61 protein-coding genes are annotated in these 54,929 nt (G+C 65.3%); 29 read left to right on the top strand and 32 right to left on the bottom strand.

Features of this window, described 5'->3' with window-relative positions:
* Window positions 1-27: 27 nt before the first annotated feature.
* The 3 genes from F614_RS0112195 to F614_RS0112185 all read right to left on the bottom strand — a co-directional run bounded on the left by F614_RS0112195 (window position 28) and on the right by F614_RS0112185 (window position 3,503).
* A complete protein-coding gene (locus F614_RS0112195; protein WP_019558971.1) occupies window positions 28-606 on the bottom strand; it encodes a 2OG-Fe(II) oxygenase in 579 nt (192 codons plus the stop codon).
* A 430-nt stretch (window positions 607-1,036) separates the two neighbouring features.
* Window positions 1,037-1,873 carry a DMT family transporter gene (locus F614_RS0112190; protein WP_018865566.1) on the bottom strand — a complete coding sequence of 279 codons (837 nt, stop codon included), beginning with the start codon at window positions 1,871-1,873 and terminating at the stop codon, window positions 1,037-1,039.
* A 280-nt stretch (window positions 1,874-2,153) separates the two neighbouring features.
* Window positions 2,154-3,503: an ABC transporter substrate-binding protein gene (locus F614_RS0112185; protein ID WP_018879627.1), complete on the bottom strand. Its 1,350-nt coding sequence runs from the start codon at window positions 3,501-3,503 to the stop codon at window positions 2,154-2,156.
* A 433-nt stretch (window positions 3,504-3,936) separates the two neighbouring features.
* Here F614_RS0112185 and F614_RS0112180 point away from each other — a divergent pair, with 433 nt between their 5' ends.
* A complete protein-coding gene (locus F614_RS0112180) occupies window positions 3,937-4,692 on the top strand; it encodes a GntR family transcriptional regulator (RefSeq protein WP_018865564.1) in 756 nt (251 codons plus the stop codon).
* 56 nt (window positions 4,693-4,748) lie between these two features.
* On the opposite strand, the gene F614_RS0112175 is transcribed toward F614_RS0112180, so the two are convergent.
* The 16 genes from F614_RS0112175 to F614_RS0112095 form a co-directional block, all read right to left on the bottom strand.
* Entirely contained in the window at window positions 4,749-5,726 is a 978-nt protein-coding gene (locus F614_RS0112175; RefSeq protein WP_019558970.1) for an electron transfer flavoprotein subunit alpha/FixB family protein, read from the bottom strand.
* A gap of 1 nt (window position 5,727) precedes the next feature.
* The gene (locus F614_RS0112170; protein WP_019558969.1) at window positions 5,728-6,477 is read right to left on the bottom strand and encodes an electron transfer flavoprotein subunit beta/FixA family protein; all 750 of its coding nucleotides are present in this window, start codon (window positions 6,475-6,477) and stop codon (window positions 5,728-5,730) included.
* Between the two features lie 50 nt (window positions 6,478-6,527).
* Window positions 6,528-8,162 (bottom strand): electron transfer flavoprotein-ubiquinone oxidoreductase, encoded by a 1,635-nt coding sequence (locus tag F614_RS0112165; RefSeq protein WP_019558968.1) that lies wholly within the window; start codon window positions 8,160-8,162, stop codon window positions 6,528-6,530.
* A 31-nt stretch (window positions 8,163-8,193) separates the two neighbouring features.
* Complete coding sequence (locus F614_RS0112160; protein ID WP_026280448.1) at window positions 8,194-8,970, bottom strand: ferredoxin--NADP reductase; 777 nt, start codon at window positions 8,968-8,970, stop codon at window positions 8,194-8,196.
* Between the two features lie 5 nt (window positions 8,971-8,975).
* Window positions 8,976-9,323, bottom strand: a complete 348-nt coding sequence (locus tag F614_RS0112155) for a gamma-butyrobetaine hydroxylase-like domain-containing protein (RefSeq protein ID WP_019558967.1) — start codon at window positions 9,321-9,323, stop codon at window positions 8,976-8,978.
* Window positions 9,323-9,547 (bottom strand): hypothetical protein, encoded by a 225-nt coding sequence (locus F614_RS0112150; protein WP_026279139.1) that lies wholly within the window; start codon window positions 9,545-9,547, stop codon window positions 9,323-9,325. The genes F614_RS0112155 and F614_RS0112150 overlap by 1 nt, the downstream gene beginning before the upstream one ends.
* A 6-nt stretch (window positions 9,548-9,553) precedes the next feature.
* The gene (fdxA, locus tag F614_RS0112145; RefSeq protein ID WP_018865557.1) at window positions 9,554-9,877 is read right to left on the bottom strand and encodes a ferredoxin FdxA; all 324 of its coding nucleotides are present in this window, start codon (window positions 9,875-9,877) and stop codon (window positions 9,554-9,556) included.
* A 49-nt stretch (window positions 9,878-9,926) separates the two neighbouring features.
* Window positions 9,927-10,886 carry a HEAT repeat domain-containing protein gene (locus F614_RS0112140; protein WP_018865556.1) on the bottom strand — a complete coding sequence of 320 codons (960 nt, stop codon included), beginning with the start codon at window positions 10,884-10,886 and terminating at the stop codon, window positions 9,927-9,929.
* Between the two features lie 11 nt (window positions 10,887-10,897).
* Complete coding sequence (locus tag F614_RS0112135) at window positions 10,898-11,131, bottom strand: ferredoxin family protein (protein ID WP_017942684.1); 234 nt, start codon at window positions 11,129-11,131, stop codon at window positions 10,898-10,900.
* A gap of 12 nt (window positions 11,132-11,143) precedes the next feature.
* Complete coding sequence (locus tag F614_RS0112130; RefSeq protein ID WP_019558965.1) at window positions 11,144-12,889, bottom strand: fumarate reductase/succinate dehydrogenase flavoprotein subunit; 1,746 nt, start codon at window positions 12,887-12,889, stop codon at window positions 11,144-11,146.
* Complete coding sequence (locus F614_RS0112125; RefSeq protein WP_081619716.1) at window positions 12,886-13,677, bottom strand: GntR family transcriptional regulator; 792 nt, start codon at window positions 13,675-13,677, stop codon at window positions 12,886-12,888. The genes F614_RS0112130 and F614_RS0112125 overlap by 4 nt, the downstream gene beginning before the upstream one ends.
* A gap of 59 nt (window positions 13,678-13,736) precedes the next feature.
* Window positions 13,737-14,519 carry an ATP-binding cassette domain-containing protein gene (locus F614_RS0112120; RefSeq protein WP_018865553.1) on the bottom strand — a complete coding sequence of 261 codons (783 nt, stop codon included), beginning with the start codon at window positions 14,517-14,519 and terminating at the stop codon, window positions 13,737-13,739.
* A 142-nt stretch (window positions 14,520-14,661) separates the two neighbouring features.
* Window positions 14,662-15,612: an ABC transporter permease gene (locus tag F614_RS14015; RefSeq protein WP_038037370.1), complete on the bottom strand. Its 951-nt coding sequence runs from the start codon at window positions 15,610-15,612 to the stop codon at window positions 14,662-14,664.
* A gap of 355 nt (window positions 15,613-15,967) precedes the next feature.
* A complete protein-coding gene (locus F614_RS0112105; RefSeq protein WP_018865550.1) occupies window positions 15,968-16,726 on the bottom strand; it encodes a molybdopterin-binding protein in 759 nt (252 codons plus the stop codon).
* 34 nt (window positions 16,727-16,760) lie between these two features.
* Window positions 16,761-17,855, bottom strand: a complete 1,095-nt coding sequence (gene hemH / locus F614_RS0112100; protein ID WP_018876542.1) for a ferrochelatase — start codon at window positions 17,853-17,855, stop codon at window positions 16,761-16,763.
* Window positions 17,856-17,968: 113 nt separating this feature from the next.
* Window positions 17,969-18,550, bottom strand: coding sequence for an HNH endonuclease (locus F614_RS0112095; RefSeq protein WP_018879637.1), 582 nt, complete (start codon window positions 18,548-18,550; stop codon window positions 17,969-17,971).
* Between the two features lie 378 nt (window positions 18,551-18,928).
* Between F614_RS0112095 and F614_RS0112090 the strand changes: the two genes are divergently transcribed.
* From F614_RS0112090 to F614_RS0112055, 8 genes are all read left to right on the top strand, one after another.
* Complete coding sequence (locus F614_RS0112090) at window positions 18,929-20,062, top strand: NAD(P) transhydrogenase subunit alpha (protein WP_038037147.1); 1,134 nt, start codon at window positions 18,929-18,931, stop codon at window positions 20,060-20,062.
* Window positions 20,059-20,370 carry an NAD(P) transhydrogenase subunit alpha gene (locus F614_RS0112085; protein WP_017942675.1) on the top strand — a complete coding sequence of 104 codons (312 nt, stop codon included), beginning with the start codon at window positions 20,059-20,061 and terminating at the stop codon, window positions 20,368-20,370. Before F614_RS0112090 ends, F614_RS0112085 begins: the two co-directional genes overlap by 4 nt.
* Window positions 20,367-21,755, top strand: coding sequence for an NAD(P)(+) transhydrogenase (Re/Si-specific) subunit beta (locus F614_RS0112080; protein ID WP_018882595.1), 1,389 nt, complete (start codon window positions 20,367-20,369; stop codon window positions 21,753-21,755). Before F614_RS0112085 ends, F614_RS0112080 begins: the two co-directional genes overlap by 4 nt.
* A 480-nt stretch (window positions 21,756-22,235) precedes the next feature.
* Entirely contained in the window at window positions 22,236-24,440 is a 2,205-nt protein-coding gene (locus tag F614_RS0112075) for a primosomal protein N' (protein ID WP_019558964.1), read from the top strand.
* Window positions 24,441-24,527: 87 nt separating this feature from the next.
* The gene (gene argS, locus F614_RS0112070; RefSeq protein ID WP_019558963.1) at window positions 24,528-26,291 is read left to right on the top strand and encodes an arginine--tRNA ligase; all 1,764 of its coding nucleotides are present in this window, start codon (window positions 24,528-24,530) and stop codon (window positions 26,289-26,291) included.
* A 3-nt stretch (window positions 26,292-26,294) separates the two neighbouring features.
* Window positions 26,295-26,885 (top strand): SPOR domain-containing protein, encoded by a 591-nt coding sequence (locus F614_RS0112065; RefSeq protein ID WP_019558962.1) that lies wholly within the window; start codon window positions 26,295-26,297, stop codon window positions 26,883-26,885.
* Between the two features lie 2 nt (window positions 26,886-26,887).
* Window positions 26,888-30,817: an ATP-dependent RNA helicase HrpA gene (gene hrpA / locus F614_RS0112060; RefSeq protein WP_019558961.1), complete on the top strand. Its 3,930-nt coding sequence runs from the start codon at window positions 26,888-26,890 to the stop codon at window positions 30,815-30,817.
* Between the two features lie 25 nt (window positions 30,818-30,842).
* Complete coding sequence (locus F614_RS0112055) at window positions 30,843-32,099, top strand: FAD-dependent oxidoreductase (protein ID WP_019558960.1); 1,257 nt, start codon at window positions 30,843-30,845, stop codon at window positions 32,097-32,099.
* A gap of 45 nt (window positions 32,100-32,144) precedes the next feature.
* Here the strand turns inward: F614_RS0112055 and F614_RS0112050 are convergent, their stop codons facing one another.
* Genes F614_RS0112050 through F614_RS0112040 form a run of 3 tightly spaced genes read right to left on the bottom strand, consistent with a single transcriptional unit; the run spans window position 32,145 to window position 34,547 of the window.
* Complete coding sequence (locus F614_RS0112050; protein ID WP_018865540.1) at window positions 32,145-33,479, bottom strand: HAMP domain-containing sensor histidine kinase; 1,335 nt, start codon at window positions 33,477-33,479, stop codon at window positions 32,145-32,147.
* Between the two features lie 25 nt (window positions 33,480-33,504).
* Window positions 33,505-34,221 carry a response regulator transcription factor gene (locus F614_RS0112045; RefSeq protein WP_018865539.1) on the bottom strand — a complete coding sequence of 239 codons (717 nt, stop codon included), beginning with the start codon at window positions 34,219-34,221 and terminating at the stop codon, window positions 33,505-33,507.
* Window positions 34,218-34,547 (bottom strand): PepSY domain-containing protein, encoded by a 330-nt coding sequence (locus tag F614_RS0112040; RefSeq protein WP_026279137.1) that lies wholly within the window; start codon window positions 34,545-34,547, stop codon window positions 34,218-34,220. The genes F614_RS0112045 and F614_RS0112040 overlap by 4 nt, the downstream gene beginning before the upstream one ends.
* 95 nt (window positions 34,548-34,642) lie before the next feature.
* On the opposite strand from F614_RS0112040, the gene F614_RS0112035 reads away from it, so the two are divergent.
* A complete protein-coding gene (locus F614_RS0112035; protein ID WP_018878102.1) occupies window positions 34,643-34,954 on the top strand; it encodes a DUF2288 family protein in 312 nt (103 codons plus the stop codon).
* Window positions 34,955-34,957: 3 nt separating this feature from the next.
* Window positions 34,958-35,350: a DUF3775 domain-containing protein gene (locus F614_RS0112030; protein ID WP_018865536.1), complete on the top strand. Its 393-nt coding sequence runs from the start codon at window positions 34,958-34,960 to the stop codon at window positions 35,348-35,350.
* Between the two features lie 29 nt (window positions 35,351-35,379).
* Here the strand turns inward: F614_RS0112030 and F614_RS0112025 are convergent, their stop codons facing one another.
* Window positions 35,380-35,688 (bottom strand): PilZ domain-containing protein, encoded by a 309-nt coding sequence (locus F614_RS0112025; protein ID WP_081618392.1) that lies wholly within the window; start codon window positions 35,686-35,688, stop codon window positions 35,380-35,382.
* 225 nt (window positions 35,689-35,913) lie between these two features.
* Here F614_RS0112025 and F614_RS0112020 point away from each other — a divergent pair, with 225 nt between their 5' ends.
* Window positions 35,914-36,225: a c-type cytochrome gene (locus F614_RS0112020; protein ID WP_018865534.1), complete on the top strand. Its 312-nt coding sequence runs from the start codon at window positions 35,914-35,916 to the stop codon at window positions 36,223-36,225.
* 18 nt (window positions 36,226-36,243) lie between these two features.
* The gene (locus F614_RS0112015; RefSeq protein ID WP_018865533.1) at window positions 36,244-37,539 is read left to right on the top strand and encodes an NAD(P)/FAD-dependent oxidoreductase; all 1,296 of its coding nucleotides are present in this window, start codon (window positions 36,244-36,246) and stop codon (window positions 37,537-37,539) included.
* A 311-nt stretch (window positions 37,540-37,850) separates the two neighbouring features.
* Here the strand turns inward: F614_RS0112015 and F614_RS0112010 are convergent, their stop codons facing one another.
* Window positions 37,851-38,051: a YdcH family protein gene (locus F614_RS0112010; protein ID WP_017942660.1), complete on the bottom strand. Its 201-nt coding sequence runs from the start codon at window positions 38,049-38,051 to the stop codon at window positions 37,851-37,853.
* A gap of 133 nt (window positions 38,052-38,184) precedes the next feature.
* Here F614_RS0112010 and F614_RS0112005 point away from each other — a divergent pair, with 133 nt between their 5' ends.
* Window positions 38,185-38,955 (top strand): S9 family peptidase, encoded by a 771-nt coding sequence (locus tag F614_RS0112005; protein ID WP_019558959.1) that lies wholly within the window; start codon window positions 38,185-38,187, stop codon window positions 38,953-38,955.
* Window positions 38,956-39,131: 176 nt separating this feature from the next.
* On the opposite strand, the gene F614_RS0112000 is transcribed toward F614_RS0112005, so the two are convergent.
* On the bottom strand, window positions 39,132-39,872 hold the full coding sequence (locus tag F614_RS0112000; protein ID WP_019558958.1) for a ferredoxin--NADP reductase: 741 nt from the start codon (window positions 39,870-39,872) through the stop codon (window positions 39,132-39,134).
* Window positions 39,873-39,986: 114 nt separating this feature from the next.
* On the opposite strand from F614_RS0112000, the gene F614_RS0111995 reads away from it, so the two are divergent.
* A complete protein-coding gene (locus F614_RS0111995; protein WP_018865530.1) occupies window positions 39,987-40,568 on the top strand; it encodes a thioredoxin family protein in 582 nt (193 codons plus the stop codon).
* A 167-nt stretch (window positions 40,569-40,735) separates the two neighbouring features.
* Window positions 40,736-41,266, top strand: coding sequence for a hypothetical protein (locus tag F614_RS0111990; protein ID WP_019558957.1), 531 nt, complete (start codon window positions 40,736-40,738; stop codon window positions 41,264-41,266).
* A 422-nt stretch (window positions 41,267-41,688) separates the two neighbouring features.
* On the opposite strand, the gene F614_RS0111985 is transcribed toward F614_RS0111990, so the two are convergent.
* On the bottom strand, window positions 41,689-42,042 hold the full coding sequence (locus F614_RS0111985; protein ID WP_026329861.1) for a hypothetical protein: 354 nt from the start codon (window positions 42,040-42,042) through the stop codon (window positions 41,689-41,691).
* An 86-nt stretch (window positions 42,043-42,128) separates the two neighbouring features.
* On the opposite strand from F614_RS0111985, the gene F614_RS0111980 reads away from it, so the two are divergent.
* Window positions 42,129-42,335, top strand: coding sequence for a hypothetical protein (locus F614_RS0111980; RefSeq protein WP_018865527.1), 207 nt, complete (start codon window positions 42,129-42,131; stop codon window positions 42,333-42,335).
* A 58-nt stretch (window positions 42,336-42,393) separates the two neighbouring features.
* Here the strand turns inward: F614_RS0111980 and F614_RS0111975 are convergent, their stop codons facing one another.
* From F614_RS0111975 to nadA, 3 genes are all read right to left on the bottom strand, one after another.
* On the bottom strand, window positions 42,394-42,726 hold the full coding sequence (locus F614_RS0111975) for a DUF5615 family PIN-like protein (protein WP_018865526.1): 333 nt from the start codon (window positions 42,724-42,726) through the stop codon (window positions 42,394-42,396).
* Entirely contained in the window at window positions 42,727-42,951 is a 225-nt protein-coding gene (locus tag F614_RS0111970; protein WP_018865525.1) for a DUF433 domain-containing protein, read from the bottom strand.
* A gap of 154 nt (window positions 42,952-43,105) precedes the next feature.
* Window positions 43,106-44,188, bottom strand: a complete 1,083-nt coding sequence (gene nadA, locus F614_RS0111965) for a quinolinate synthase NadA (protein ID WP_019558955.1) — start codon at window positions 44,186-44,188, stop codon at window positions 43,106-43,108.
* Window positions 44,189-44,324: 136 nt separating this feature from the next.
* On the opposite strand from nadA, the gene F614_RS0111960 reads away from it, so the two are divergent.
* From F614_RS0111960 to F614_RS0111935, 6 genes are all read left to right on the top strand, one after another.
* The gene (locus tag F614_RS0111960; RefSeq protein WP_018876557.1) at window positions 44,325-44,756 is read left to right on the top strand and encodes a hypothetical protein; all 432 of its coding nucleotides are present in this window, start codon (window positions 44,325-44,327) and stop codon (window positions 44,754-44,756) included.
* Complete coding sequence (locus F614_RS0111955; protein WP_019558954.1) at window positions 44,753-45,292, top strand: protein disulfide oxidoreductase; 540 nt, start codon at window positions 44,753-44,755, stop codon at window positions 45,290-45,292. The genes F614_RS0111960 and F614_RS0111955 overlap by 4 nt, the downstream gene beginning before the upstream one ends.
* A 233-nt stretch (window positions 45,293-45,525) precedes the next feature.
* Window positions 45,526-45,777: a type II toxin-antitoxin system Phd/YefM family antitoxin gene (locus tag F614_RS0111950; RefSeq protein WP_018141477.1), complete on the top strand. Its 252-nt coding sequence runs from the start codon at window positions 45,526-45,528 to the stop codon at window positions 45,775-45,777.
* Window positions 45,774-46,028 carry a Txe/YoeB family addiction module toxin gene (locus F614_RS0111945; protein WP_018865520.1) on the top strand — a complete coding sequence of 85 codons (255 nt, stop codon included), beginning with the start codon at window positions 45,774-45,776 and terminating at the stop codon, window positions 46,026-46,028. The genes F614_RS0111950 and F614_RS0111945 overlap by 4 nt, the downstream gene beginning before the upstream one ends.
* A gap of 203 nt (window positions 46,029-46,231) precedes the next feature.
* The gene (locus F614_RS0111940; protein WP_018878759.1) at window positions 46,232-46,477 is read left to right on the top strand and encodes a type II toxin-antitoxin system Phd/YefM family antitoxin; all 246 of its coding nucleotides are present in this window, start codon (window positions 46,232-46,234) and stop codon (window positions 46,475-46,477) included.
* A complete protein-coding gene (locus F614_RS0111935) occupies window positions 46,477-46,857 on the top strand; it encodes a type II toxin-antitoxin system VapC family toxin (protein WP_018881456.1) in 381 nt (126 codons plus the stop codon). Before F614_RS0111940 ends, F614_RS0111935 begins: the two co-directional genes overlap by 1 nt.
* Window positions 46,858-47,163: 306 nt before the next feature.
* Here the strand turns inward: F614_RS0111935 and F614_RS0111930 are convergent, their stop codons facing one another.
* Window positions 47,164-48,030 (bottom strand): SUMF1/EgtB/PvdO family nonheme iron enzyme, encoded by an 867-nt coding sequence (locus tag F614_RS0111930; RefSeq protein WP_019558953.1) that lies wholly within the window; start codon window positions 48,028-48,030, stop codon window positions 47,164-47,166.
* A gap of 253 nt (window positions 48,031-48,283) precedes the next feature.
* On the opposite strand from F614_RS0111930, the gene F614_RS0111925 reads away from it, so the two are divergent.
* Complete coding sequence (locus F614_RS0111925) at window positions 48,284-48,853, top strand: GspH/FimT family pseudopilin (protein WP_018865516.1); 570 nt, start codon at window positions 48,284-48,286, stop codon at window positions 48,851-48,853.
* Between the two features lie 47 nt (window positions 48,854-48,900).
* On the opposite strand, the gene F614_RS0111920 is transcribed toward F614_RS0111925, so the two are convergent.
* Window positions 48,901-49,314 (bottom strand): type IV pilin protein, encoded by a 414-nt coding sequence (locus tag F614_RS0111920; RefSeq protein WP_018865515.1) that lies wholly within the window; start codon window positions 49,312-49,314, stop codon window positions 48,901-48,903.
* A gap of 181 nt (window positions 49,315-49,495) precedes the next feature.
* Between F614_RS0111920 and F614_RS0111915 the strand changes: the two genes are divergently transcribed.
* From F614_RS0111915 to F614_RS0111900, 4 genes are read left to right on the top strand one after another with little or no spacing between them, the layout of a single operon-like run.
* The gene (locus F614_RS0111915) at window positions 49,496-50,032 is read left to right on the top strand and encodes a GspH/FimT family pseudopilin (RefSeq protein ID WP_018865514.1); all 537 of its coding nucleotides are present in this window, start codon (window positions 49,496-49,498) and stop codon (window positions 50,030-50,032) included.
* A complete protein-coding gene (locus F614_RS0111910; RefSeq protein WP_081619715.1) occupies window positions 50,026-50,874 on the top strand; it encodes a PilW family protein in 849 nt (282 codons plus the stop codon). The genes F614_RS0111915 and F614_RS0111910 overlap by 7 nt, the downstream gene beginning before the upstream one ends.
* A gap of 24 nt (window positions 50,875-50,898) precedes the next feature.
* Window positions 50,899-52,098, top strand: a complete 1,200-nt coding sequence (locus F614_RS0111905) for a PilX N-terminal domain-containing pilus assembly protein (RefSeq protein ID WP_018865512.1) — start codon at window positions 50,899-50,901, stop codon at window positions 52,096-52,098.
* A gap of 50 nt (window positions 52,099-52,148) precedes the next feature.
* Window positions 52,149-53,480: a prepilin-type N-terminal cleavage/methylation domain-containing protein gene (locus F614_RS0111900; RefSeq protein WP_018865511.1), complete on the top strand. Its 1,332-nt coding sequence runs from the start codon at window positions 52,149-52,151 to the stop codon at window positions 53,478-53,480.
* Window positions 53,481-53,595: 115 nt separating this feature from the next.
* Here the strand turns inward: F614_RS0111900 and F614_RS0111895 are convergent, their stop codons facing one another.
* The gene (locus F614_RS0111895) at window positions 53,596-54,066 is read right to left on the bottom strand and encodes a tetratricopeptide repeat protein (protein WP_018865510.1); all 471 of its coding nucleotides are present in this window, start codon (window positions 54,064-54,066) and stop codon (window positions 53,596-53,598) included.
* 264 nt (window positions 54,067-54,330) lie between these two features.
* Here F614_RS0111895 and F614_RS0111890 point away from each other — a divergent pair, with 264 nt between their 5' ends.
* Window positions 54,331-54,738 (top strand): prepilin-type N-terminal cleavage/methylation domain-containing protein, encoded by a 408-nt coding sequence (locus F614_RS0111890; RefSeq protein ID WP_018865509.1) that lies wholly within the window; start codon window positions 54,331-54,333, stop codon window positions 54,736-54,738.
* Window positions 54,739-54,929: the final 191 nt, after the last annotated feature.

Below are 54,929 nucleotides of genomic sequence, written 5' to 3'. Positions count from 1 at the left end.
GGCTGCAAGAACGAGCAGGGGCCGGTGTCAGAAGCGGTCGAGACCCGCGAGCGGGTTGGCAAGCTCGCGTACGCGCATCCAGGAGGCGATGCTGGCGCGCCAGCGGTGGGTGGGCAGGACCGCGTGCGGCACGGTCTGGCTCAGGAACATCACCAGCGTGCCAGCCGTCGGCTGGATGCGCTGGCATTCGCGGCCGGCATCGTCATAGATCGCGAGCTGGCCGCCGTCCTGCTCGCGCCAGTCGCGGTTCAGATAGAACACCAGCGACAGCCGGCGGCAGTTGCCGGCCTGGAAGGCATCCACATGCCGGGCGTAATGGGTGCCGGACGGGTACAGGGCAAAGTGTGATTCGGTCTCGAACAGGCCCGGGATCAGCGTGCGGCTCACCTGCAGCCGGATCGCATCCAGGCGCTCCATAAATGCCTGCTGGGCCAGGCTGGCACCATCCAGCCAGTGGATCCAGTCGCCGCGAGTCGCCCGGTCGCGATGGCGCTCGCCACCCCGACCGATCCGCGCCTGCGCCAGCTGCGCGGCATCACGCAGGGCGTAGATCTCGTCATGCAGCGCATCGACCGTGTCCTCGGGCAGGAAGTCGGGCCAGACCACGGGCTCGCCGGCGGCGAGCCCATACAGCCAGTCGGGAACGGAAGTATCTCCGAATGCTCCCTCCCCGAGCATTGCCGCAGGAACTACAGCCCCGGACACCGCGCTTGGCGGAGTGGTTGTGTCGGGAGCGGGGATCACCAGTTCAGTTTTCAAGCCCTTGTAGCCTCATCCAACATCGCACGGGGATGCGCGATCAGTAATTTCTGCCGCCTACCGTGTTTGGTATGCGGCAGCCGCCGGAACGGCGGGTCGAAAGCGCCGAGGCCCCCTGCCAACGCGCTATCCAATAAAAGACTTGCTTATACACCAGAACGGGGCGAAATAATGACAACCGCCGACGAGGTCATTCCGATTTTCCTGAGCCAGGACGTCATCGGCAGATCCAATGCCGCCTGACGTCGCGTTCTCCGACGTTGCCGAACATCGGTCTTCAGCTCTTCGGCTTTACGACCACCAGCGCAATACCACCCAACACGACAATGCCGGCGAACACCAGACGCAGGGTCAACGGCTCCGCGAGGAGGCCGATCCCTGCAATGGCGGTGATCACCGGCACGCTCAGCTGGGCAACCGCAGCGGTGGAGGTCCGAATGAGCTTGAGCGCGGCGTACCAGACCGCATATCCCAGACCGGAGGCCAGGGCGCCCGACGCCGCGGCCAGTAGTGCACCCGGAATGTCCACGACGGCGCCTGGACTGAAAGCCACCGCCAGGACCAGCGCAGGCAAGCTCGCCAGGAGGAAGTTGGATGCCGTGACCCGGGTCGGATCGCCACTGCCACTCGCCCGCAGCGTGTAGACACCCCAAGCGAAGCCGGCCACGATCATTAATGCAGCAGGAATCGGGGGCGGTGCCGAGAGCCCGGGCGACAGCAACCAGATGAGTCCTGCTAAAGCCAGGGCGAAGCCTATCCATTGGCGAGACGTCAATCGTGCGCCGGCCGCCAGATACCAACTGACCATGGTCACCTGGACCGCGCCGAACAGCAGCAGCGCTCCGGTCGCCGCGGTCAGGGAAATGTAGGCGAACGAAAACCCGATGGCGTACACGAAGAGTGCGAGCGCTGACCCCCAACTGCCCCGTCCTTCTGGAAGGGTCGGCTGGGCCCGAACGATCAGCCACAGCATGATCGCTCCGGAGACAAGCCGGATCGCGGTAAAGCTGACCGGATCAATGGACGTTGAGGTGAACGCGGCACGCGTCAGGATGGAATTGGCGGCGAACGCTATGAGCGCCACTGACATCAGCGTTGCTAAGCGCACCGGCATCGGCGTCGGATTCCTTCTATCTGACAGGAGGATGCGATGCATCCATACCCCGAGGGAGGCGGCGGTGGCCGAGCAACCCGAGCGGTTGCGTGACGAGCAGGGCATGGTGCCGAAAATCGCACCGCGAGTTCAGTGGGGCACAGAGGCTGGATTGCTCCCTCGGCTTCATCGTTGCGAATGCGACAGCCGGCCCTGTGTCAGGAAAAAAGCCATGGCCGATCGGAGCGGCCATGGCTTCCTCAGACAAGCGAGTCGGATAACCCGCTACATGGATAGAACCCTAGTAACGAAGGGCGGCCAGTTCGACAGTGGTGCCACCGTTCTCGCTGGCATATTCCTCGGCGTCACCGGCCCGCATGAACGCGACGTAGTCGTCCTCGGTTTCCACGAACGACGCCACGTGGCCGAACAGCTTGAGGCCCGTGCCGTGGTCGTAGACATACGTCGCACGAACCTCGTCGGAACCTGACTCCTCGACCTCTTCGACCGCGGCCAGCATCTCGCCAATGGAGTCGTACTTGATAATGCCTTCTTCGGCGAACCAGACCTCGGCCGGCGGAAGTCCGGGCGCGCCCGGTTCGGATCGGGTGATCTTGCCCAGCTGCTCCTCGTAGTCCTTGCCTTGAGCCTCGTAGACGGCTCGCACGAAGCTGTCGTCCACCCAGCGGTCAAAGTCCAGTTCGGGGACCGAACGCTCCCGCTGCAGCGTCGCATGGTGATACTTCAGCGCGTCCACCCACTCGGGTTTCAGGGTCGGATCGACCGACGTAATGCCGCCCTCGCTGAAGTACAGGTACAGGACCTCTTTCTCGATCGTGGTCCACTCTTCCAGCTTGGTCGCCGCCCGCATGGGGTCTTCCATGATCCAGTCCTGCGCCTCCATCGTGGCTGCAATGTACGCCTCAACCACACGCGGATGCTCTTCCGCGAAGTCGTCACGGACCACGGTCCCATGGAACGTCGGCTGGCCGACTTCGCTACCGTCGAAGACCTTACGGCCAAACCCGCGATACTCCATCACCTCGGACCACGGGGTGAAGTTCGAATGAGCATCGATGTTACCCGTACGGATATTCGCTACCCCGACCGGTGGCCCCTGGTCGCGAAGCTGGATGTCATCCAGGATACCGGCCTGGCTCAGCGCATCCAGGGTCATACCCCAGGCGGCACTGCCGAACGGCGTCGAAAGCTGCTGGCCGGCGAGATCCGACAGACTCTGCGCAGGGGAATCGACTGGAACCACAATGCCATTACCCGTACCGCGGGCGTTGTACCCAGTCATGGCAACGAACAAGGACTCGGCACGACCAGTATTCTGGAAGGTCGCGCCGTTCACGATTAGCGGGTAGTCGCCCATGACCCCGAACTCGAGCTGCCCGGCGATCATTCGGTTGGTAATCGGCGGACCGGAGTCGAAGTCGGCGTACTGGACGACGAAATCGACATCTTCGTATCTGCCATCGGTTGGCAAGTGTTCCTCGAATAGACGCAGGCGTTCGATGACGACCCCGCCCGATACCGTATTGGTGACCTGACTCTGGTGCCCGACCCGGATCTGGATCGTCTCGGCCACCGCGGCCCCGGAAAAGGCCGCGATTGCTACACCGGCAACGATTGGCTTCCAACGCATGGTTCTTCTCCCAAAATTAAGTGTCCGCCAAAATGGCGCATCCAACGTTTGATCAGCCGACTAGACCCGGCTCGGGGACTTGCCTGTACTAACAGGCCATGACTGATCTACCGGATACGCAGCAGATTCCGTGCCGCACTCCGCAATCGAGGGAAAACAATCCGCACCTTTCTGTTTTCCTTGAGTTTTATTCTTCAATAAGGAATACCTCGGCTTCCGCCGCCATGCCCGTCACCGCCCCAACCTGGGGAATCCCTGCGCTATTGGAGTGCCGGATAACGGCTGTGAACGCCAGCAATCATGACAAGCAATACACCTGCCGTATTCGGCACCCCGCGGCCGACTTCGCTCAGCCAAACCGTCCGTTCCCCTACCCATCTCACTCCTTCTATGACACGATATGATGAGTTGAATCGAGGAACGAGACGCGCCCATGGAATCCAGCACCCCGGACCGCCAAACGCTTCAGGAATCCCCGCAGCCCCTGTATGTCCAGATCAAGGAAACATTGCGCCAAAGGATCCTCGACGGCACCTACCAGCCGCACCAGAAGCTCCCATCCGAGAGCGAACTCACCCGACGGTTCGGCGTCAGCCGCATTACCATTCGTCAGGCACTGCGTGACCTGCACAACGAAGGCCTGATCTTCAGCTCACAGGGCAAGGGCAGTTTTGTCAGCAAGCCGAAGGCGGTGCAGAACGTGCGGCGCCTGGAAGGCTTTGGCGAGGCCATGGCGGCCCAGGGCTACGAAGCAACGGCGCGGGTGGTTTCAATCGAAGAAATGGTCCCGCCCAAGAATGTGCGCGACGCACTCGACCTTGGGGGTGCAACAAGCGGCTCGGTGGTCGAAGTGAAGCGGGTGCGCTACCTGAACCGGGTCCCAGTGTCACTGGAAGTCAGTTATTTCCCATTGGATGTGGGGCGCCCCTTGTTCAATCAGGATCTTTCGGGCGACATCTTCCCGATCCTGGAGAACCTCTCGGGCATCCCGCTGGGTGCAGCCAACATCAGCATCGATGCCGGGCTCGCGAACAACGAAGTACAGAAGGAGCTGGGCCTGTCGGCAGCCGACCCGGTTCTGCAGGTGGAACGTCTAACCCACGATCGCTCCGGACGGCCCATCGACTACGAGTTTCTGTTTTTCAGTGGCGACTCGTTCAAGTATCGATTCGAGATCGATCGTTCGTAACCGATCCCGTGGGGTAACCGCCACTGTACGCGCCGGTTACCCCGCCAGGACACGACTCAAGCTTCTGCCAGACCGGGTGCCGGCTCGCTTCGCAGCTGCCGGATCTTCTCGTGGAGCTCCGGCAGGATATCGAACAGGTCGCCGACCAGGCCGTAGTCGGCCACGCCGAAGATCGGGGCATCCGGGTCCTTGTTGATGGCGACGATGACCTTGGATCCGGTCATGCCGGCGAGGTGCTGAATGGCGCCGGAGATGCCCACCGCAATGTACAGCTCCGGTGCGACCACCTTGCCGGTCTGTCCCACCTGGCAGTCGTTGGGGGCATAACCGGCATCCACGGCTGCCCGCGAGGCGCCCACGGCGGCGTTCAGATCCGCTGCCAGTTCCTCCAGCAGACGGAATTTCTCCAGGCTGCCGAAGGCTCGCCCCCCGGAAACGACGATCCCGGAGGATTCCAGTTGCGGCCGGTCCGACTCGTCGAGTTGGAGTTCGACCTCGCGGGACTGGGCCAGGGTCTCACCGACGTCAATGCGTTCAAGCTGGGCCTCACCGCCGCCCACTACCTCTTTGGCGAACGCAGTCGGGCGTATGGTCAGCAACTTGTGCGGCTCCAGCACTCGCAAGGTTTCGTTGGCATTGCCCGCGTAGATCGGGTGCACGAACGTCTCCGCGTCCTCGATCACGGTGACATCCGAGACCATCTGGATGTCGACCAGCGCCGCCACCCGGGGGAGCAGGTTTTTCCCGAACGTGGTGGCGGGCGCCAGCACATGACTGTAGTGCTCGACATGTCCAGCCACCAACCCGGAAAGATCCTCAGCAAGGCCGCCTGCCAGATGAGGCGCCTCGGCAACCAGCACACGGCGGACCCCGGTCATCGAGGCGAGGCTTTCGGCCGCCGCCGCGGGGCGTGCACCCGCTACCAGGACGTCGATGGGACCGTCCAGTTCGCGGGCGGCCGTCAGGGTGGACAAGGTGCTGGCGGCCAGTGTCTCCCCTGCCGTCTCCGCTACAACCAGTATCGTGTTCGCCATCTCAGATCACCCCCGCTTCGTTGCGCAGCTTGTCCAGCAGTTCGTCCACGTCCGCGACCTTCACACCCGCCTCGCGGGGAACGGGCTCGGAAACCTTGACCCGCTCCACCCGCGGACGCATATCCACGCCCAGGGCCTCGGGCGTGTGCTCCTCGATGGGGCGTTTCTTCGCCTTCATCATCGCGGGCAGCTTCACGAACCGGGGCTCGTTGAGTCGCAGGTCCGCTGTCACCACGGCGGGCAGGTCCAGTTCAACGGTCTGCTGCCCGCCATCGATCTCGCGTGCTACCCGCGCCCGGCCCTCTTCGATGGTCAACTCGGACGCGAAGGTACCCTGGGGCCAGCCGAGCAATGCAGCGGTCATCTGCCCGGTCTGGTTGGCGTCATCGTCGATCGCCTGCTTGCCAAGAAGCACCAGGTCGACGGCTTCCTCGCGCGCGACCGCGGCCAGTAACGCGGCCACGTTCAGGGGCTGCGGCGATTCCGGCACATCGATCCGGATCGCGCGGTCCGCGCCCATTGCCAGGGCGCTGCGCAGAACCTCCTGACTGGCCTCGTCACCCACCGTCACCGCCAGCAATTCGCTGCAGATGCCAGCCTCTTTCAGGCGTACGGCCTCCTCCAGCGCAATCTCGTCGAAGGGATTGGCGGACATCCGGACGTTTTCCGTCTCGACACCGCTACCATCCGACTTCACGCGGATGTTCACGTTGTAATCGATCACGCGTTTTACGCCGACCAGTACTTTCATCGCATTCACTCCCGTTGACTTTGCGGCCCGGCAATCGGCCTCGATGCGGCCTACATGCCCGAATAGATCGGGCCCTCGCCGCCTTGCGGTACCTGCCACTGGATATTCTGGGTAGGGTCCTTGATGTCACAGGTCTTGCAGTGCACGCAGTTGGCTGCGTTGATCTGCAGGCGCGGCCCCTGGTCGCCATCGACAATCTCGTACACCCCGGCCGGGCAGTAGCGTGCCTCCGGCGCCCCGAATTCGGCCAGGTTCACCTGGATGGGGACATCGGGATCACGCAGCCGCAGATGGCAGGGCTGGTGCTCGTCGTGATTGGTGTTCGACAGATGCACCGACGACAACAGCGGGAACGTGAGCTCCCCGTCCGGCGCCGGATACTCGATGGGCGAGGCCTCCGACTGGCGCTGTAGCTGCTCGTGATCCGCGTGCTGGGAGAACGTCCACGGCGCGCGGCCACCGAACAAATAGGTGTCTGCGGCGGCATACGCCAGCCCGCCCCACAATCCCCAGCGGGCGAAGGCGGGGCGGATATTGCGCGCGCGCCGAAGCTCGGACCAGACCCAGGAATCCGCCAACGCCCGGTCCACGCCTGTAGCCGCCGCCGGCTCGGATGCGTTCGCCCAATGCTCGAACACCGTCTCCGCCGCCAGCATCCCGGACTTCATGGCGGTGTGGGTGCCCTTGATGCGCGCCACGTTCAGCAGGCCCGCGGCATCTCCCACCAGCATCCCGCCCGGGAATTCCAGCTTGGGGCAGGACTGCACCCCTCCTTCGACCAGGGCCCGCGCACCATAGGACAGGCGGCGACCACCCTCGAGATGGCGGCGAATCTCCGGGTGGGTCTTGAACCGCTGCATCTCCTGGTAAGGCGAGAGGTTCGGGTTGGCGTAATCGAGCCCGACCACGAACCCCACGGACACGCGGCGCGCGTCGAAGTGGTACAGGAAGCCGCCGCCGTAGGTTCGGGCGTCCAGGGGCCAGCCGACGGTATGCACCACGGTGCCCGGGCGGTGGACGGATTCATCTACTTCCCAGACCTCCTTGATGCCAATGCCGTAGGTCTGCGGATCGGCATCTCGATCCAGTTCGTAGGCGGCAATCACCTGCTGGCTCAACGATCCACGGCAGCCCTCCGCCAGCAGGGTTCGCCCGGCCACGATCTCCACACCGGGCTCGTGCTGCGGGCCGGGCGTACCGTCCGGCTGCAAGCCGGTGTCCGCGGTGGCCACACCGCGCACGGAACCCTGTTCGTCGTACAGCACCTCGGCCGCCGCGAAGCCCGGGTAGATGTCCACCCCCAGTGCCTCCGCCTGCTCGCCCAGCCAGCGGCACAGGTTGCCCAGCGAACCCACATAATTGCCCTCGTTACGCAGTGCGCCGGGAGTGGGCAGCCGCAGGCTTCCATGCTCGCGCAGCAACAGGAAGTGATCATCCACGGCGGACGTTTTCAACGGCGCTCCGAGATCGCGCCAGTCGGGGATCAATTCGTCGAGCGAGCGCGGATCGATCACCGCACCGGAAAGGATATGTGCCCCGACCTCGGGCCCCTTTTCCAGTACGCAGACCGAGAGATCGTCCCGGCCCTGGTCCTGCGCCAACTGGCGCAGCCGAATCGCGGCCGCGAGGCCCGCAGGCCCCGCACCGACGATGACCACATCCATCTCGATCTGCTCGCGTTCCATGGTTGTCTCCCGCTCAGTCGGCGCCGCCGGACTACTGCTCGACAAAGGCCCGCTCGATCACGTACTCACCCGGCACGCCCGTCTTGGGCGAGGCGGTGAAGCCCATCTGATCCAGCAGGTTCGACAGGTCCTCGAGCATCGCCGGGCTGCCACAGATCATGGCGCGGTCCTGTTCCGGGTCGAGCTGCGGCAGACCGAGGTCTTCAGCCATCTTGCCGTTCTCGATCAGGTCCGTGATGCGGCCCTGGTGAACGAAGTCCTCGCGCGTGACCGTCGGGTAGTAGAGCAACTGCTCCTGCGCGAGCTCGCCGAGGTATTCGTGGTTCGGGAGCTCCTCGGTCAGATATTCCTGGTAGGCCAGCTCGCTTTTGTAGCGCACGCCGTGGACCAGGATCACCTTCTCGAATCGCTCGTAGGTTTCCGGGTCGCGGATAATGCTCATGTAGGGTGCGAGGCCGGTGCCCGTGCCGAACAGATACAGGTTCTTGCCCGGCAGCAGATCGTGGATCACCAGCGTGCCAGTCGCCTTGCGGCTTACCAGGAGCTGATCACCCTCGTTGATGTGCTGCAGGCGCGAGGTCAACGGGCCGTCCGGAACCTTGATGCTCAGGAACTCGAGGTATTCCTCGTGGTTCGGGCTCACGATGCTGTAGGCCCGCAGTAGGGGCTTGCCCTCCACCTCGAGACCGATCATCACGAAATGACCGTTCTCGAAGCGCAGGCCCGGGTCGCGCGTGGTCTTGAAGCTGAACAACGTGTCATTCCAGTGGTGCACGCTCAGCACTTCTTGTGGGTCACAGGCTGCCATGGGGTCTACCTCCCAGATTCGAGTCGGGTTGTGTTGCCATCATTGGTTGAATGGGCCGGGGCCCTCGCGCTGATCTCCCACAGATAGCGCCACGGATAGATGCCCTGCTCGTGACCATCGGAGAACACAAAGCGCACCCCGCTGACCCCGAACGGAACGATGTCGACCACTTCCACTTGAGTGGCGTCTGTCACCGGTTCGTCCCGACGCCGGGCCAGAGTGCAATGGGCGCAGCGACACGCCAGCCGCAATGCCTCGAAACGCTTGCAGGTAACCTCGCCGGTCGGCCAGCAAAACTGAACCTCGCCGGCCTGCCCCTGCAGGCGGATCTCCTTCGGCGGTTGCATGCTCATTACGCGCGCCCTCCGGCGGCCAGCGGGCCGCCCTCCACGGGACAGGTGCGAGCCAGTTCGGCGAGCACAGTTTCCTCGATCACCAGGGTGGTGACCGGCGGCCACAACAGGGGGTTATCCGGGTCGTCCACCGGACGCGCACCCAGCATGGAGGCCACGCCGGCCAGCCAAGCCCCGAGAAAGGCGCCACGCGTTACCCAGCTTGTAATGACAAGGCGAGACATAACGAATCAGCGCTCCAGCTCGGCCAGCTTGCCCGAACGTTCGATCCACTCTTCCGCGTCGGGCAGCGGGTCCTTTGCCGACGTTATTAGCGGCCAGATAGCCGCCAGCTCGGCATTCAAGTCGAGGAGATGTTTCTGATCCTCGGCCAACTCACCTTCCGGCTGGATCGCCTCGGGCGGACATTCCGGCACACACAGGTCACAGTCGATGCACTCCACCGGGTCAATCACCAGCATGTTGGGGCCCTCGTGGAAGCAGTCCGCCGGACACACTTCGACGCAATCGGTGTACTTGCACCGGATACAGTTCTCGTTCACTACGTAAGTCACGGTTGCCTCCGTATGGCGACGTGTCGCTCTCGGTGAAGCACGCGGCGAATCAGCTCGCCACGCGCAGCTTCGACTGGGCCCAAAGGGCGGTCTTGCGGACATCGGGATCCGGGTCGTCCATCGCGCTTTCCACGTACGCCTGCGCCTTGGCATCCCCAATCTCGCCCAGGGCGCCAACCGCGGCCTTGCGCAGGTTCGACACCGGGTCGTCGGTGCACACGCCCACTGCCTCCACAGCCTTCGGGTCACCCAAAGTGCCCAGGGCCTCAACGGCCTTCTCACGTACCTGCCAGAAGGAATCGCGCGTGCCTTCGATCAGACTCTGCAGGGCCAACCGCAGTCGCAGCTTGCCAATCATGGAGGCCGCTTCGGCTCGGACCTGCCAATTCTCGTCCTGCAACCCGGCCAGCAGGGCATCGCCAATCGAGTCCGGATCGCCGTACGACAGGGCGCTCACGGCCACCCGCCGCACGTCCGGGTCGGCGTCTTCGCGCGCCCGCTCGATCAGGACCGGAAGATTCGCCGGGGAACGCAGCCATCCGAGGACGGATACCGCCTCACGACGCACGGCGGCATCCGCATGCTGAAGCAAGGCCAGAGCCGGTTCGCAGCTCTCGGCAAGCCGCATAGGCTTGAGGGCCCCCAGCACCCCGACGATGACAAATGGATCGTCGCTGCCTTTCAGCGCACCGAGTAACGGCTGCGCCGCATCGGTATCCTTCAGGTCCGCCAGGGCGTGTGCTGCAGCATTGCGGACCGCTTCGTCGCTGTCGCTGAGGGCTGCCAGCAAGGCATCCGCAATGTCGGCGGATTCGAACTCGTCGACCACCTTGGCCGCCTCGCGGCGGACCGAAGGGTCGGGGTCCTTCAGGGCCATTGTCAGCAGATCAGCGGCTTCAGGTTCGGCACTGTCCACCAGGGCAAGCACCCCCACTCGGCGCATTTCCACATCGTTGGAGGCCAGCTTGTCTGCAATGTCCTGCAGTTCGGGGTCGTTGTATTGGCTCATCGGGTTCACCTTCAGCTCAGCAGGTACGGGATATTCACGGTGACCGCGTCGGTCGGACAGTCCTTCTCGCACGGCATGCAGTACCAGCATTCGTCGTAATGCATATGGGCCTTGCCCGTGACTTCGTCGATCAGCAGGACATCCAGCGGGCAGACGTCGATGCAGACCCGGCACCCCTTGTCGGCGATGCACTTTTCTTCATCGACGACCACCGGGACAGTCGTCTTGTGGTTCGCTACAGGCATGTCACTTCCCCTTTATTCGGCGGCGACTTCGTCGGTGTTTTCGATCCGCATGGACTGATAGGCCGACAGCTCGTCGTCATCCAGCGGGATGATGTAGGGGTCCACCGGGCGCGTACCGGTGCACATGGTTCCGTCCTCGCCCTTGTACAGGCGGCTGTGACAGAACCAGTTCTCGTCGTCGCGCTCGGGGTGGTCGATGGAGTAGTGGTACAACCCCCACCGGGACTCCTTGCGTGCCATGGAGGCGCGCGCCGCCATCTCGGCGCAGTCGACAATCGCATGCACCTCGAGGGCCCGCAGCAGTTCGTGGGGATCCCGGGCGTGGAGCCTGGCCAGGTCCTCGCGCACCTGCAGGATGCGGCTGAGTCCGATCTCCATTTTCTTGGTCACTTTGGGCGGCTGCAGGTAGTCGTTCACCAGGCGGCGCACCTTGTATTCCATCTGCTCCGGCGGAATGCCGTCCTCCGCATTCAGCGGTGCCATCACGCGTTCGAGTTCTGCGGCAATCAGCGACTCGTCCAGTGGTGCGTCAGTCCAGTCACTGACGTAACGCGTCGCGCTCTCGCCGCAGATCTGGCCGTATACGAATGCACCGAGCATGTAACTATGCGGCACCGAGCCCATGTCTCCGGCCGCATACAGGCCCGGCACGGTGGTCTCGCCGTGTTCGTTGATCCACACCCCGGAAGCCGAGTGGCCGCTGCAGAAACCGACCTCGGAGATGTGCATCTCCAGCATGTGCTCGCGATAGTTGGTACCACGCCCGGCATGGAAGCGTTCGCGCGACGGGCGTTCGTTGGTATGCAGGACCGTCTCGATCTCCTGGATGGTCTCCTCGGCGAGGTGATCCACCTTCAGGTAGACCGGGCCCTTGCCCCCTTCCAGCTCGCGGTAGAACTCCAGCATCATCTGGCCCGACCAGTAGTCGCACTCGATGAAACGCTCGCCCTGGGCATTCGCGGTGTAGCCGCCCAACGGGCCGGTCACGTACGCACAGGCCGGACCGTTGTAGTCCTTCAGCAACGGGTTGATCTGGTAACACTCCAGGTTCGCCAGGTCGGCGCCGGCGTGATAGGCCATCGCGTGCCCCTCGCCCGCATTGGTCGGGTTCTCGTAGGTGCCGTACAAATAGCCGGAGGTGGGAAGGCCAAGACGCCCGGCCGCACCCGTTGCCATGATTACGGCCTTGGCACGGATCAGCATGGGCTCGGAGGTCCGGGTGTTCACCGCAAAGGCGCCGGCGATCTTGCCGTCGCGATCCTTCAGCAGGCGGGTGGCCTGGTAACGGTTTTCCACCTTCACCCGGTTACGGCGCAGGCGCCGGTACAGGATCTTCTTGACGTTGTGCCCCTCGGGCATGGGCAGCACGTAGCTACCCATGTGATGGACCTTCTTCACGTCGTAATCGCCGGTCTCGTCCTTCTGAAAGTGCACACCCCAGGAGTCCAGCTTCTGGATCATGTCGTAGGAACGATCGGCATAGGCCAGGACCGCCTTCTGATGGACGATGCCATCATTCGCCGTGGTGATCTCCTTTACATACTGCTCGGGCGTGGCCCGACCCGGGATGATGGCGTTGTTCAGGCCGTCCATCCCCATGGAAATCGCGCCGGAACGTTTCACGTTGGCCTTTTCCAGCAACATGACATCCAGCTCGGGGTTCTCTTCCTTGACGGTGACGGCCGCCAGAGGACCGCCGGTCCCGCCGCCGATCACCAGGACATCCATCTCGACTGTTTCGATTTCGCTGACTTTCATAGGTACTCCTCATTGGGATCCGTACGGAACTTGCAGTTGAAGGTGTCTTCGCGGAACGACAGACACTCCACGTCAAAGGCACGACCGCTGCGGTCGAGAAAGACACGGATGAGTTTCAGGACCGGGGCCTCCACCGGAAGCGCCAGTGCTTCCTGTACCCCTGGCTCCGGGTGACAGGCCTCGATTTCGATACGGGCACTCCGCACCCTGAGGCCCAGGCGATTTTTGAGTACGGACAAGGTGTCCACCGTGAGATCGCGGCTGAATATGCGCCGCCCAATGGCCAGCGGCAGAAAGCTCTCACTGACCATGACCGGCTCCGACCGCAAGCACTGCACCTGGCGAATGCGGGTGACCGAGTCCTCGGGCGCTAGCCCCAGTTCGCGCGTCACCCGCGATGGCGGCGTCATTTCCTGCATGGAAAGCAGGCGCACATCGGCCTCACCGATCTGACGGGTCACCGTCTCGCCAAAGGCCTCCATGCGCCGCAGCTCCTGGCTCACCCGCGGGCGGGCGACAAATATTCCGCGCCCCTGCGCGGTTACCACCAGACCTTCTGCGCGCAACTCGCGAAGCGCCCTGCGCACGGTGATCCGGCTGACCCCAAAGGCCTCGATCAGCTCCTTCTCGGTGGCCAGTCGTTCGTTTGGCGCGCGCACTCCCTGGAGAATCTCGCGACGCAGACTGTCGCGGACCCAGCCGTAGAGCGACCCGGATCCGCCAGACCGGCTCACGGGACGCGGGAGTCCCGTGCTTGCAAGCCCTGCTTGGCGGGGCGTATCGATCATATGTACTAGCCTATCATAACAAGTTATGAGGTGTAAGAGGATCCAGTAGCTCTTCGGCTCTAGACCGACCGCCCCTGCTGCTCGAATGCCCGAGTCGTCTCGGCCCGAATCAGGTCCAGACACTGCTTCTTCAGCTCGACGAATCGGGGCTCGGTCACTACCTCGTGGGTGCGCGGGTGCGGGATGTCGACGCGGATATCCTTGATCAACCGGCCCGGACTCGCGCTCATCACGATGATCCGGTCCGCCAGGAACACAGCCTCCTCGATGTCATGTGTGACGAACACGATGGTGGTGTGGAACTCCTGGCGCAGATCCACCAGGTTTTGCTGCATCATCGAGCGGGTCTGGGCATCGAGCGCCCCAAACGGCTCGTCCATCAGCAATACGTCAGGGTAATTGGCCAAGGCGCGCGCGATGCCGACCCGCTGCTGCATCCCCCCGGACAATTGCGCCGGAAAGTGGTTGCCGTAAGCCGAAAGCCCCACCATCCCGAGGAAGGTGCGCGCGATACTGTCGGACTCGGTCCTCGAGTGACCGGCCATGCGGGGGCCAAAGGCGACGTTCTTGCGCACGCTCTTCCAGGGGAACAGCGAGTGCTGCTGGAAGACCATGCCGCGCTCCGGCCCCGGCCCGCGCACGTGCTTGCCATCCACCTCAACACGCCCCGCCGTGGGCGCGACGAAGCCGGCCACCGCATTCATCAAGGTCGACTTGCCGCAACCCGAAGGCCCCAGCAGACAGATGAATTCGCCCGGCTCAATCTCCAGATTCGCTCCATCCACCGCCAGGTTACGGCGGCCATTGGTGTTGAACTCGATGGACACATCGGAGATCTGCACTCGGCCTGCCTCGGCACGACCCGCCAGCGCCCCACCCGGTGCGGGTTTCTTGCGTGAGGGCCCTTCGCCAAAGGCCCAGAAATTTCCAATTCTCATTGTGCTATCCCGTTGCTTAGCATGATCCGAAAGAGGTGCGGCTGGTCTAACGCTGCCAGCGCAGGAACGGCCGGGCGCCATAGCGCACCAACAGCGTGGACAGGGTCCCCAGGAGGCCGATCGTTACCATCCCGACAATGATCTGCGGGTACTGAATCAATGAGTAGGAACTCCAGGTGAAGTAGCCGATCCCGTACTGGCCACTGATGATCTCGCCTGCCAGCAGCGAGAACCATGCGATGCCCATACCAATGGCCATGCCCGCCACGATGCTGGGCAGCGCCGCCGGCAGGACGACATGAATCAGAATCGAGGTACTGGAAGCGCCCAGAGCGCGGGCGGCCCGCACGAGGTCCTTGGGTGTCTGATCAACCCCGTGCATGGTGTTCAGCACGATCGGGAAAAAGGCCCCGAGAAAGGTAATGAAAATAATGCTGCTCTGTTCTGTAGGGAGCATCAGGATCGCCAGCGGGATCCAGGCCACCGCCGGGATGGGCCGGAAGATCTCCACGTAGGGAGAGAAGACATCCTCCACAAAACGATTGCGGCCCATGAATACACCAAGGGCGACACCCAAGACGGTGGCTAACCCAAAGGCGATGGCGACGCGCTCGACGCTGGCACCGATATGCCGATAGAAAGTATCGGACGACAACAGATCCAGCAGCACCGCGCCTACAACCCCGGGCCGAGGTACATTTTCGAAGTTGAGGAGCAGTCGGAAGTCATTGACGGAGGCCAGATGCCAGAGACCGATCAGCACCACCACCGAGATCATCCGGACGCTGTAGCGTGCCCACCAGGTAGCGCTTAATGCCTTCAGGCGTTCGCCGATAGAAGCGTCACCCGCTCCACCAGACAAGGACGCACCCGCTCGAGGCGCTTCCTGTGACGAAGGCGCGGTATCTGCTGCCGGGGCCGTCGACGTCGGGTTGTCGGGCGCGGAAGGAGCACTCTCCACCGTCTCGTCTGCTACCGGCACAGTCTTGTTCGTCATTTGAAACCCCTTCCCTCGAGGCCATCAGGTCTTGCCCAATGGATTGATCGGTAACGCCACGACTCAACTTGTTCTGACGTGTTCTTACGCCTGGAAGTGTTTGCAGCATCCATGCCAATGCCCCGGGGGCATCGAGAAAGGGGGTTAAGATGCTGTTTCGAAGAGGGCTTATTGGTTCAGAGGGAAAGGGAACCAGGCGGCGACACGGACCCCGTGCATCACGTAAGGGCGAACGCGCCCCACGACGGGGCGCTCAAATCCGAAAATACGAGGTGCATGATGACAAGTGCGGCAAGGGTCGGCAGCCCGCCGACCATCGGGGAAACGCGAATTGAATCGCGCACCTCTCCAGGACTCAGTGGGCCAAGAAGCCCGCTTCGATCAAAGTCTGGCGTAGCCGTGCATGGGCTTCGGTGACGCGGGCGCGGGGACCGCGTACGCCCAATTCGACCCGCGGCGCGTCGCGATCCATGCGCGGCAGGCAGGAAATACGCAGGTCCGGGAATGCGGCCTCTATTGCCTCAAGCACCGGCACCAGCGAGCTCTCGGTGGTGTTTTGCAGGATCAGGCTCTCTTCCACTGAACCTGCTTCCGCGTTGCGCTGGGGGAAGCGTTGGTCCAGCACCCAGCGCGCCATGGGCTCGGCCATGGCAGGAAATCCGGGTACACAATAATGCCGTTCGCAGCGAAACCCGGGCACACCGTTGATCGGGTTCGGGATCAGGCTGGCGCCTTCGGGCAATTCGGCCATGCGGATACGATGCGGATAGGCCTCGTCACCGAAGCGGCGTTCCAGCAGATCGACAAATTCCGGATGGCGCTGGAGCGGGCGACCCAGCGCCTCGGCCAGGCAGGCGCGGGTGCGATCATCCGGGGTCGCTCCGATACCGCCAAAGCTGAACACCTCGGCTCCGCTTGCCAGGGTTTCGCGGAACGTCTGCACCAACAGGCGAGCGTTGTCACCCACGATCCGAATCCATGATAGCTCCAGGCCCTTCTCGGCGAGCGCCTCGGTCAGGTGCGCCTGGTGCCGGTCCCGGCGCTTGCCGCTGAGGAGTTCGTCGCCAATGATCACGGCGCCGATCTCGATCTCGCCCGGCTCCCGTTCAGCCATCACGGGTCCGTCCATCGCCCCGGCCTTCGCCACGTTACTGTTTGGCGCCCAGCGCGAGCGCGCGCTCGCGAGCCGCGGCACGCGCCTCGGGGGCATTGTCCGGATCGTTGAGCCACGGCGCCAGATGCTGGTGCAGCAGCCCGGCCAGGAAGTCGAGGTGGTCGGCGCGGTCGTTGAGGGCCGGGATGTAGTGGAAGCGTTCGCCACCGGCCTCCTGGAAGATCTCGCGATTCTCGTCGCCGATCTCCTCGATCGTCTCCAGGCAGTCGGCGGAGAAGCCGGGGCAGATTACGTCCACCGAGCGCACGCCCTGCCCCGGCAGGGCCTCCATGGTCTTGTCGGTGTAGGGCTGCAGCCACTCCTCGCGCCCGAAGCGCGACTGGAAGGTGACCTGCCACTGGTCGTCATTCAGCCCCAGCGCCTGCGCCAGCTTGTGCCCGGTGGCATGGCACAGGCAGTGGTAGGGGTCGCCCTGCAGCAGGTAGCGCTTGGGGATGCCGTGGAAGGACATCACCAGGCGGTCGGCCTGGCCGTGCTCCTGCCAGTGCTCGCGCACACTGCTGGCCAGGGCCTCGATGTAGCCGGGCTGGGCGTCGTAGGCGGCGATGAACTGCAGGTCCGGCACCCAGCGCCAGCCCTTGAGCACATCGGCGACGGCATCGAAGGTGGAGCCGCTGGTGCTGGCCGAGTACTGCGGGTACAGCGGCAGCACGACCACGCGGCGCACACCTTGGCGGCGCAGCTCGTCCAGCCCCGCGGCGATCGACGGGTTGCCATAGCGCATGCCCAGCGCAACCGGGATCTCCTCCCCTGCCTGCTCGGCCAGGCGGCGGCGCACACCCTCGGCCTGGCGCTTCGAGATCGCCAGCAGCGGCGAACCTTCGTCGGTCCACACGGTGGCGTACTTGGCGGCCGAGCGCTTCGGACGGATGTTGAGGATGACGCCGTTAAGGATCAGCCACCAGATCGGGCGCGGAACCTCGACCACGCGCGGATCCCAGAGAAACTCCTTCAGGTAGCGGCGCAGGGCGGGCGCGGTGGGTTCGTCCGGCGTGCCGAGGTTGGTCAGCAATACGCCGACGTCGCGCGCCTGGCCGTGACGATAATCCGCTTCTCCGAAATACTTCATGGTGCTCCTTGCCGACATGAGGGGACGCTGACTCCCTGTCGGAGTGGCGCAGCGCCATTTGGTTCAGCGGTCAAGGATAGCGCGCCGGCGACCCGGGGGCAGCCAGCGCCGGTTCAGCCCAGACGGCCGCGCAGGGGGCTGGTGCGCGGGAAGTGCGCCTGCAGGAATTCCATCTGGTCGGCCAGCACGCGCTTGCCCTTGAGAAAGATGTACTCCGCGTGGGTTGGCGTGAACGGGATGGCCAGCAGTTGCATCCCGGCCTCTTCCGGCGTGAACCCGGCCTTGTGGTTGTTGCAGCGCTTGCAGGCGGTGACCACGTTGGTCCACGTGTCCTCGCCGTTCTGGCTGATGGGGGTCACATGGTCGCGCGACAGGTCGCGTTCGTAGAAATGCTGGCCGCAGTACAGACAAAGATGGGCATCGCGGCGGAACAGGGTGGTGTTGTTGAGCGGAGGGATGTAGTTGTTGAAACGGGACTGGCGGGTGCCATGGGTCGCGACGATCGAGTTGACCTCGACCCGCGACTGCAGCCCGGTGCGGGCGTTGATGCCGCCGCGCATGCGATAAAGCGGGCTGCCACAGGTGTAGGCCACCTGCTCGGTGTAGTAGAGGCGCACGGCCTGCTCCAGGCCGATCCACTCCAGCGGCATGCCCGCGGCGTCCGTGCGCAGGACCTGATGCTCGTTCGGCAACATGACCCGTCCCGTCTCAAGGAAACACGGATTTGCTCACGCGGGGTCGAGTGAACAAATCCATGCCCCCTTTGGGAGACGCTGATTGAATCGCACGCCCGCGTCTCCCTCAGCGCAACACTGACCGGAAAAACAATAAACAGCCTTCGAGAACAAAGCAATTACAACGCCATGACCCGAGGTATCGTACGCTCCGCGACCCGGAACAAGACCCTGCAAGCGCAGGACACGGTTTAAGCACGGGGGCGATTCCGCTACACTCGCGGGTCGTTTTTTGTGCGGCATGCCCGCTTCAGGCGTGCCGCATCCGATTTCACCACCCGCGAGCGCGGCTGATCGTCCCAGGGGAGTACCGGGACGTTTGGCCCGGGGAGAGAGCGCATGGCAATCAAATTATCCGTTCCCAAGGAGTCCGCCAGCGGCGAACGTCGCGTGGCCCTGGATCCGACGGTGGCGGCCAAGTTCAGCGATCTGGGCGTCACCGTGCAGCTGGAGAAGGGTGCCGGCTCCAATGCCCATTTCCCGGACACGGCCTACGAGAAGGCCACCGTGGTCGATACCGAGACGGCCTACGGCCAGTCGGACCTGATGGTCCGCGTGGCCCCACCGACGGTGGAAGAGGTCAACCAGCTGCCGGAGGGCTCCACCGTCGTCAGCCTGTTCCATGCCCACCGCAATCCGGACGTGGTCAAGGCGATGCAGGAGCGCAAGATCCTGAGCTTCGCGATGGAGCTGATCCCGCGCATCTCGCGCGCCCAGAGCATGGACGTGCTGTCGTCGCAGGCGGCCGTGGTCGGCTACAAGGGCGCGATCATGGGCTCGGATCTGTCCTGCCGCTTCTTCCCGATGCTGACCACCGCGGCCGGCACCATCCGCCCGGCCAAAGTCATCGTGATCGGCGCCGGCGTGGCCGGGCTGCAGGCGATCGCCACGGCCAAGCGCCTGGGCGCGATGGTCGAGGCCTATGACGTGCGCTCCGCCACCAAGGAGCAGGTCGAGTCGCTGGGTGCGAAGTTCCTCGATCTGGGCGTCTCCGCCGAGGGTGAAGGCGGCTACGCCCGCGAACTGACCGCGGAAGAGAAGAAACAACAGCAGGATGCCCTGGGCGAGTTCATCTCCAAGGCCGACGTGCTGATCACCACCGCCGCGATCCCGGGCCGCGACGCGCCGAAACTGGTCCCGAAGGACATGGTCGAGGGCATGAAGCCCGGCGCGGTCATCATCGACCTGGCGGCCGAGGGTGGTGGCAACTGCGAACTGTCCAAGCCGGGCAAGACCAGCAAGCACAAGGGCGTGGTGATCCACGCGCCGCTGAACGTGCCCTCGCAGGTGCCGCTGCATGCCTCCGAGATGTATGCAAAGAACCTGCTCAATTTCCTCACGCCGATGATCGCCGAGGGCGGCGAGTTCCAGCCGGACTGGGATGACGAGGTCATCGCCAAGAGCGTGCTGACCCGCGACGGCGAGATCGTGCACGAGGCCACCCGCGAGGCCCTGAAGGGAGCGAACTCATGATCATCGAAGGCTTTATCGCGCTGTACATCTTCATGCTCGCGGCCTTCACCGGCTACGAGATCATCTCCAAGGTGCCGGTCATCCTGCACACCCCGCTGATGTCCGGTTCCAACTTCGTCCACGGCATCGTGCTGGTCGGGACCATGGTCGCGCTGGGCCATGCCACGACCCCGCTGGAACAGGCCATCGGCTTTGTCGCCGTGATCCTGGCCGCGGGCAACGCCGTGGGTGGCTACGTCGTCACCGAACGCATGCTGGAGATGTTCAAGACCAGCAAGAAGGACGACAAGAAGGGAGATAACGCATGAGCATGATCATCAACCTCGCCTATTTTGCGGCGGCGGTACTGTTCATCGTCGGCCTCAAGCAGATGTCCTCGCCGACCACCGCGCGGCCGGGCATCATCTGGGCCGGCGTGGGCATGGTGATCGCCACGCTCGTGACCTTCGTGCATCCGGAGATCTCCGGTGGCGTGAACTACACCCTGATCATCCTGGGTATCGCCATTGGTGGTGCGCTGGCCTGGTGGAGCGGCAAGAAGGTCGCGATGACCGACATGCCGCAGATGATCGCGCTGTACAACGGCATGGGCGGCGGCGCCGCGGCCGGTATCGGTGCGATCTACCTGCTGCAGGCGACCCCGGAAACGGTCAGCAACACCGGCCTGGCGATCGCCGTGACCGGCTCGCTGATCGGCTCGGTGGCCTTCTCCGGCTCGCTGGTGGCCTACGCCAAGCTGCAGGGTCTGATGAAGAAGACCTTCACCTTCGCGGGCCAGCAGGTCGTGAACATCGCGATCTTCGCCATCACCGTAATCCTCGGCTTCATGATGGCCACCGGCGGCGGCGAGATCGGTTCGGTGACGCTGCTGCTGTTCTTCGTCCTGGCGCTGGCCTTCGGCATCCTGATGACGCTGCCGATCGGCGGCGCCGACATGCCCGTGGTCATCTCGCTGTACAACGCCCTGACCGGCCTGGCGGTCGGCCTGAAGGGGATCGTGCTGGACAATCCGGCGCTGATGATCGCCGGTATCGTGGTCGGCGCGGCCGGTACGCTGCTCACGCAGCTGATGGCCAAGGCGATGAACCGCCCAATCAAGAACATCCTCTTCAGCCAGTTCGGCGGCTCCGCCGGCGGCGCCGAGGAAGAGATCGAAGGCACGATGAAGGAGATCCAGGCCAACGATGCCGGGATCATGATGGCCTACGCCGAGAAGGTCATCATCGTGCCGGGCTACGGCATGGCCGTCGCGCAGGCGCAGCACAAGATCTGGGAATTCACCCAGCTGCTGCAGAAGCGCGGCGTGGACGTGAAGTTCGCGATCCACCCGGTCGCGGGCCGCATGCCCGGGCACATGAACGTGCTGCTGGCCGAGGCCGGCGTGCCCTACGACATCATCTTCGACCTCGACGAGATCAACGAGGAGTTCAAGACCGCGGATGTCGCGATGGTGATCGGCGCGAACGACGTCGTGAACCCGGTGGCCCGGACCAACCCGGAATCGCCGATCTACGGCATGCCGATCCTGAACGCCGACCAGGCCCACAACGTCATCTGCGTGAAGCGCGGCAAGGGTTCCGGTTTCTCGGGCATCGAGAACCACCTGTTCTACGCCGACAACAACCAGATGCTCTACGGCGACGGCCAGAAGGTGGCCGCCGAGCTCGTGGCATCGGTCAAGGCCCTCGGCTAGTAGCCCGCCCCAAATGCGAGATCCGGATACGGGTCCCGCCACCGAAACCCGGCCAACCGCCTCGCGGTGCCGGGTTTTTTGTTGGCTCGGGAAACACTGCTCAATGTACACACTGGCGCTCGAGTCGCTTTTGCGTGCGCATGAATCACTGTTTCCTCAAGGCCCGATGAACACCCGGGACGGCGTCACAATTGTACACACCCTGTACAGACTACCCACAAGCGATGAAACCAACGGCCGCTTAGCGCACAGAGCGCGCACTCCGTTTCACATAAACCCCGTAACTATCTGTTTATTCGATTCTTTTGGCTTCTGGTCGATTTTTGGCCAATCCAAGACGCCCCCAGCAGTAACAAGCATTTAGGGCCCTTCCCCCCGTTTCACCCACAGAGTTATCCACAGCTTTTGTGGATAACAACCCGACCCACCCTGAGACAACCGACTCCCCCTTCCCGGGCCCCGACGCAGTAAACTGGACCCATGCCCGTCGCGCCCCGAATCGCCCGCATCGCGCTGGATCGCCCCCTGGATCGGCTGTTTGACTACCGCATCCCCGAAGGCCTGTCGCTCACGCCCGGACAGCGGGTTCGCGTGCCCTTCGGCCGCGGCTCCACGGTCGGGCTGGTGGTCGATCTGGCGACCACCAGTGACGTGCCGCCCGCACGCCTGCGGGCGGTGAACGAGGCCCCGGAGAGCGAACCGCTCCTCTCGCCCCGCCTGCTGGAGCTCCTGCGATTCGGGGCCCGCTACTACCATCACCCGCTGGGCGAGGCCCTGCTGGGGGCACTTCCACCGGCCCTGCGCCACGGCGACCCGTTGCCGGCCCTCACCCCCGAAACCCTGTGGCGGATCACCCCCGAGGGCACCCGCGCCTTGGCCGACGGCCTCGCGCGCGGTCGGCGCCAGCAGGCGGTCCTCCGCGCCCTGGAGCCGGGACACGCGGCCACGGCCCTGGATCGCGCCACCCTGGCCGCCGCGACCGGCCTGCAGCTGGCCCCGCGCGAACTGCGCGACTACGAGGGGCGTGGCTGGCTGGAGGCGATCACACCCGACCCGAAACAGCCGCCACCGCCGACCACCAGCGACCACGATCTGACCCCCGACCAGCGCGCGGCCGTGGAGGCCCTGACACCCGGGACCGGCGCACCGCTGCTGCTGGAGGGCGTGACCGGGAGCGGCAAGACCGAGGTCTACCTGCAGATGGCCGACCGCGTGCTGGCAGGCGGGCGCGCCGTGCTGTTCCTCATCCCCGAGATCGCCCTGACCCCGCAATTGAGCACGCGCATCCAGCAACGGTTTCCCGGGCAGGTCGCCCTGCTCCACTCCGGCCTGGCCGAGGGCGAACGCCTGCGCGCCTGGGAGGCCGCCCGCCAGGGTCAGCGCCGCATCGTCGTCGGCACCCGCTCGGCCCTCTTCACCCCGCTGCCCGACCTCGGCCTGATCATCGTCGACGAGGAACACGACAGCGCCTTCAAGCAGCAGGACGGGTTCCGCTACAACGCCCGCGACCTGGCGATCAAGCGCGGCCAGCTGGAGCAGGCCCCCGTGGTCCTGGGCTCCGCCACCCCGACCCTGGAGAGCCTGCACGCGGCCACCACGGGCCGCTACGCCCACGCCCGGCTGACCACACGCCCGGACGGAAGCCGGCCGCCCGCCGTCGAGACCGTGGACACGCGCGTACACCTCCCGGACGAGGGCCTGACCGCCCCGCTGCTCGACGCCATGCAACAGACCCTGGCGGCCGGCCACCAGTGTTTTCTCCTGCTCAACCGCCGCGGCTTCGCCCGCGTACTGGCCTGCGACGCCTGCGGCTGGGTGGCCGAGTGCCCGGATTGCGATGCCCGACTGACCATTCACGCGCACAACCCGCGCGCTGTCTGTCACCTCTGCGGCCACCAGGAACCCCGCCCCCAGCGCTGCCCGGAATGCGGCGAGCCGCTGGCGCAGCGCGGCCTCGGCACCCAGCGGCTGGAACAGGCTCTGGCGCGGCACTTCCCGACCACCCCCCTGATCCGCCTGGACCGCGACAGCATCCGTCACAAGGGCGCGCTGGAGGCGGCACTGGACCGTATCCGCCAGCTGGATGCCGCGATCGTGGTCGGCACCCAGATGCTGGCGAAGGGCCACGACTTCCCCCAGGTCGGACTGGTCGGTGTGATCGACGTGGACCAGGGCCTGTTCAGCGTCGACCTGCGCGCCACGGAAAACACCCTCCAGCTCATCGTGCAGGCTGCCGGCCGCGCCGGGCGTGGTTCCGGCGGCGGTCGCGTGCTGCTCCAGACCGGGCATCCCGACCACCCTCTGATTCGCGGCCTGGATGCCGCCGACTACCCGGCAATGGTCGCGCCCCTGCTTGAGGAACGCGCCGCCGCCGAGATGCCGCCCCACGGCCACCTGGCCCTGGTCCGGGTCGAGGCCGGCGATGCCGAGACCACCCACCGCCATGCCGAGCGTATCGCCACCCACCTGCGCAGCGCCGCGACCGAGGGCCTGCGGGTACTGGGCCCGGCCCCCGCGCCGCGTCACCGCGTCAACCGCCGCTTCCGCGAACAGATCCTGCTGCAGTCCACGCGCCGCAACCCTCTGCACGAGGGCCTCGCACGGGCGCGCCACGCCTGGCAGGCCGACGACCTGCCGCGCGGCACCCGCATCGCCATCGACATCGACCCCGTCTCGCTCGCCTGACCCGTTCCCGCGGCAGGCGCCGGGGCGGCACGTGCGCCGCTTCCGGGTTAGAATGCGGCCCTTTTTACACGACGGATCGAGCCCCTCTTGAAAGACACCCTCACCGAGGCCCTCGCGGCCGCCCTGGAGACCCTGGTGGCCGATGGCCGTGTACCCGCCGATCACGGTGTCGAGGTGCAGGTCACGCGCGCCCGCGACCGCGAACACGGCGACTTTGCCAGCAACCTCGCGATGCAGCTCGCGCGCCCGGCCAAGAGCAAACCGCGTGACCTCGCCGAGGCCCTCAGCGCCGCAATGCCCGAGGTACCCGGTCTCGCCACCACCGAGATCGCCGGCCCCGGCTTCATCAACTTCCGCCTGGCCGCGGATGCCCGCACGCTGGTGCTCGGCCGCATCGCCACCCAGGGCGCCGACTTTGGCCGCTCCAGCGTGGGCGGCGGTCGCCCGGTGCAGGTGGAGTTCGTCTCCGCCAACCCCACCGGCCCGCTGCATGTCGGCCACGGCCGCGGCGCGGCGTTCGGCGCCACCGTCGCCGACCTGCTGGATTTCTGCGGCTTCGATGTCACCCGCGAGTACTACGTAAACGACGCCGGGCGGCAGATGAACATCCTCGCCGCCAGCGTCTGGCTGCGCTATCTGGAACAGCACGGGGTGCAGGTCCCGTTCCCGGCCAACGGCTATCAGGGTGACTACATCTACCCGGTCGCCGAGGCCCTGACCGCACAGATCGGCGAACAGGCCGTGCACGCGACCGAGGCCGTCACCCGCGACCTCCCGCCGGACGAGCCGGCCGGTGGCGACAAGGAGATCTACATCGACGCGGTGATCGCCCGCGCCCGCGAGCTGCTGGGCCCGGAGCTGTACCGCACGGTGTTCGACTGCGGCCTGAACGCCATCCTCGAAGACATCCGCGACGACCTGCGCGAGTTCGGGGTCGAGTATCAGTGCTGGTTCTCCGAGCGCAGCCTGGCCGACTCCGGCGCGATCGATGCCGCGGTGCAGGATCTCGAGGCGCACGGCGCGCTGTACGAGAAGGACGGGGCCCTGTGGTTCCGCTCCACCGACTACGGCGACGACAAGGACCGCGTGGTGCGCCGCGAAAACGGCGACTACACCTACTTCGCCTCCGACATCGCCTACCACCGCGAGAAGTTCCAGCGCGGCTTCGAGCGCGTGATCAACATCTGGGGCGCCGACCACCATGGCTACGTCCCGCGCGTGCGTGCCGCCCTGCAGGCCCTGGGCCTGGAGGCCGATCGCCTGGACGTGCTACTGGTACAGTTCGCAATCCTCTACCGCGGGGGCGAACGCCTGCCGATGTCCACCCGCGCCGGGCAGTTCGTCACCCTGCGCGAACTGCGCGACGAGGTCGGGTCGGATGCCGCGCGCTTCTTCTATGTGCAGCGCCGCTGCGACCAGCACCTGGACTTCGACCTGGACCTGGCCAAGTCGCAGTCCAACGACAACCCGATGTACTACATCCAGTACGCCCACGCGCGCATCGCCAGCGTGCTGCGCACTGCGGCCGAGCGCGGCCATGCCGCCAGCGCGCTGGACGACACCGGGCTGTCCGAGCGCCTGACCGAGCCGCAGGAAGACGACCTGCTGGATCGCCTGGACCGCTTCCCCGAGGTGATCGCGGCGGCCGCCGAGGCCTGCGAACCGCACCAGATCGCCCAGTACCTGCGCGAGCTGGCAGCCGGCTTTCACGCCTACTACAACGCGGTGCCATTCCTGAACGCGGAGGATGCCGCCGTGATCGGCGCACGCCTGGCCCTGCTGACCGGGGCCAAGCAGGTGCTGCACAATGGCCTGCGCCTGCTGGGCGTGACCGCCCCGGAACGGATGTAGACCATGGCCCAGGCCCGCAAGACCCGTCGCAAGTCCGCCCCGCGCAAGGCCGCGCGACCGACCCCCGGCTGGGTGTGGATGCTGATCGGCCTGCTGATCGGGCTGGGCATTGCCGCCGTGCTGTACCTGCAGGGGGCCGACCGATCACCGGACCTGGGCGCGCTGTTCGGCGACCCGGGAGCCGAGACCGCCGCTCCGGCCCCGACCCCGGCCCCCGTGGAGCGCGACACCGTACCGTCGGACGACGAACCGCGGTTTCGCTACTACGAGCTGCTGCCCGAGGACGAGATCCGCGTACCAGAGTCCGAGCGCGACACCCCTGCCCCGACCCTGCCGCCCGCCGCATCCCCCAGCGAGGGGGAGCCGGTGGTCCTGCAAACCGGGTCGTTCCGCCGCTTCGCCCAGGCCGACGAGATGAAGGCCCGCCTGACCCTGCTGGGCCTCGACCCGCAGGTGCACGAGGTCGAGATCCAGGGTGATACCTGGTACCGCGTGTACCTCGGCCCGTTCAGTGACGAGGACCGCGTGCGCCAGGCGCTGGAGCGCCTGCGCACCGAGAACATCGAGGCCCTGCGTCTGCGCTACCAGGGCTGACCGTGGAACCGGCCCCCGCACCGGAACTCGACGCCCTCGCCGCCCGTATCGAGGCGCTGCCCGCCGGCCCCGAACGCAAGCACCTCGCGGACCTGCTGCGCCGGGCCCGCCAGCGCCAGAAGCGCGGGCAGGCCTGCGACCGCTTGGCTCGCACCCTGGCCGACCGCCTGGACCACGCCGAAGGAAGCACTGAAGAGCGCGCCCGTCTGCGCCCGCAGCCCGTATACACCGGCGACCTGCCGATCCACGCCGAGCGCGAGCGAATTGTCACCGCGATCCGCGAACACCCGGTGCTGGTGCTGTGCGGCGAGACCGGATCCGGCAAGACCACCCAGCTGCCCAAGCTGTGCCTGGAGGCCGGGCGCGGCGAGGCCGGGCTGATCGGCCACACCCAGCCGCGCCGCATCGCCGCGCGCTCGGTCGCCAGCCGCATCGCCGAGGAACTGGGCACCACGCTGGGGGGTGAGAAGACCTCCACCGTCGGCTTCAAGGTGCGCTTTTCCGACCAGACCGGGCCGAACAACTGGGTCAAGCTGATGACCGACGGCATGCTGCTTGCCGAGCTGGCGCATGACCCGGACATGCGCGCCTACGACACCCTGATAGTCGACGAGGCGCACGAGCGCAGCCTGAACATCGACTTCCTGATGGGCGTGCTCAAGCGCCTATCGAAGAAACGCCCGGAGCTGCGCATCATCATCACCTCCGCGACGCTGGACCCGGAGCGGCTGTCGGCGTTCTTCGACGACGCCCCGATCCTGACCGTGGCCGGACGCACCTACCCGGTGGAGCTGCGCTACCGCCCGATCGAGCCGGAAGACGCGGCCGACGAGGACGAAGACGCCGGTCGCGGCGAGCGCGACCTGTTCGACGGCATCCGCGAGGCGGTGGCCGAATGCGAGCGCGCCGGCCCCGGCGACATCCTGGTATTCCTGCCCGGCGAGCGCGAGATCCGCGACGCCCACAAGGCCCTGCGCGGCCAGGTGCGCGCGGACACCGAGGTCCTGGCGCTGTACGCGCGCCTGTCCGCGCGCGAGCAGTCGCGGGTGTTCCAGTCGCACTCGGGCCGGCGCATCGTGCTCGCCACCAATGTCGCCGAGACCGCGCTGACCGTCCCCGGCATCCGCTTCGTGATCGACTCGGGTCTGGCCCGCGTCTCGCGCTACTCCTGGCGCTCGCGGGTTCAGCGCCTGAGCCTGGAGCCGATCTCGCAGGCCGCCTGCGACCAGCGCGCCGGGCGCTGCGGACGGCTGGGCCCCGGCATCTGCATCCGGCTGTTCGCGGAGGACGACTACCACCTGCGCCCGCCCTTCACCGACCCGGAGATCCAGCGCTCCAATCTCGCCTCGGTGATTCTGCAGATGGCCGCGCTGAAGCTCGGCCAGCCGCGCCAGTTCCCGTTCGTGGACCCGCCCGACCCGCGCCTGGTCAAGGACGGCTATCGCCTGCTGGAGGAGCTGGGCGCGGTGGATGCCCGCGGCCGCATCACCCCGCGCGGCCGCCAGCTGGCGCGCATGCCCATCGACCCGCGCCACGGCGCGATGCTGCTGGCCGGGGCCGACCACGGCTGCGTGACCGAGACCGCGACCATCGCCGCCTTCCTGTCGCTCCAGGACCCGCGCGAACGCCCGGCCGAGGCCACGCAGGCGGCGGACCAGGCCCATCGGGAGTTTCAGGTCGAGGGCTCCGACTTCATGGGCATGCTGCGGCTGTGGGAGGCCTGGCACACCGCGCGCGAGGATCTTGGCTCGAATGCGCTCAAGCGCTGGTGCCGCGAACATTTCCTGAACTTCCTGCGCATGCGCGAGTGGCAGGAGTTGCGCGTGCAGCTGCTGCGCCAGGCCCGCGAGATGGACCTGAAGCCGAACCACCAGCCGGCCGACGCCGAGCCCGTGCACCGCGCGCTGCTGACCGGACTGGTCAGCCAGATCGGACAGAAGACCGAGCGCGGCGACTACCTCGGCGCGCGCAACCGCCGCTTCCAGATCCATCCCGGCTCGGTCCTGGCGAAAAAGAAGCCGGCCTGGGTGATGACCGCGGAGATCGCCGAGACCACCCGCGTCTACGCCCGCGACAATGCCCGTATCGAGCCCGACTGGATCCTGGCCGCGGCGGCGCATCTGCTCAAGCACCATATCTTCGAGCCGCACTTCCAGCGTCGCAGCGGACGCGTCGGGGCCTTCGACCGCATCACCCTGTACGGCCTGGTCGTCGCCCCGAAAAAGCCGGTGGACTTCGCAAGACACGACCCGGCCGAGGCGCGGCGTATCCTGATCCGCGAGGGCCTGGTCGGCGGCGAGCTGCGCACCCGCTCCAAGGGGGTGCAGGCAAACCGCGCGGCGGTCGCCGAGATCGCCGAGCAGGAGGCGCGCGGGCGCCGGCGTGACCTGCTGGTGGAGGAGGATCGGCTGTTCGACTTCTATGACGCCCGCCTGCCGGAAGACATCACCGACGGCACAAGCTTCGAGACCTGGGCGCGCAAGGCCGAGAAGCGGGACCCCGACGCCCTGCGGATCGACCGTGCGGAACTGCTGAACGAGCCGGACACCGCGCTCCCGCAAGGGGCCTACCCCGACCATCTGGAGGTCGAGGGCCTGCGCCTGCCGCTGGCCTACCGCTTCGAGCCCGGTCAGCCAGACGACGGCGTGACCGTGACCATCCCGATCGCCGCGCTGAACGCGGTACCCGACTGGCTGGGCGACTGGCTGGTGCCGGGGCTTTTGGAGGAGCGCGTGACCGCCCTGTTGAAGAGCCTGCCCAAGGGCCTGCGCCGCCAGTTCGTGCCCGCGCCGGACTTCGCGCAGGCCGCGCTCGCGCGCATCGAGCACCGCCAGGGCCCGCTGATCCCGGCGCTGGCCGAGGCCCTGCGCGCGATGACCGGCACCGAGATCCCGCTGGATGCCTGGCGCCCGGAGAACCTCGAGCCACACCTGGTGATGCGCTTTCGCATCCTCGACCCGGAAGGCCACGAGCAGGCCAGCGGCCGCGACCTGGCCGCGCTGAAGCGCCGGCTGGGCGACAGCGCCGAGGCCCACTTCGACGCCAGCCGCCCGGACGAGATCACCCGCGAGGGGATCACCGAGTGGGACTTCGGCGCATTGCCGGAGAGCGTCGAATTCGACCACCAGGGGGCGCAGCTGCGCGCCTTCCCGATCCTGGTCGACCGCGGCGATGCGGTCTCGCTGGAGCTGGAACCGGACCCGGCGCGGGCCGCACGCGCCCACCGAGCGGGGCTGCGCCGGCTGTTCCTGCTGGGCGTGCGCAAGACCGCCCGCGACCTGCGCCGCCAGCTCCCGGAGATCGAGCGCGCCTGCCTGAACTACTCGACGCTCGGCAGCTGCGAGGCCCTGCGCGACCAAATCCTGGAGGCCGCGGCCGACCGGGTGTTCCTGGCCGAGCCGTGGCCGCGCGATGCCGAGAACTTTCAAGAGCGCCTGGAGGCCAGCCTGCCCGAGTTCTCGCCCACGGTGATGGAGCTCTCGCGCCTGGCCGCCGAGATCCTGCGCCACTGGCACGACCTGCGCACCCGGCTGCAGGGGGATCTGCCGCTGTCCTGGATCGAGGCCGCGCGCGACATCCGCGGGCAGCTCGAGGCGCTGGTCCCGGCCGACTTCCTGCTGCGCACCCCGCACACCGTGCTGCCCGAGCTGCCGCGCTACCTGCAGGCAATCGACAAGCGCCTGGAACGCCTGACCCAGGCCCCGGACAAGGACCGCGCCCGACGCGTGGCGGTCGAGCCGCTGTGGCAGCAGGCACAGGAGCTGATCGCACGGGCACCGGACCACCCGGACGTTCTCGCCTTTCGCTACCGCATCGAGGAGTTTCGCGTCTCGCAGTTCGCCCAGGAACTGGGCACGCGCGAGAAGGTGTCGCCGAAACGGCTGGAACGCGAATACACCGACGTGATCCAACGACTGGCAAGCGGCCAATAAGCAATCTGGACAGAGGAAGCAACGGATGCGCGTAGTCGTGATCGGGGCCGGCGTGATCGGCGTGAGCACCGCCTGGTACCTGCGGGAGGCCGGGGCCGAGGTCGTGCTGGTGGATGCCGGCCCCGCCCCCGCCACCGGCTGCAGCCAGGCCAATGGCGGCATGCTGCATGCGAGCCATGCCGAGCCCTGGAACACCCCCGGCGTCGGGCTGGACCTGCTGCGCTTTCTCGGGCGCACGGAGTCGCCGCTGCTGCTTCGTCCGCGCGCCCTGCCGGGGCTGGCCGGCTGGGGCCTGCGCTTTCTGTGGCACAGCCGGCGCTCACTGTTCGAGCAGCACACCCGCCTGAATGCCCGCCTGGCGGCGTTCTCGCTCCGGGAGATCGACCGCCTGCAGCGGGAACTGGCGACCGAGGGGCTGGATTTCGACTTTCGCCGCTGCGGCATCCTGAAGCTGTTCCAGGACCCGGCCAGCCAGGCCCACAATCGCGCCGCCAGCGAGGCGATGATGGATGAGGACGTGCGCTTCGAAGACTGGGACGTGGAGCGGATCATCGCGGAGGAACCGGCACTGGCCCCGGTCCGCGACCGCCTGTGCGGCGGGCTGTTCTTCCCCGGGGATGCGATCGGCGACGCGGCACGGTTCACCGAGCAGTTGCTCGCGATCGGCCAGCGCCGGGGCATCCGCTACTACCCGAACGTCACCGTACGGCGCCTGCGCACCCACCTAGGCCGCATCGACGCGGTGGAGACCTCCGAAGGGCCGATCGCGGCGGATGCCTGCGTGGTCGCCAATGGCTACCACGCCCCGGACCTCCTGCGCCCGCTGGGGCTTCATCTGCCCGTCGCCCCGGTAAAGGGCTATTCGCTGACCCTGCCGATGGACGCCGACTGCCGGCTGAACCTGCCGCTGATCGATGACGCCAACAAGGTGGTGATGACCCCGCTGGGGGCGCGCCTGCGCCTGGCCGGTACCGCCGAATTTGCCGGCCGCGACCGCCACCTGAACATCGAGCGCGCGGCCAATGTTCTCGATCAGTGCCGGCGCACCCTGACCGGCCTCCCCGCAACCTTCGACCCGCAGACGATGGCCCCGTGGACCGGACTGCGCCCGATGAGTGCCCGTGGCACACCGATCCTCGGCCCCACCGCCATCGCGGGCCTGCACCTGAACACCGGATCCGGACACCTGGGCTGGACCTTTGCCTGCGGGGCGGCGGCACTGGTGCGGGCCGGAGTGCTGGGCGAAACACCGAGCCTGCCGATGGAAGGCCTGGGACTCTGATCCGCGCGAACCGGCTGTTGCGGGATAGCACCCCGGTAAGTCGATTCAGCCCCCCGGGAACACCATGCGGATGCGGGCCCCGTGCAGATCCGGGGCCTGTTCGATGAACAGCGTCCCGCGGTGGTCGGTGACCAGGGTATGGATGATGCTGAGCCCGAGCCCCTGACCGGTATCCCGGTCGGCATCCTGCCCGCCGCGTGTGTCCGCGCGCTGGCCGCGCTCCAGCACCCGGGCCCGGTCGGCCGGCGGGATACCCGGACCGTCATCGTCGATGATCAGCATCACCTCGCCGGGCTGGCAGCGCGTCGTGACCCGCACCCGGCTGGTGGCATGGCGAATGGCGTTGTCCAGGGTATTGCCCAGCAACTCGAAGATGGCGCCACCGTCCATGCGCAGGGCACAGCCCGGGGCCAGGTCGGTCTCCAGCGTCACCCCCTCCTGCGCGGCGAGCCGTCCCAGCGCCTGGCCGGTTCGCTCGATGATCGGCGCCAGCGGCTCGGCAGCCTGGAACGGGGCCGGCCCCAGCCGCTGCGCCTGATTCAGCTGGTGCTGGACGATCCCCTGCAACCGGTCGACCTGGTGCTGCATGTCGTCCGGGTCCGGTCGCGCGCTCTCGAGGTTCAGGCGCAGCGCGGAGATCGGGGTCTTCAGGCTGTGGGCCAGGTCCGCCAGGGCATTCTGCTGGCGCGCCAGGCGGGCCCGCTCGAACTCGACCAGGTCGTTGATGCTGCCGGTCAGGGCGCGGACCTCGGTGGGATAGTACCCGCCCAGACGGGCGTGGTCGCCATGGCGCAGGGCGTCCAGGTCGCGCCGCACCTGGCGCAACGGGCGCAGCCCCCAGAACCACAGCGCCAGCGACAGCACCAGGATCATGGACAGGGTCATCGCGCCCAGCCCCTGCCACAGGCTTACGCGGTACTGTTCGACCTGTTCATTGAAGGCCTCGCGGTCCTCCAGCATCTGGAAGGTCAGTCCCACCTGGTCGCCCTCCAGCTCCCACTGCACGGGCAGGCTGAAGCTGAAGTACTCGTCCTCCGACCAGCCACGCAGCGAGACGCCCACCGTCGAGGGCGACCGCCAGAGAGTCTGGCCCTCCTCGCCGAGGATGCGCGCATAAAGACCACTGACCGGCAGTTGCAGCCGGCTTTCGGGGAGCATCTCGGGGACCCGTACATCCGCGGGCCCGATCACCTCGGCCAGCCCCATCAGCAGCAGCACCTGCGCCTCCAGCCGGGTCTCCACCGCGTCCGCCGCATTGTCGCGAAAGGCCGCCTCCAGCACCCAGGCCGTCAGCAGCGAGAAGATCAGCACGGTGACGGCCGTGACCCCCGCCAGGCGCAGGACCAGGCTGCCGCGCAGCTTGCGCAGGGCCGCCTTCATGCGGACCGGGCGGCCTCGGGGTGGATCATCGGGCGCTGTCCGACTCGTTTTCCGGGGCGGGGTCGGGTTCGCGGGCAAAGCGGTAGCCGCGCCCGCGCAGGGTCTCGATCAGCCCCAGGCTGCCATCGGCATCCAGCTTGCGACGCAGGCGACCGATGAGGACCTCGATCACGTTGCTCTCGCGGTCCTCGTCGTGGTCGTACAGGTAGTCCGCCAGCGCGTCCTTGCTCAGCACCCGGCCGGGCTGGCGCACCAGGGTCATCAGCAGGCGGTACTCGAATGTGGTCAGGGTCACCGATTCGCCATTCAACCAGACCTCGTCGCCGGCGGTATCGATCACCAGCGGGCCGAAGTGCAGCCGCTCCTGGCCAGACTGCAGGCTGCGGCGCGCCAGGGCGCGCAGGCGCGCCAGCAGTTCCTGGATATGGAAGGGCTTGGCCAGGTAGTCATCGGCGCCGGCCTCCAGACCCTCGACCTTGTCCTGCCAGCGGTCGCGCGCGGTCAGGATCAGTATCGGCAGGCGCGGCTTCGACTCGCGCGCCTTGCGGATCACGTCGAGGCCATCCATGCCGGGCAGGCCAAGGTCGACCACGGCGATATCGCAGTGGTACTCGGTCAGCAGGTACAATCCGGTCTCGCCATCCGAGGCGGTATCCACGCGGCAGCCGCTGCGGTCCAGTTCCTCGCCGATCTGGTTGCGCAGGGCAACGTCATCCTCGATCAGTACCACGCGCAGATTCATTCCGGGAGCTCCACTTCCGTACCTTCCTCGATGCGCAGGGTACGCACTTGCTGGTCGTTGGTCAGGATCCGGATCACGAACAGGCGCGCCCCGTAGCGGCTGACATCCTCGCGGGCATGCAGGACCCGCCCCGGGTAATGTGCCTCGATCTGGGCAACAGCCTCGTCCAGGTCCCAGACCGCGGCCTCGGGGTCGTCGGTATTGAACTGCGCCTGTGCCGGAAGCGCGACCAGGAACAGCATGGCCAGCGCCCGCACCGGGCCCGAGCGACGCCGCATCGGGTGCCGCTCGCGGTGTCCGGGCTGGAGATCCGGCGTGGGTCGCATGGTGGCGCATCCTCCGGGGATTTGCGTGGAAAGGTCTTGAAGATGCAAGGGTATCGGCCTAGCCTGAACCCTATCTGAAACCGACCGGAACCGTCATGCAAGACGCCCCTGCCGAACAACCCGAGATCCCCCTGGAAGAAGAGGCCGGTCCGCTGCCGTGGAAGGAGCTCATGCCGCATTTCGCCCGCGGCGTGGTGATCCGCGTGGCACCGGAACTGGACCTGATCGAGGTGGCCCGCGCCTTCCGCGATGACGCCACGCATCAGGTCAGCGAATGGCTGGCCAATGACCAGGTCGCCCGCGCCTCGGATGACGATGCCCGGCGCTGGGCCGCGAACGATCCGATCTTCACCGCCATCGTGGCTGCGCCCTGGGTCCTCGCCCAGGAGCGGACCCCGTCCCACTAGACGATGGCCGTCTCCCTTGGCATCCCCGGCGAGACCCTGGAACGGCTGATCCAGGCCGCCCGCGAGTTCCACGCCAAGGAGGACGTGGTCTTCCCGGATACCGGCTCCGAGGGCAGTGACGACGACTGGGCCCTGCAGGTGCTGGCCGACCACGCCAGCGACCTGACCCTGCAGGAGCTGGAGGGCACGCTGCGCGACCTGGGCCCGGAGCAACAGGCGGAACTGCAGGCGCTCAGCGGCGTCGGGCGCGGGGATTACGCAGTCACGGACTGGGATACCGCACTGCAGGAGGCCCGCGACGACTGGAGCGCGGACACCGTGCACTGGCTGCTGACGAACCCGATGATCGCCGACGAGTGGGCCGCGGGCCTGGAACAGATCGAGCGCGAGGACTAGCGCGTCCGCCTCGGGTATCGGGGCAACCCCTATTCGAGCTCCTCGGGATCGAAGCGCACGGCGATGCCGCCGTCCATCACCCGCACCACCTGGGCCTTCACCCGCGGCGCCTCGCCGCCATCCCCGAGCATGCCGAAGACCTGGAGCATCAACTCGTCATCCGATGCGAGCTTCATCAGGTGCCCCACACAGGCGTTTTCCGGATCGTCCCACTGCAGGAAGGCTCCGCCGCCGGAGATGTCGTTGGTGGTCAGGGTCACCGTGTCCCCGCTTTCGCACTCGGCCACGACCTCGACCGTCATCGGGATCCGTGGATGACGACGCCGTTCCCCTGTCATGGCACTCCTCCTGGTGGCAGATGCCTCTGCGATGTATCGAAAAGGCGCTTTTTGTGTGCTATACGGTCTCCATGATCGTTGGTTTTCGCGATCAGGCGCAACTACCGGGCTCGAACCCGGTGGCGCAAATCACAACCCGGATCACCACACCGGGCCCGAGGATGAAGGCAGTACTCCACAGCTGTCGCTCGCAAAAAGCCACTTCTAACGGAGGAGTCCGTTCCAATGAAGAAATCGCATTTGTACCTGGTGGGGCTTGCCGCCTCGCTAGCGATGGCGGGCACTGCTACCCAGGCCCTTGCCGACGACGAAATCACCCGGGGCCAGCTGATGGCCGCCTCCTGCAAGGCCTGCCACAACGCGGCCGGCGCTCAGGAGGGTGTACCGGATCTGGGCCGGATTCCCGCTGATGTCATCGAGAGCCAGATGAGGGCATTCCGCGACGGTGACCGTGACGCGACGATCATGGATCGTCACGCCAAGGGCTACACCGACGAGGAAATCGAAGCGATGGCCGGCTACTTCAGCCGCTTCTGATCAGGGGGGAATCACATCATGCATGACTTTACTCGACGCAATTTCCTGAAGGTCGCCGGCATCAGCAGTGCCGCGGCCTTCGCTGGCATTGGCTGTGCAGCCAACGGCATGCGCGGGGCCGACAAGGCTCACGTCGTGGTCGTGGGCGGCGGCTCCGGCGGCGCGACCGCCGCGAAATACATCAAGCAGTTCTCGCCCGACATGCGCGTGACGCTGATCGAGCCGAACGCCACCTACCACACCTGCTATGGCAGCAACTGGGTGATCGGCGGCTTCGCGGACATGGACTTCATCGCCCACGGCTACGACACCCTGCGGGATGACTACGGCATCGAGATCGTCCAGGACCGGGTGACCGCGGTGGACGCCTCCGCGCGCAGCGTGCGCCTGGCCGGCGGCGACAGCATGAGCTACGACAAGCTGGTGATGTCCCCGGGGATCGATTTCCGCTACGACGACATGCCCGGCATCTCCGAGGCCGACGCCGACCGTGTCCCGCACGCCTGGAAGGCCGGTTCGCAGACCGAGCTGCTGCGTTCCCAGCTGCAAAACATGCCGAACGGCGGCGTGTTCGTCATGGTCGCCCCGCCGAACCCGTTCCGCTGCCCGCCGGGGCCGTACGAGCGGGTGTCACTGGTCGCGAACTACTTCAAGCAGGAGAAGCCGCGCTCCAAGATCATCATCCTGGATCCGAAGGATGGCTTCTCTAAGCAGGGCCTGTTCGAGGAAGGCTGGGCCGAGCACTACGGCGACATGATTGAATGGCGCGCCGGCTCGGAGGGCGGTCGCGCCGAGGAAATCGATGTCGACAACATGACCGTGCTGGCCGACAGCGGCTTCGAACGCGTCCGTGCCGACGTGCTGAACTTCATCCCCGCCCAGCGCGCCGGCCAGATCGCCCACGACGTGGGCCTGACCAATGACGAGGGCTGGGTCCCGGTGGATCAGCTCACCTTCAAGTCGGAGATGGACGACAACATCTACGTCCTGGGGGATGCCAGCGTGGCGGGCGCCATGCCGAAGTCCGGCCACTCGGCCAACAACCAGGGCAAGATCGTCGCGGCCGCGGTCGTGCGCGAACTGTCCGGCCAGGAGCCAATCAACCCCTCCTCCGCCAACACCTGCTACAGCCTGGTCACCCCGGACTACGCGATCAGCGTGGCCGCGGTCTACCAGTACAAGGATGGCGCGCAAGCAGGGGTCGATGGTGCCGGTGGCGTCAGCCCGTCGGGCGCCAGCTCCAGCTTCCGAAGCCGCGAGGCGCAGTACACCCGGGCCTGGTATGCCGGGATCACTCAGGACATCTGGGGCTGACCCCAGCCGTTCCATCACGGAACGCACTCGAACGGCGCCTCCGGGCGCCGTTTTTTTTGCTCACCACGAAGCCCACGAAGGCACGAAGAAGGTCAAGGTCAAGGGCGATTCACAGGAAGGCTGGAAGAGCGGGAAGAAAAACAGATTACTTTATGTGTCGTGAGCCCCTGATCTGACCGACGGGTAAACGCTTAACAGAACGATCTGGGCCCAAGGCCTATAGCCTTGCCTTTCTTCCTGTCTTCTAATCTTCCTGTCACGCGCTTTGCTCTCATGCGCGCCCCCGTCCGCTTCGTGGTGAATATCCCGGGTCAGGCGTTGAGGTCGGGGATCAGCCGGCTGCGCAGGCGCTGGATCGCGTCCTTCAGTTGCAGCTTGCGCTTCTTCAGGCGCTGGATGGCGAAGATGTCGGGTGCGGCCTGCTCGTGCATCACGCCGATGGCGGAATCCAGGGCGCGGTGTTCGGCCTCCAGCTCGGCCAAGCGTGCGCGAATCTGACTTTCGGTTTCCAAGCCGGCCCCCAGTGGTCCCGTGAAGTGATGGCCGCGTGGCGGAAGAATCCCGCGTGGCCATTCGGATCATCAAACCCGTATGATCGCAGACCGTCCCCGGCGGGACCATAGCCGCCCTTCAGGAGCCTGCTCGATGGCGATCCACAACACCCCGCTCACCATCCAGACCCCGCGCGGCCCCCGTCTGGGCGGCGTACTGGTCACACCCGAGGCCGATGCCGTTCGCGGTCAGGCCTGCATCGCGCACTGCTTCGCCTGTTCCAAGGACTTCCCGGCGACGGTACGGCTGGCGCGCGCCCTTGCCGAGGAAGGCATCGCCACCCTGCGTTTCGACTTCATGGGCCTGGGTGACTCGGAGGGCGAGTTCCGCGACAGCACGCTGGAGACCTACTGCGAGGACCTCCACTCGGCGCTCGAGGCGCTGGAGACCTTCACCGGGCGGCACACCAACTTGCTGGTCGGTCACAGCTTCGGCGGGGCCATGGCAATCCATGTCGGCGCGCAGCGCGAGACGCTGGACGGCGTCGTCACCATTGCCGCCCCCAGCCGGCCCGGCCACGTCGCCCACCTGTTCGGGGACACGGCCGACGAGATCCGGCGCGAGGGCTCCGCCCGGATCAGCATCGGCGGACGCCCGGTGGAGATCGGGCGCGCCTTCATCGAGTCGATCGAGGAGCCGACCCTGGACCACGCACTCGGCAATCTGCAGCGGCCGCTGTTGCTGCTGCACGCACCGGGCGACACGGTGGTCAGCGTCGATCACGCCCGCCAGATCTTCCAGCAGGCCCGCCACCCCAAGAGCTTTGTCGCCCTGCACCAGGCCGACCACCTGCTCTCGCGACCGGAACACACCCGCTACGTGGCGGGCCTGATCCGCGCCTGGTCGGCGAACCTGCTGGACTAGCCCCAGCGCAAGCCACAGCCCGTAGGAGGCCAGCCCCCTGGCCGATCAGGCGCCGGCAAAACCCCATCGGCCAGAGGGCTGGCCTCCTACAACATGGCCCCGGGAGCCTGTCGAGTTTGGGCGATCTTCGCGAGCGCAGGGCGAGAGGGCCGGCCCGAATCCAAAAAGCCCCGGGCCTACCAATAGTTCTCGGTGGTGATATGCCCCGGCTTGCGCCGGCGATTCTTCGCCAGGCCGCGCTCCTTCAGGATCGCGGTCGTGTCCTGCACCATGGCCGGGTTGCCGCACAGCATCACCTGCGAATGCTCCGGGGTAATCTTCAGGCCCGCGTGGTGTTCCAGCCGGCCCTCGGCGATCGCGGCCGGCACCCGCCCTTCGAGCCCCCCGGGGAACGGATCGCGACTGACGAACGGGATGTACTGAAACCGCTTCGCGTCGCGCTCCTGAAACTCCCGAATGGTGTCCTGGTAGGTAAGTTCCTCCGCCTTGCGCACCGCGTGGACCAGACGGATATTCTCGAAGCGCTCCCACGGGGTGTCTGTCTTCAGGATGGACAGGAAGGGTCCCAGCGCGGTACCGGTGGACAACAGCCAAAGGTCGCGACTGTCGGGGAGCTCGTCCAGGGTAAAGAAGCCGGTCGCGCGCGGCATCAACTCCACCTGATCACCCGGCTCCAGCTGCACCAGGCGGTTGGACAATGGGCCGTCCGGCACGGTGATCAGATAAAAATCCAGCGGGGTCTCGCCCGGGGCGTTCACGTACGAATACGGCCGTCCCACCATCTCCCCGTCGATCTCCAGGCGCAGGCGATTGAACTGCCCCGCCTTGAACGGCTCGACCTCGGCATCCACGCGCAGCGAGAACAGGCGGTCCGTCCACTGCTTGCGCTCCCGTACGACACCGGTCACCCAGCCCATATTCCCTACTCCATTACTCAGGTACTGTTCAAAGATTGCGGTCGCAGTCGGAAGGTTTCAAGCATCCCCGGCCAACGCCGTATAATTGTCGCAAATCCGACCACTGGAGCAGTCATGGCCCGCACCCCCTCGCAGATGATCGAACTCGGTACCGAGGCACCCAACTTCTCCCTGCCGGACGTCGTCTCCGGCGAAAACGTCAGCCTCGACAGCTTCCCCGACGCGAAAGGCTACATGATCGCCTTCATCTGCAATCACTGCCCGTTCGTGCAGCTGATCCGCCACGAATTCGCGCGCTACGGTCGCGAATACTCGAACAAGGGCATCGCGGTAATCGCGATCAACTCGAACGACATCCAGGCGGTGCCGGACGATGCCCCGGACAAGATGAAGGACGACGCCCGTCGCTTCGGCTACAACTTTCCCTACTGCCTCGACGAGGACCAGTCCGTCGCCAAGGCCTACCACGCGGCCTGCACCCCGGACCTGTACCTGTTCGATGCCGAGCGCAAGCTCTTCTACCGCGGCCAGTTCGACGAGACCCGCCCCGGTTCCGACACCCCGGTCACCGGCCGCGACCTGCGCGCCGCCAGCGATGCCCTGCTCGCCGGCCAGCCGGCACCGGAGCCGCAGCACCCCAGCCTCGGTTGCAATATCAAGTGGCGCCCCGGTAACGAACCGGACTACTTCGGCTGAACAGGAGGCTCGCTTGAAACGAGGACGACCCAGGGGGCAGGACCGGTGGGCCCGCCCCTGTGGGAGCGAGCCTGCTCGCGAATGGCCCCGCCCTCATCAGCCAGCAACCCAGGCGTTCGCTACCGCCCGCCGCATGCCGCCCCGAACCCCCGGATGAGGGTCGCCAGATGCCTCCCAGCAACGTAATCGACGGCCCCCGCATCGCCACCTGGCGATGCCCGTCCTGTCAGGAGGCGGTACCGCGCCTGCTGCCGAATGGCGAATCGAACCGCATCCCGATTCCACCGGAGCGCATGGCCCTGCCCGACACCACCGTGCAGCAGGCCTGCGCCCGGGTGCAGGGGCTGCGTGCGCCCGAGATCTGCTACGCCTGTGATCAGGCCTACCAGGAACTGCTGGGGACGCTGGTGCGCCCCCCCGCCGAGCTCGGCGACGCCCGCGGCGAGCCCGGACTGAACGACACCGGCATCATCGGCGCCCTGTTGCCCATCGCCGACCAGGGCACGCAGATCCTGATCTTCAACGTGATCAACGAGGAGCTGCGCTGCACCGAGATCGAACGCCTGATCAGCTTCAACCCCGACCGCCTCACCTACCCCGGTACACGCGGCGCCATCGCGCCGCGCATCTGGACCCTCTACGAAGACCACCTGGCCCAGCTGCACGCCCGCGCACCGACGCCCTACACCCCCGACTAGGAGGCCTACAGGGAAAACTGACCCGTCATCGCGTGACGTGCAGCAGCGAGCCGCGTGGACAGCCCCGACGCCGAGCCAGGCAACCCTCAGCGGTTGCGTCCGCAGATGGCCACGGCCCCTGACGGAGCCTCGCCATGACGCGAACTGCGAGAAGCATCGTCATCGCGAGACGCGCAGCGCCGTGGCGATCGGTCGGAACCAACCCGGGCGCGCCCCTCGCGATCACGCCCGGGTATCCCCGATCACCCCTCTCGACGTCATACCGGAAACCGCGCAGCGGTTATCCGGGATCTGAGACGCCCGGTCAAAGTAACCACCGCAGATCCCGCCTCTCCGCTTTGCTGCGGCCGGGATTACTCGGGATTCGCAAGGCAATGCCTTGCGTCTTGAAGAACACTGGGCGGGACGCGCCGACATGCCCCTCAGGCGTCTTCGGCATCCACCCGCGCCAGCATACGCATCCCGCCAACCATGCAACGCAAGGCCTCCAGGGCCTGCAGATCCAGCTCCGCGCCGGTATCGGCGGGCAAGCGCCAGTATTTCGGGCGGCAGGTCGCGGGCCGATGTTCGGGCATGGCGCGGGCGGCGGCGGTGTCGACCGCCACCAGCAAATCGGCCCAGGCCAGGTCATCATCCGTCAGCGCGCACATCGCGCGCGCCGGACGTACCTCGATCCAGCCCTCGAACTCGGCCGCCGCGGCCAGCTCCGCCACGCGCGCGGCACGCCCGTCCGGGCGTTCCGACGCCACCAGCAGACGTGCCCGGCGCTTAAACATCTCCGCCACCACGCAGGTGCTTTTGAATGGCATCACAGGCCACCCTCAGGCTATAACTCAACTGATGGAAACGGAGAACGGACGCCATGGCCCACCTCGACTGGTCGCAGTACCCGGTAAATGAACTCAAGCTCGTCTACAGCACGCTGCATGCGCAGCTCACCCTGGAGCCCGATCTGATGGATTCCGAACTGATGGCCGACCTGCAGACCCACCTGCAACAGGCCGCGAAGGCCGACGGCGTGGACGTCTCTACCCACTCCCAGTGGGCCGCCTGGCTGAACGACCGCTAACTTCAACTCCACCTGAGTAGACGTGGTGTCAGGACTCGCTCAGCGAGGGGCCGCTCGCTCAGTCGACTTCAATCAGCGATTCGCCGTTCTCCAGCGCCCGGAGCACGCGAGGTAGAAGCGGCTTGAACCATTCGAGCAAGGCCGCTTTCCGGGTATTTCCGATTCGAAGCCAGACGACGGCTGGATAGGCCCCCGAGTCCGCGGAGCGCCACACGGCGAAATCCTCATCCTTGGTCACGATGACGGCCCCCGTTCGGAGAGCTTCCGCCCAGATTTCTTTATCGGAAGCCTCAAGAAGTCCGACATCCGCAACATGCTCGGCCGCAACACCCTGGTCAACGAGCCAACGCGCAAGGGCCGGCGGCAGCTGAGCGTCGACCAGGAAGCGCATTCAGGCGACGTGAAGAACAGGGTGATCCGTTTGACGCGCGGCAAACCGCAACGCCTCGGTAATGTCTTCGCCCGTCAGGTAGGGGTAGTCCTCCAGAATTTCCTCCCGCGAGGCCCCTGCCGCCAGAAGGTCAAGGACATCCCGCACTCGCATCCGGGTGCCGCGGATGCAAGGGCGTCCACCGCAGATTTCCGGATCAAAGGTGATGCGTTGCAACTCGCTCATGATGGCCTCCTGCGCAGACGACCAGAGAATGTATCGACGAAGTGTATCGTTATCGGACCAATGCTGGAGCAAACGGGTCCGCGAATGTCATGTTCGCCAGAGTCGGGCGCGGGCAGGGGCTTCGCCTGCAAGCAGGCTCCTACAAGACACCTCGTCAGGCGTCGCCGGCGGTGGCCTTGCGGTGTTCGGCGGCGAAATCGAGCATGCGCTGCGTGGCCACCAGGGCCTTCTGGCGCGCGATCTCGTCGACGAAGATCTCGTTCTTCGCGGGTTCCGCGGTGTCTTCCAGCGTGTCGGCCAGCGAGACCAGGTCGTTCATGGCCATCCACGGGCAATGGGCGCAACTGGTGCAGGTGGCGCTGTGGCCGCCGGTGGGGGCCTCGATCAGGGTCTTGCCCGGCGCCGCCTGCTGCATCTTGTAGAAGATGCCCTTGTCGGTCGCCACGATGAATTCCTGTTCCGGGCGCTCCTTCACCGCCGCGATCAGCTGGCTGGTGGAGCCAACCACATCGGCCTGATGGATCACCTCGCGCGGGGACTCCGGATGCACCAGCACCGCAGCACCGGGGTGGCGGCCGCGCAGGTCCTCCAGCGCCCAGGAGCGAAACTCGTCGTGCACCACGCAGGAGCCGTCCCACAGCACCATGTCGGCGCCGGTAGTGCGGCGGATGTAGTCGCCCAGGTGCTTGTCCGGGGCCCACAGGACCTTCTTGCCCTGGTCGCGCAGGTGCTCGACCAGCGGGACGGCAATGCTCGAGGTGACGACGTAGTCGGCCTGCGCCTTCACGTCCACCGAGGTGTTGGAGTACACCACCACCGTGTGGTCCGGGTACTGGGCGCGGAACTTCGCGAACTCGTCGGCCGGGCAGCCGAGATCCAGCGAGCACTCGGCCTCCAGCGTGGGCATCAGCACGCGCTTCTCCGGGCTCAGGATCTTGGCCGTCTCGCCCATGAAGCGCACCCCGGCGACCACCAGCGTCTCGGCCGGGTGCTCCTTGCCGAAACGCGCCATCTCCAGGGAGTCGGCCACACAACCACCGGTCTCGTCCGCCAGCCGCTGCAGCGACTCGTCCACGTAGTAATGGGCCACCAGCACCGCGTTGCGTTCGATCAGCAGGCGCTTGATGCGGCGCACCAGCTCGTCGCGCTGGGCATCGGTCAACGCGTGCAGCGAAGCCGTCACGTGGGCCGTGCTCGGCACGTGGTAAAGCGGCTTGTCGGCTACGGGTGCGTTCATGATCCCTCGCTCTCCGAAGCAGTCGGAGAAGATTATCGTCTGCTTATGGTACGACAGGCCCCGGCGTGCTGTCGTTCCTGCAAATTGTGGGGGCGTGCCCGCGTAACCCAAGCAGCGCGCCTATAATGCCCTCCCGATGGACGAGCTCACCCGCCAATACAAGGCGCTGTCATTCGAAGAGCGCATGGACCTGGCCCTCTCCGGAGCGCTTGACGAGCGCTGGCGACCGTTGCTGGTCCGCGACCAGCACGCCCAGGTGAAGGCGTACTTCTCCCGGCGTATGGACCTGACGCCGGAGGAAGTCGCGCTGCTCCTGGCCGACCCCAACCAGACCGTACGCCTGAACTGCGCCAAACGCCCGGACCTGACCCCGGACCAGGTCGAGGCCTGCGTGAACGATCGCGACCCCAACCTGCGCTACTTCGTCGCGCGCAACCCGCTGCTCACCGAGGCCCAGCGGGAACGACTGATGGACGACGAGGACGAACTGGTACGCATCGCGGTGCGCAAGGGCCCGAAAAAACGCGGCACCCGCGCTCGCCCCGGACAAGCCGAGATGATCCGTTGACCGAGACCACGCCCGAGAAACCGAAACGCCCGAAGCCCTCCGGCCGCCGCCGCGCGCTGTCCTGGGGCATCCAGATCGGCCTGGCGCTGGTGATCTTTCTGGTCGTGCGCGCCTGGATGGCGCGCGACATGGTCGAGGGCCCGGCACCCGAGTTCGAGGCCCAGTTACTGGATGGTACGCCGGTAACGCTCGCCGACTACGCGGACGAACCCATGCTGCTGCACTTCTGGGCCACCTGGTGCCCGATCTGCCGCCTCGAGGAAGGCGAGATCGTGCGCCTGTCGCAAAGCCACCCGGTGCTCACGGTGGCCATGCAGTCCGGCACGCCCGAGGAGGTCCTGGACCACCTGAACGAACGCGAACGCGAGCTGGCCGTCGTCAACGATCCCCAAGGCACCCTGGCCGCGCAGTACAACGTCCGCGGCGTGCCGGCCACGTTCATCATCAACCCCGACGGCGACATCGTCTTCCGCAAGCAGGGCTACGCCCCCCCGTTCGAACTCCGCCTGCGCCTCTGGCTCGCCCGCTGGCTGTAACAGCCTCCAGCAAACGGTGCAGTTCGCTGCGCTCAGTGCATCCTACGCGCCGCAATCCAACCGTAGGATGCGGTTGAACGGAGCGACACGCATTACCCCCCAACGTGCGCCCCCGGCTGGTACCGAGCAGCTCCCATAAGCGTCCATCAACGATGGTCCGTTCGCTTGCTATGGCTCACGCCGAATCGTACATTATCCCGTACATGTACAGATCCGGACCCAAGGGGTACTCCATGGACGCCATTAGCTACACCGCAGCGCGGAGCAATCTGGCCAAGACGATGGAACAGGTCTGCGAAGACCATTCCACGATTATCATCACCCGCAACAAAGCCCCCTCCGTGGTCATGATGTCACTGGAAGACTTTGAGGCGCTACAGGAAACGGCCTACCTGCTTCGGGCACCAGAGAATGCTCGGCGCCTGCTTGCCTCGGTCGCCGAACTGGAGCAAGGGGGAGGCAAGGAACGGAGCCTGGAGGAGTGAGGCTACTCTTTGCTGAACTTGCCTGGGAGGACTATCTCTACTGGCAACGACACGACAAGAAAACCCTTCGCCGCGTGAACGAGCTCATCAAGGCCATCCAGCGCGACCCGTTTACGGGCATCGGGAAGCCCGAACCCCTCAAGCACAACCTTGCCGGCTACTGGTCCCGCCGGATCGATAGCGAACACCGCATCGTATACAAGGTGGACGACGGAACCCTGCTGATCGCGCAGCTCCGCTACCACTACTGACCGGAAGCATCGGATGCGCCAACGTTCGCGACCAAGCGAACGGTGCAGTTCGCTCCGCTCAGTGCACCCTACGCTCAAGAAACCCCTCGTAGGATGCGGCTGAGCGCAGCGAAACACATCAAAATGATCGTGGCCGGCAACCCAGCTTCTTGACCACCAACGCACTTTAGTTACACTTCAAAGTGTAACCAACGGGGGCCGTCATGGAAGCTACCACCAAGGACATGCGCCTGCACAGCCGCGAGTTGCTTGCCGCCGTGGACCGAGGGGAGGAGATCGAGATCACCTACCGGGGCCAGTTGCGCGCCCGACTTGTCCCCTACCGGGCTCGCAGTGAAGCGACCCAGGCGCGCTCCGCACATAACCCGCTGTTCGGGCTCTGGCGCGACCAAACCGACCCGGTCGACGAACACATCCGCCGGATCCGGCAACCCAGGAACTTCAAGTAATGCTAGTGGACACGGATGTCCTGATCTGGAATCTGCGCGGGAATCAGCGAGCCAGCGAATGGCTCGACAGCTCGCCGGGATTCACAGTGTCCGCAGTCACCTACATGGAACTCGTCCAGGGGCTGCGCGACCAGTCCGAATTCCGCGCGCTGCGCCAAGCCGTCCAGTACTGGGATGCCCGCATCCAACCGGTAAGCGAAGCCATCTCGAACCGCGCAACCTTCCTTGTCGAGACCTACGCCCTCAGCCACAACATGCAGATGGCCGATGCGCTGATTGCGGCGACCGCCACACAGCTGGGCTTGCCAATCGTCACGGCCAACCATCGGCACTATCGGCACATCGAGGGCCTGGAGATCCACCTGTTCCGACCCGAATAGCGGCCCCTTTACTCCGACCGTAGGATGCCGTTGAGCGAAGCGAAACGCATCGCTCCTACGAAAACTCGGTAAGGGTGCCCGGCCTGTGATTGTTCACCACAGAGGACACGGAGGGCACGGAGAAAACCGCCGATATTTCGCCGGGCGTGGAGAGCGACAAGTGTACGGGTCCGAGGGGGAACGACAGCCGCCCGCGAATCCGATCCATGCAGCGAGACGCCCCCTACGAGACCCGCCCTGGGTTTTCTCCGCGCCCTCCGTATCCTCTGTGGTTCATCCCGACGCTACTGCCGCCCCGGGGCCGGCTCAAACGTCCAGTTCGCGCAGGACGCGGAAGCCCAGGTTGGTATCCATCTCGTCGATGTTGCGGCGGCGCCGGGCGGCGCTGCGGGTATTCACGGCGGCATCGAACCAGGAACCGCCCTTGGTGACCACCCACTCGTTGTCCGGGTCGGCGCGATAGACACCGTCGCGGGGACAGTTCGCGTGGCTGTCGTGCCATGGCGTAGAAGTAAACTCCTGCACATTGCCGTGCATGTCGTACAACCCCCAGAGGTTGGGCTGAAAGCTGCCCACATCCAGCGGCCGCGACAGCGGGAAACACGCCGGGATGTACCACTTGCGCCGCTGGCGTCGCTCCTCGTACGGAAACAGCGAATTGAAGTGCACGTCGCGACACCCCACCACTTCGCCAAAGGCAAACGGCGTGCGAGTACCGGCCCGGCAGGCGTATTCCCACTCCGCCTCGGTCGGCAGACGATAGCGCTTGCCCGTCTCCTCGCTCAGCCAGTCCAGGTACTGCTGGATACTATCCGGCTTGATATTGAAGATTGGCATGCGCGGCGTACTCGGCCACACCAGCCACTCCCAGGGCTCCCAGCCCGTCGCCGCCTGGAACGCCTCCCACTCCTCGCGCGTAATCGCGTAGCGCCCCAGGGCGAAGGGCCGCTCCAGCGCCACGTAGCGGCGCGGCCCCTCGTGCGGCTGATGGCCGTACTCCGAGGCATCCGAACCCATCTCGAACTCGCCGGGCGGGATCACCTGCAGCTCCGGCGTCGGCGCCCCAGAGCGGGCCTCGTCGCGAAACGTGACGTCCAGCCTTGCCGCACGCGCCGCCTGCTGCTGCAGATCCAGCAGATCCGCCTGATCCATCCGCTGCACGTCCTTCACCATGGGCCCACTCACCTCCAAGACCTTCGATTTCGCAGCAGACGCTACATCCCGTCTCTGCCAGCCCTACCCCGTCATTGCCCTCTCCACCCCGTCATTGCGAGCGAAGCGAAGCAATCTCCCGTCGAATGCACGGCGTCCAAACAGAACCATAGCCACCATGCCTGTCGGGACCTTTGACTTGTAGGCAACCTGCCACCGGTAACGTTCCAGCGTCACCCGGGTTGGCGGATGGCCCCGCCCGCCGTGCTCGTCTATGCTCACGCCTGCACGCGATCTCAGGGAGGAGACGACGATGCGGAATTGCAAGGGAATTACAGCCATCGAGCTGATGGTCACTCTGGGTGTGCTCGCCATTCTGGCCACGCTCGCGGCCCCCGCGTTCAGCGAAATGCTCGAACGTCAGCGAATCATCGGCGCCACCAACAGCCTGCTCAACGCCATGCACCTGGCCCGCAGCGAGGCGATCAAGCGGAACGAGCGCGTCACGCTGTGTCCATCCAGCGACGGCGAGACCTGCCGCGAAGACGGCGACTGGGCCTACGGCTGGATCTGGTTCGCCGACCCGACGCACTCGGGCACACGCTCCAACGAGGACCCGCTCATTGGTTACGAGAGTGCAGAGTTGCAGGACATGCTTTCGATCACGGGTAATGCGCCTGTCAAGGACTACGTATCCTACGTCCCGCGCGGAACAACGCAGCGCATCAGCGGCGCTTTGCAAATGGGGAGCTTCAGCGTCTGCAGCAGCTCCTACTCCACAGCCCGCCGCGTCATTGTCAGCAGCGTGGGGCGCCCGCGCTCAGCTTCGCTGGATAGCTGCTGACAACCACGGCGCGGGGCGATGCCCCCATGTGACCAAGCCCTTTACCATCACCAACATTCATCGCGCGAGGGCTTCGCGTTCCGCTCTGCCGCACCGCCACTCACAGTCAGGGAAATCTCGGAACAGGTGTCGTTTGTCTGCCAGTTCCTGGGGGAGGCCGTGATCGTGTAGCCGGAAGCCGAAACATCGGACAGCACCAAACTGTAGTGCTCGTCGTCGGAGAGGATGCCATCTCTTCCCAGCGCCGACAGATCGGTAGCATAAGTCGGGTTGTTGGCCCTGAATCGCTCCTGCGCGAGCTGGATACTCATGAGAGCATCGTGCGCATCGGCCCTTTGCGCCTTCAGGACGTAGTTCTGATATGCGGGATAGGCGATCGCGGCCAAAATCCCGATGACGGCGACCACGATCATCACCTCGATCAGTGTAAACCCGCTCATCCGGGCGTGTGTCTGTTGCATCGCGGTTTCTCCCTTGGCATGAAGACTTGCTTCTGAATTGATTGCACCACAAGTCGGTAGCCCCGCATTCATCCAGGTCGCCGAATGGTCTCTTTCGACCCCTGAGTGGTCACAATCGTCCTCTGCCACGATATCGCAATCCGTATAATAGGGGTCAGGCATAACTCCTCCGGATTCGCGCATGGCCAACCGCTCCTCCAGCCCGGGCTTCACCCTGATCGAGCTCGTGGTCACACTAGCGGTCATGGCTATCCTGCTGGCTGCGTCTGTGCCCGTCTTCAATATGATCGAGCAACGACGTGTCGTAGGGGCGGCAGAAAGCGCTCTACACCAGATCCAGATTGCCCGGACCGAAGCCATCAAGCAGGGTCGCGATATCTACTTCGTGTCCGAGGCTGGGTCCGAGTGGTGCCATGGGATATCGGAATCTCCTGACTGCAGCTGCTCGGTAGAAAACTCATGCACCGTCCGTATGGCGGGCACCGAAGACCCGGTCGAAAGAACTGTTCGCGCCAATCAGTTTCGAAACATCGATATGCCTGCAGGTGACCTCGAGATCCAGTTCAGTCACGTCCGCGGCACCGCGGTCTCGGGAGCCCCGGCGACCTTGGAATTCTCCTCCCCGAAAGGCTACGGAATGGAGGTTGAAATCAATGCCATTGGCCGCCCAAGCGTATGCGGGACAGATAACGGCAGAGCGGGGTACAGGTCATGTTGAAAGTCCATCAGGGCCCCCAAAAGCTGGGTGCTTTATCTCGCGCCCCGGCGCCTGCGCGCAGTTATGGCTTCACACTTGTGGAGTTAATGGTCGGCATCCTGGTTGCCACTTTGGTGATCGCCGCCATCGCAGCGCTGTACATCACGGTCATCCGCGGCGCGATCTTCGTCACACAGGAGGCTCGCCTCACGCAGGAAACACGCGTGGCAATGGACATGATGATCAACGACATCCGACGGGCCGGGTACTCACACACAAGCCGCGTGCAGCAAAATGCAGACGAACTCCCGGATAATCCCTTCATGCGCGCTGACGACACACCGATCCGCGACATGAGCATCCATGGAGGTGACTGCATACTGGTTGCCTACGACCCAACGTTTACCTATCCCGCTGACGATGACCTTCCGTACGACTTGACCGACCTACAAGGCGACAACCGCCAGTATGTCTTCGGCTACCGCCTTGAAAGCGGTGCGATCCAAATACTCAACGCACCACGCGACCAGACATCCAGCGGCGTTTGCGATGAAAGCAGCGGCTGGGAATCCATCACGGATCCAGACACGACATCCATTATCCGGCTACGTTTCTCTACAGCGGGATCCATCTGCATGAACGCCTCCACAGCAGACGGCGACTATTCCGAGATCACCAGCACAGCCAGCACGGCGCCGGCTTGCGCGACACCGCCCAGTGACACCGAAGCGGGAGACGTGCTGGTCGAAATGCGCCGCATCAATATCCTGCTGGAAGCCGAGCACGCCCAAGACTCGACGACCCGAACGTTCCTGAATGAAAGCGCCAAAGCCCGAAACCATCGCGTGATCTGGGCGCCCTGACCTGGAACGCCGGAGTGCATTGACATGTACGCAACAAGAGCCAACCACCATCGTATCGGCCACCGAATGGACGGCGTCGCATCGCTCCTGATCGCGCTCATCATCATGGTTGCCGTGACGATCACCATTATTTTCGCCGCACAGACGTCCATACTGGAGCAGCGCATGTCCGGGAACGAGATCCGGGCCAAGCAAACCGCCGCCGCCGCCCAGAGCGGGCTCGAAACCGCCATGGACCACATCCGCCGCGGCAACTACGACCCATCCTCGGTCAATGACAACGCCAATGGCCCCTACAGGGTCGCTTACTACAGCCTGGACGATGCCCCCACTGGATGCAGCAACACCGCTGCCGGTTTTGTGGCACCCACCCTCCCCACGGACTTCGACAACCGCGAGTTCGTGGTCATGGCCTGCGGCTGGAGTGACGACGAATCGGCGTCGCAGGCGGTATTGATTACCATGAAAGCCGGGCCATCACTCGGCAACCCCCCGAACAACCCCATAATCACCCGCGGCGGCGTCGACATCCGCGGCAACGCCGAAGTGTTCAACGCATACAACAACCTGACCATCCGCACGGGTAGCGCGGTAGATATATCCGGGAACGCGGGGACTACATTCATGCGCCAACTTACGGAACAACCACCGGCACTTGATGACCCAGTCCCCGGCCCCGGCAGCAGCATCTACCGGGAGATGTCCAACAAGGATCGAATCGGGGTCGACGTACTCGACTACGACCCGTCCATGAATATACCAGATGACGAGTTTTTCGAGCGCTTCATGGGCGCGCCGCGAGAAGAATACCGAGACAATCTCGTAACGCACCACTTCGAAGAGGGTGAGTTTCCCGGCAACCTCGGCCCCGAATACAACGGACAGACCATTTGGGTCGATGGTGACATTACCCTCGAGGGTACGATCGGAACCCGGGAAAACCCAGTCGTAATGGTGGTCGATGGAAACGTAACGGCCCGTGGACAATTCGACGAATTTCACGGTGTTCTTTATGTCAAGGAGGAACTCGTTGCCACGGGCAATCCCGAGTTCTACGGAGCCGCGATCATCGAACGCAACACCACCATCCTTAACGAAGCGGATCCAGATTTTATCGCCGGCAACCCGAAATTCATTTTTGACCCCGTCGCGGCCGGTGGCGCTAGCAATGTTGGCCGTCGCGGCGCAGTAACGGGCTCATGGCGCGACTGGCTCTCCCAATAACGCGCCCCATGCTCAACGCCCCGCTAGTGACGGGGAGAGAGGAACATCGAATGAACCACGCATCGAAGGGACAGCTCAGCTCGCGGACCAAAGGGGTCACCTTGCTCGAGGCCTTGATTGCGCTGGCCGTCGTGTCAGTGGGGCTGCTCGCCATCGCCAAACTGCACGGTGAACTCATCACCGGCGCAGCCGAAACCAAAACCCGATCGGAGGCCGTCCGCCTGGCCAGCGCGGAGATCGAACGGCTTCGGGGCAATCCGACTCGCCTGGCGGCAGAAAGCAACACAGACACCCATGAAGGCACTAATGCCAACTTCGAGATCGAGCGATCCATCCTGATCCACCCCGACGCAGGGACAAACCCCGCCCTGCACACCGCCCAGGTAACAGTCTCCTGGGATAGCCCGTGGGGGCCGCGCGAAAGCGTCGAAGTCGCCAGCAATATCGCATGGGACGACCTTGGCGACATCGGCAACATCGCCCGGGGTCGGCTGCCAGGAGGCGAACAAGACGGCCCACGATCGGGCCGCGAGCTCACAGGGCGCGAGCCACTGGACCCCACCAATCCGGACGTTACAAGTAGAACCGTCTTCGAGGATTACGAAGAACGTTACAGCGACGAAGATGGCCGCCGGCAGATCGTCCGCGCGGACGACGTGATCATCGAGATCGCGGATCCCGATGGGATCGGCTTCGCATCAATCTCGGGCTTCGTGTTCCGCACGAGCGACCACGCGGACCTGGACCTCGAAGACTTCGAAGTTGTCCGCTCCGATACACGAACCGTTCAGGCCTGCATCAATAATCGCATCGATGCCGCCGATGTCACGTTTGAAGGGGGCTCGGTCGCCAACGTGCTAGGGCTAACGGGCCCTGGCGCGAGCGTTTTTAACGGCAATGCGGTCATGTTTTATCAATGTTTTGCGGGCTCCAACTGGTACGGGAACACCGAGCTACTGCGCCGGGAGTTTAGCGCCACCGGCCGACAACCCACTTACAACGTCTGCCTAGGGGACCCGGACGACACCGAACCGACAGGTTACCCTGCAGTGGACTGGGGCTCACGCCACCTCATCGAGATTGATCGACGCCGATATCGCGCCGAAACCTCCAACCGCGGCATTAGGCAAGGGGTTGAACTGGGCGTACAAACCGGACTCACCGTTCCGCAAGAGGCTCTTCCTCGCGAGGATTTCTACAACCCGAGTGAGGCTGACGACGACTTCGGACACCACTTCGTGCTGGCCGAAAGCGGCCAATGCGACAACCTCCCGGAAGGCCTGAAGGAGCTCCTTACGGCCAACAAGAACATCGGTCAGAACTACTGCTTTAACCCGACCGGAGATAACCACGACGAATCCTGCTTGGAGCCCGGTTTTTAGATCCAGCTCGTTTGGGATTTTTGGGGCGCAACAGGGTGGGCCGGTTTCGGCCGACCCGAATGGATAAAACGACCTTGTGAAAAGATAAATGGCCTGTCGCTACACCTCTTCGGCGTCAGCCGGAGGGCAAGCCTGAAGCGAGCGCGTCCAGCTGACGAGCCGAAATCACATGCCCCTTCTTCGCACTGCGCTGAAGCCACGCAAGCCCCTCACTTCGGTCAGCAATGCACCCCTCGCCCGAGATATAACAACGGCCCAGCCAATGCATTGCGTCCGGGTGGTCCTTCTTGGCGGCCCGGCTTAGCCATTCCAGCGCCGACTCCGGATGCCCCGCCTCCAGCAGCAAAAGTGCCAGATCGTTCATCGACTCCGGCTCGCGCCGATCCGCCGCGACAAGTACCGCGAGATCGTCCTCCGTCGCATCAAAGAGCAAATCCGAACGCAGTGCATCGACGGCAATGAGTGCCCGCTGTAACGGCTCGTCCAGATTTCGCTTCCACTCCGGGTGCCCGGCAACCCGACGCCAAAGCGTGCGACGGGCCAGGCCGGTGACGCGCATCGCCGTGTCGATGGAGATCCAATGCATGACCGTTTCTCTCGTTGGTTGCCTCAATCGTACACCACAGGTAAATCCGCACCATATCGCAGCACCCACCTGTGCCGAACGTATTGCTTGGCACAGGTTGTCACTGCGACAAGGGGTTTGTAACCCGTGCCAAATGGGCGCTCAAATGGGCCCCAGGGGCTGCAGGCTCGCCATGCCGCCCCAATCTCCGAGTTGGCACGCCTCCTGCTTGTTCTCTGCTGCGCTCCAAAAGGACGCCTCCAACCGAACACAAGGGGAACCACCATGCAGAAGAAGACCGCCCAACAGGGCTTCACCCTAATCGAACTGATGATCGTCGTCGCGATCATCGGCATCCTGGCTGCTATCGCGCTGCCGGCCTATCAGAACTACACCGACCGCGCCGCCGGCGGGGCCGATCTAGCCGAAGCCCGCGGCGTCCTGACGTGTGTCGCAGAAGCAATTCAAACTGGACGCGACACAGATGCTGATTTCTGCTCCACCGAAGCGGTTGAGGCGGACCTTGATGGCACCGCCCCGAATTGGACAGGCGCAACTATCAGTTCTGACAGCAGTGGCCGCGGCACGATCACCCTTAACGTGAACGAAGAAGGCACCGTTGCCACCTGCGTCGCCGATGGCTACGGTGATCAAGACATCCGCGGTTGCACCGACGAAGCAGATCCCGCGTAACGGGCGAAGAAGAATAAGCAACGGGGACAGATTTATTTAGTCCTGAGCACGACCAAGCCCTGGCGTCAAGTTGATGCCAGGGCTTTTTCTTGGCTAGGGGTCTACCTTTGGATTTCGCAGGCCGGCGAAGGGTGTTGAGGTGTTCTAGACTCGAGACGGCGGCGGAGGTGTGGCTTGTGGGGTCCGCACTC

It is taken from the genome of Thioalkalivibrio sp. ALE12, from assembly GCF_000381105.1.
Lineage (GTDB): Bacteria > Pseudomonadota > Gammaproteobacteria > Ectothiorhodospirales > Ectothiorhodospiraceae > Thioalkalivibrio.
Note: the sequence above shows the minus strand (reverse complement) of the source record. Positions and strands in the feature narration are given on the sequence as shown.

Bases quoted from the DNA above. Each gene is read 5' to 3' on its own strand.
- F614_RS0112190 (WP_018865566.1), bottom strand. From the start codon at position 1,873: ATGCCGGTGCGCTTAGCAACGCTGATGTCAGTGGCGCTCATAGCGTTC.
- F614_RS0112185 (WP_018879627.1), bottom strand. From the start codon at position 3,503: ATGCGTTGGAAGCCAATCGTTGCCGGTGTAGCAATCGCGGCCTTTTCC.
- F614_RS0112180 (WP_018865564.1), top strand. From the start codon at position 3,937: ATGGAATCCAGCACCCCGGACCGCCAAACGCTTCAGGAATCCCCGCAG.
- F614_RS0112175 (WP_019558970.1), bottom strand. From the start codon at position 5,726: ATGGCGAACACGATACTGGTTGTAGCGGAGACGGCAGGGGAGACACTG.
- F614_RS0112170 (WP_019558969.1), bottom strand. From the start codon at position 6,477: ATGAAAGTACTGGTCGGCGTAAAACGCGTGATCGATTACAACGTGAAC.
- F614_RS0112165 (WP_019558968.1), bottom strand. From the start codon at position 8,162: ATGGAACGCGAGCAGATCGAGATGGATGTGGTCATCGTCGGTGCGGGG.
- F614_RS0112160 (WP_026280448.1), bottom strand. From the start codon at position 8,970: ATGGCAGCCTGTGACCCACAAGAAGTGCTGAGCGTGCACCACTGGAAT.
- F614_RS0112155 (WP_019558967.1), bottom strand. From the start codon at position 9,323: ATGAGCATGCAACCGCCGAAGGAGATCCGCCTGCAGGGGCAGGCCGGC.
- F614_RS0112150 (WP_026279139.1), bottom strand. From the start codon at position 9,547: ATGTCTCGCCTTGTCATTACAAGCTGGGTAACGCGTGGCGCCTTTCTC.
- F614_RS0112140 (WP_018865556.1), bottom strand. From the start codon at position 10,886: ATGAGCCAATACAACGACCCCGAACTGCAGGACATTGCAGACAAGCTG.
- F614_RS0112135 (WP_017942684.1), bottom strand. From the start codon at position 11,131: ATGCCTGTAGCGAACCACAAGACGACTGTCCCGGTGGTCGTCGATGAA.
- F614_RS0112130 (WP_019558965.1), bottom strand. From the start codon at position 12,889: ATGAAAGTCAGCGAAATCGAAACAGTCGAGATGGATGTCCTGGTGATC.
- F614_RS0112125 (WP_081619716.1), bottom strand. From the start codon at position 13,677: ATGATCGATACGCCCCGCCAAGCAGGGCTTGCAAGCACGGGACTCCCG.
- F614_RS14015 (WP_038037370.1), bottom strand. From the start codon at position 15,612: ATGACGAACAAGACTGTGCCGGTAGCAGACGAGACGGTGGAGAGTGCT.
- F614_RS0112105 (WP_018865550.1), bottom strand. From the start codon at position 16,726: ATGGCTGAACGGGAGCCGGGCGAGATCGAGATCGGCGCCGTGATCATT.
- hemH (WP_018876542.1), bottom strand. From the start codon at position 17,855: ATGAAGTATTTCGGAGAAGCGGATTATCGTCACGGCCAGGCGCGCGAC.
- F614_RS0112095 (WP_018879637.1), bottom strand. From the start codon at position 18,550: ATGTTGCCGAACGAGCATCAGGTCCTGCGCACGGACGCCGCGGGCATG.
- F614_RS0112090 (WP_038037147.1), top strand. From the start codon at position 18,929: ATGGCAATCAAATTATCCGTTCCCAAGGAGTCCGCCAGCGGCGAACGT.
- F614_RS0112085 (WP_017942675.1), top strand. From the start codon at position 20,059: ATGATCATCGAAGGCTTTATCGCGCTGTACATCTTCATGCTCGCGGCC.
- F614_RS0112080 (WP_018882595.1), top strand. From the start codon at position 20,367: ATGAGCATGATCATCAACCTCGCCTATTTTGCGGCGGCGGTACTGTTC.
- F614_RS0112075 (WP_019558964.1), top strand. From the start codon at position 22,236: ATGCCCGTCGCGCCCCGAATCGCCCGCATCGCGCTGGATCGCCCCCTG.
- F614_RS0112065 (WP_019558962.1), top strand. From the start codon at position 26,295: ATGGCCCAGGCCCGCAAGACCCGTCGCAAGTCCGCCCCGCGCAAGGCC.
- F614_RS0112055 (WP_019558960.1), top strand. From the start codon at position 30,843: ATGCGCGTAGTCGTGATCGGGGCCGGCGTGATCGGCGTGAGCACCGCC.
- F614_RS0112050 (WP_018865540.1), bottom strand. From the start codon at position 33,479: ATGAAGGCGGCCCTGCGCAAGCTGCGCGGCAGCCTGGTCCTGCGCCTG.
- F614_RS0112045 (WP_018865539.1), bottom strand. From the start codon at position 34,221: ATGAATCTGCGCGTGGTACTGATCGAGGATGACGTTGCCCTGCGCAAC.
- F614_RS0112040 (WP_026279137.1), bottom strand. From the start codon at position 34,547: ATGCGACCCACGCCGGATCTCCAGCCCGGACACCGCGAGCGGCACCCG.
- F614_RS0112035 (WP_018878102.1), top strand. From the start codon at position 34,643: ATGCAAGACGCCCCTGCCGAACAACCCGAGATCCCCCTGGAAGAAGAG.
- F614_RS0112030 (WP_018865536.1), top strand. From the start codon at position 34,958: ATGGCCGTCTCCCTTGGCATCCCCGGCGAGACCCTGGAACGGCTGATC.
- F614_RS0112025 (WP_081618392.1), bottom strand. From the start codon at position 35,688: ATGACAGGGGAACGGCGTCGTCATCCACGGATCCCGATGACGGTCGAG.
- F614_RS0112020 (WP_018865534.1), top strand. From the start codon at position 35,914: ATGAAGAAATCGCATTTGTACCTGGTGGGGCTTGCCGCCTCGCTAGCG.
- F614_RS0112015 (WP_018865533.1), top strand. From the start codon at position 36,244: ATGCATGACTTTACTCGACGCAATTTCCTGAAGGTCGCCGGCATCAGC.
- F614_RS0112005 (WP_019558959.1), top strand. From the start codon at position 38,185: ATGGCGATCCACAACACCCCGCTCACCATCCAGACCCCGCGCGGCCCC.
- F614_RS0112000 (WP_019558958.1), bottom strand. From the start codon at position 39,872: ATGGGCTGGGTGACCGGTGTCGTACGGGAGCGCAAGCAGTGGACGGAC.
- F614_RS0111995 (WP_018865530.1), top strand. From the start codon at position 39,987: ATGGCCCGCACCCCCTCGCAGATGATCGAACTCGGTACCGAGGCACCC.
- F614_RS0111990 (WP_019558957.1), top strand. From the start codon at position 40,736: ATGCCTCCCAGCAACGTAATCGACGGCCCCCGCATCGCCACCTGGCGA.
- F614_RS0111985 (WP_026329861.1), bottom strand. From the start codon at position 42,042: ATGTTTAAGCGCCGGGCACGTCTGCTGGTGGCGTCGGAACGCCCGGAC.
- F614_RS0111980 (WP_018865527.1), top strand. From the start codon at position 42,129: ATGGCCCACCTCGACTGGTCGCAGTACCCGGTAAATGAACTCAAGCTC.
- F614_RS0111975 (WP_018865526.1), bottom strand. From the start codon at position 42,726: ATGCGCTTCCTGGTCGACGCTCAGCTGCCGCCGGCCCTTGCGCGTTGG.
- F614_RS0111970 (WP_018865525.1), bottom strand. From the start codon at position 42,951: ATGAGCGAGTTGCAACGCATCACCTTTGATCCGGAAATCTGCGGTGGA.
- nadA (WP_019558955.1), bottom strand. From the start codon at position 44,188: ATGAACGCACCCGTAGCCGACAAGCCGCTTTACCACGTGCCGAGCACG.
- F614_RS0111960 (WP_018876557.1), top strand. From the start codon at position 44,325: ATGGACGAGCTCACCCGCCAATACAAGGCGCTGTCATTCGAAGAGCGC.
- F614_RS0111950 (WP_018141477.1), top strand. From the start codon at position 45,526: ATGGACGCCATTAGCTACACCGCAGCGCGGAGCAATCTGGCCAAGACG.
- F614_RS0111940 (WP_018878759.1), top strand. From the start codon at position 46,232: ATGGAAGCTACCACCAAGGACATGCGCCTGCACAGCCGCGAGTTGCTT.
- F614_RS0111935 (WP_018881456.1), top strand. From the start codon at position 46,477: ATGCTAGTGGACACGGATGTCCTGATCTGGAATCTGCGCGGGAATCAG.
- F614_RS0111930 (WP_019558953.1), bottom strand. From the start codon at position 48,030: ATGGTGAAGGACGTGCAGCGGATGGATCAGGCGGATCTGCTGGATCTG.
- F614_RS0111925 (WP_018865516.1), top strand. From the start codon at position 48,284: ATGCTCACGCCTGCACGCGATCTCAGGGAGGAGACGACGATGCGGAAT.
- F614_RS0111920 (WP_018865515.1), bottom strand. From the start codon at position 49,314: ATGCAACAGACACACGCCCGGATGAGCGGGTTTACACTGATCGAGGTG.
- F614_RS0111915 (WP_018865514.1), top strand. From the start codon at position 49,496: ATGGCCAACCGCTCCTCCAGCCCGGGCTTCACCCTGATCGAGCTCGTG.
- F614_RS0111910 (WP_081619715.1), top strand. From the start codon at position 50,026: ATGTTGAAAGTCCATCAGGGCCCCCAAAAGCTGGGTGCTTTATCTCGC.
- F614_RS0111905 (WP_018865512.1), top strand. From the start codon at position 50,899: ATGTACGCAACAAGAGCCAACCACCATCGTATCGGCCACCGAATGGAC.
- F614_RS0111900 (WP_018865511.1), top strand. From the start codon at position 52,149: ATGAACCACGCATCGAAGGGACAGCTCAGCTCGCGGACCAAAGGGGTC.
- F614_RS0111895 (WP_018865510.1), bottom strand. From the start codon at position 54,066: ATGCATTGGATCTCCATCGACACGGCGATGCGCGTCACCGGCCTGGCC.
- F614_RS0111890 (WP_018865509.1), top strand. From the start codon at position 54,331: ATGCAGAAGAAGACCGCCCAACAGGGCTTCACCCTAATCGAACTGATG.